This is a genomic window from Candidatus Thorarchaeota archaeon (assembly GCA_013388835.1).
Taxonomy (GTDB): Archaea; Asgardarchaeota; Thorarchaeia; order Thorarchaeales; family Thorarchaeaceae; genus JACAEL01.
The window spans coordinates 1-41104 of the sequence record JACAEL010000052.1 but is presented as its reverse complement, the minus strand read 5'-3'; the positions used below and the strand labels follow the sequence as shown (position 1 = coordinate 41104).

At 54.2% G+C, this 41104-nt stretch carries 33 protein-coding genes; 14 read left to right on the top strand and 19 right to left on the bottom strand.

The features are described from left to right. Together HXY34_09005 and HXY34_09000 are read right to left on the bottom strand one after the other, a co-directional pair. On the bottom strand, nt 1-379 hold a 379-nt coding region (locus HXY34_09005), incomplete at its 3' end, for a hypothetical protein (GenBank protein ID NWF96270.1). A gap of 2 nt (nt 380-381) precedes the next feature. Further along, nucleotides 382-2349 carry a DNA topoisomerase VI subunit B gene (locus HXY34_09000; GenBank protein NWF96269.1) on the bottom strand — a complete coding sequence of 656 codons (1968 nt, stop codon included), beginning with the start codon at nt 2347-2349 and terminating at the stop codon, nt 382-384. 220 nt (nt 2350-2569) lie between these two features. On the opposite strand from HXY34_09000, the gene cofE reads away from it, so the two are divergent. Continuing rightward, the gene (gene cofE, locus HXY34_08995; GenBank protein ID NWF96268.1) at nt 2570-3310 is read left to right on the top strand and encodes a coenzyme F420-0:L-glutamate ligase; all 741 of its coding nucleotides are present in this window, start codon (nt 2570-2572) and stop codon (nt 3308-3310) included. A gap of 113 nt (nt 3311-3423) precedes the next feature. Here cofE and HXY34_08990 read toward each other — a convergent pair whose 3' ends face one another. From HXY34_08990 to HXY34_08980, 3 genes are all read right to left on the bottom strand, one after another. Then, nucleotides 3424-4302, bottom strand: a complete 879-nt coding sequence (locus tag HXY34_08990; GenBank protein NWF96267.1) for a zinc ribbon domain-containing protein — start codon at nt 4300-4302, stop codon at nt 3424-3426. A gap of 285 nt (nt 4303-4587) precedes the next feature. Further along, a complete protein-coding gene (locus HXY34_08985) occupies nt 4588-6030 on the bottom strand; it encodes a hypothetical protein (protein ID NWF96266.1) in 1443 nt (480 codons plus the stop codon). A 396-nt stretch (nt 6031-6426) separates the two neighbouring features. Further along, a complete protein-coding gene (locus tag HXY34_08980; GenBank protein NWF96265.1) occupies nt 6427-7734 on the bottom strand; it encodes a hypothetical protein in 1308 nt (435 codons plus the stop codon). Nucleotides 7735-7884: 150 nt separating this feature from the next. On the opposite strand from HXY34_08980, the gene HXY34_08975 reads away from it, so the two are divergent. Both HXY34_08975 and HXY34_08970 read left to right on the top strand, forming a co-directional pair. Beyond that, a complete protein-coding gene (locus HXY34_08975; GenBank protein NWF96264.1) occupies nt 7885-8766 on the top strand; it encodes a 3-hydroxybutyryl-CoA dehydrogenase in 882 nt (293 codons plus the stop codon). A 138-nt stretch (nt 8767-8904) separates the two neighbouring features. Next, on the top strand, nt 8905-9747 hold the full coding sequence (locus HXY34_08970; protein NWF96263.1) for a lysophospholipase: 843 nt from the start codon (nt 8905-8907) through the stop codon (nt 9745-9747). 98 nt (nt 9748-9845) lie between these two features. Here HXY34_08970 and HXY34_08965 read toward each other — a convergent pair whose 3' ends face one another. Continuing rightward, on the bottom strand, nt 9846-12584 hold the full coding sequence (locus HXY34_08965; protein NWF96262.1) for a cation-translocating P-type ATPase: 2739 nt from the start codon (nt 12582-12584) through the stop codon (nt 9846-9848). Nucleotides 12585-12687: 103 nt separating this feature from the next. Then, nucleotides 12688-12891, bottom strand: a complete 204-nt coding sequence (locus HXY34_08960) for a hypothetical protein (protein ID NWF96261.1) — start codon at nt 12889-12891, stop codon at nt 12688-12690. Between the two features lie 135 nt (nt 12892-13026). Here HXY34_08960 and HXY34_08955 point away from each other — a divergent pair, with 135 nt between their 5' ends. Continuing rightward, nucleotides 13027-13641: a YkgJ family cysteine cluster protein gene (locus tag HXY34_08955; GenBank protein ID NWF96260.1), complete on the top strand. Its 615-nt coding sequence runs from the start codon at nt 13027-13029 to the stop codon at nt 13639-13641. Here the strand turns inward: HXY34_08955 and HXY34_08950 are convergent. Next, nucleotides 13638-14747, bottom strand: coding sequence for an aminopeptidase P family protein (locus HXY34_08950; protein NWF96259.1), 1110 nt, complete (start codon nt 14745-14747; stop codon nt 13638-13640). The genes HXY34_08955 and HXY34_08950 overlap by 4 nt on opposite strands. 128 nt (nt 14748-14875) lie before the next feature. Here HXY34_08950 and HXY34_08945 point away from each other — a divergent pair, with 128 nt between their 5' ends. The 4 genes from HXY34_08945 to HXY34_08930 all read left to right on the top strand — a co-directional run bounded on the left by HXY34_08945 (nt 14876) and on the right by HXY34_08930 (nt 17836). Further along, complete coding sequence (locus tag HXY34_08945; GenBank protein NWF96258.1) at nt 14876-16228, top strand: MFS transporter; 1353 nt, start codon at nt 14876-14878, stop codon at nt 16226-16228. A 211-nt stretch (nt 16229-16439) separates the two neighbouring features. After that, nucleotides 16440-16796 (top strand): PadR family transcriptional regulator, encoded by a 357-nt coding sequence (locus tag HXY34_08940; GenBank protein ID NWF96257.1) that lies wholly within the window; start codon nt 16440-16442, stop codon nt 16794-16796. Continuing rightward, nucleotides 16789-17241 (top strand): hypothetical protein, encoded by a 453-nt coding sequence (locus HXY34_08935; GenBank protein NWF96256.1) that lies wholly within the window; start codon nt 16789-16791, stop codon nt 17239-17241. Before HXY34_08940 ends, HXY34_08935 begins: the two co-directional genes overlap by 8 nt. A 28-nt stretch (nt 17242-17269) precedes the next feature. After that, a complete protein-coding gene (locus tag HXY34_08930) occupies nt 17270-17836 on the top strand; it encodes a hypothetical protein (GenBank protein NWF96255.1) in 567 nt (188 codons plus the stop codon). Here HXY34_08930 and dnaJ read toward each other — a convergent pair. The 3 genes from dnaJ to HXY34_08915 are packed head-to-tail and all read right to left on the bottom strand — an operon-like array spanning nt 17833 to nt 21370. Beyond that, nucleotides 17833-18864: a molecular chaperone DnaJ gene (dnaJ, locus tag HXY34_08925; GenBank protein NWF96254.1), complete on the bottom strand. Its 1032-nt coding sequence runs from the start codon at nt 18862-18864 to the stop codon at nt 17833-17835. The genes HXY34_08930 and dnaJ overlap by 4 nt on opposite strands. A gap of 17 nt (nt 18865-18881) precedes the next feature. Next, nucleotides 18882-20762 (bottom strand): molecular chaperone DnaK, encoded by a 1881-nt coding sequence (gene dnaK, locus HXY34_08920; protein NWF96253.1) that lies wholly within the window; start codon nt 20760-20762, stop codon nt 18882-18884. Then, nucleotides 20759-21370: a nucleotide exchange factor GrpE gene (locus tag HXY34_08915; GenBank protein ID NWF96252.1), complete on the bottom strand. Its 612-nt coding sequence runs from the start codon at nt 21368-21370 to the stop codon at nt 20759-20761. The genes dnaK and HXY34_08915 overlap by 4 nt, the downstream gene beginning before the upstream one ends. Before the next feature lie 229 nt (nt 21371-21599). On the opposite strand from HXY34_08915, the gene HXY34_08910 reads away from it, so the two are divergent. Beyond that, entirely contained in the window at nt 21600-22328 is a 729-nt protein-coding gene (locus HXY34_08910) for an NAD-dependent deacylase (protein ID NWF96251.1), read from the top strand. Here the strand turns inward: HXY34_08910 and HXY34_08905 are convergent. Beyond that, nucleotides 22325-22636 carry a hypothetical protein gene (locus HXY34_08905; protein ID NWF96250.1) on the bottom strand — a complete coding sequence of 104 codons (312 nt, stop codon included), beginning with the start codon at nt 22634-22636 and terminating at the stop codon, nt 22325-22327. The two genes, HXY34_08910 and HXY34_08905, sit on opposite strands and share 4 nt — an antisense overlap. A gap of 80 nt (nt 22637-22716) precedes the next feature. Between HXY34_08905 and HXY34_08900 the strand changes: the two genes are divergently transcribed. Continuing rightward, the gene (locus HXY34_08900) at nt 22717-23733 is read left to right on the top strand and encodes a triphosphoribosyl-dephospho-CoA synthase (protein NWF96249.1); all 1017 of its coding nucleotides are present in this window, start codon (nt 22717-22719) and stop codon (nt 23731-23733) included. Here HXY34_08900 and HXY34_08895 read toward each other — a convergent pair. Beyond that, nucleotides 23708-23893, bottom strand: coding sequence for a hypothetical protein (locus HXY34_08895; GenBank protein ID NWF96248.1), 186 nt, complete (start codon nt 23891-23893; stop codon nt 23708-23710). The genes HXY34_08900 and HXY34_08895 overlap by 26 nt on opposite strands. A gap of 77 nt (nt 23894-23970) precedes the next feature. Then, a complete protein-coding gene (locus HXY34_08890; protein ID NWF96247.1) occupies nt 23971-24243 on the bottom strand; it encodes a winged helix-turn-helix transcriptional regulator in 273 nt (90 codons plus the stop codon). Nucleotides 24244-24561: 318 nt separating this feature from the next. Here HXY34_08890 and HXY34_08885 point away from each other — a divergent pair, with 318 nt between their 5' ends. Continuing rightward, entirely contained in the window at nt 24562-25566 is a 1005-nt protein-coding gene (locus HXY34_08885; GenBank protein NWF96246.1) for a D-glycerate dehydrogenase, read from the top strand. A gap of 285 nt (nt 25567-25851) precedes the next feature. Here HXY34_08885 and HXY34_08880 read toward each other — a convergent pair whose 3' ends face one another. Continuing rightward, the gene (locus tag HXY34_08880; protein NWF96245.1) at nt 25852-30720 is read right to left on the bottom strand and encodes a S8 family serine peptidase; all 4869 of its coding nucleotides are present in this window, start codon (nt 30718-30720) and stop codon (nt 25852-25854) included. 95 nt (nt 30721-30815) lie between these two features. On the opposite strand from HXY34_08880, the gene HXY34_08875 reads away from it, so the two are divergent. Then, the gene (locus HXY34_08875) at nt 30816-31052 is read left to right on the top strand and encodes a hypothetical protein (protein ID NWF96244.1); all 237 of its coding nucleotides are present in this window, start codon (nt 30816-30818) and stop codon (nt 31050-31052) included. 56 nt (nt 31053-31108) lie between these two features. Here HXY34_08875 and HXY34_08870 read toward each other — a convergent pair whose 3' ends face one another. Both HXY34_08870 and HXY34_08865 read right to left on the bottom strand, forming a co-directional pair. Further along, nucleotides 31109-32221 carry a hypothetical protein gene (locus tag HXY34_08870; protein ID NWF96243.1) on the bottom strand — a complete coding sequence of 371 codons (1113 nt, stop codon included), beginning with the start codon at nt 32219-32221 and terminating at the stop codon, nt 31109-31111. Nucleotides 32222-32336: 115 nt separating this feature from the next. After that, nucleotides 32337-32627, bottom strand: coding sequence for a hypothetical protein (locus HXY34_08865; protein ID NWF96242.1), 291 nt, complete (start codon nt 32625-32627; stop codon nt 32337-32339). 169 nt (nt 32628-32796) lie between these two features. Here HXY34_08865 and HXY34_08860 point away from each other — a divergent pair, with 169 nt between their 5' ends. Next, nucleotides 32797-35700, top strand: coding sequence for a S8 family serine peptidase (locus tag HXY34_08860; GenBank protein ID NWF96241.1), 2904 nt, complete (start codon nt 32797-32799; stop codon nt 35698-35700). Here the strand turns inward: HXY34_08860 and HXY34_08855 are convergent. Together HXY34_08855 and HXY34_08850 are read right to left on the bottom strand one after the other, a co-directional pair. Next, nucleotides 35690-36970, bottom strand: coding sequence for an FAD-dependent oxidoreductase (locus tag HXY34_08855; GenBank protein ID NWF96240.1), 1281 nt, complete (start codon nt 36968-36970; stop codon nt 35690-35692). The genes HXY34_08860 and HXY34_08855 overlap by 11 nt on opposite strands. Then, complete coding sequence (locus tag HXY34_08850) at nt 36967-40131, bottom strand: S8 family serine peptidase (GenBank protein ID NWF96239.1); 3165 nt, start codon at nt 40129-40131, stop codon at nt 36967-36969. The genes HXY34_08855 and HXY34_08850 overlap by 4 nt, the downstream gene beginning before the upstream one ends. 266 nt (nt 40132-40397) lie before the next feature. Between HXY34_08850 and HXY34_08845 the strand changes: the two genes are divergently transcribed. Continuing rightward, nucleotides 40398-41104: hypothetical protein (locus HXY34_08845; protein NWF96238.1), on the top strand; the 707-nt coding region annotated here is incomplete at its 3' end.

Sequence of the window (41104 nt, the reverse complement as noted above, 5' to 3'; positions counted from 1 at the left end):
CTGCGGGCTTCTTTGCAGGCTTCTTCCCTGAAGGCTTCTCTGCGGGCTTCTTTGTAGGCTTCTCTGCAGACTTCGACTCTGTGGGTTTCTTCTGTGTGGATTTGGCGGGAGGCTTCTTTGAGGCGTCCTTCGCAGGCTTCTTTACTCCTGCGGACTGAACTGCCTTGGGCGCGGCGCCTTCAGCGACAGCAACAGCTCCCTTCTTAGGTGCCGATTCTCTGGCAGCAGACTTTGCCGGCTTTCCTTTCGGTGGCTTCGACTGCATCTTCACAGCCTTGTCAGGAGACCCTCCTCTTGATTCCTTGCTGCCCGGACCAGAGTCTACACCCAGGGTCATCTGAATGGTCTTGCCGTCTGTCTTCCTCTCTCTAGGACTCATATCTATTCACCGCCCACATCTGGGATGCCGGCTTCTAACTCGTCATCGGTAAGATCGTCGTCTTCAACCTCCCCCTCTTCGGCCTCGTCGGCGCTCTCATAGCCAGATATGGAGTCACGAATCTTGCATGCAATGGTCTCTGCGTCAAAGAGACTCCTGCCTCTTCCTGTGTTTGCGATGGTCACGAGGCTCTGAGCGAACTGGTCTGCGTACATGGCCAAGATACCAGCTCGCTTTGCCTTTCTCCTGGCGGTCTCGTGACGGGTAATGAACCTCCTGAACTTCCGTCCTGCATCTTCAAGGGCCAGCTTGATCTCTCGGAGCAACACCTCATCTTCTGCCAGCGCCTGCTTGCTCTGTCCCTTGAACATCACATGAACATATGCACCACAGACATGAATGAATACCATGACGGGGCCTCGTGGAATACCATTGTCAAACACCTGGAGCTTGTAGTTCTTCCAGTTCACAGCGGTACAGGCCTTCCATGTGGCACAGTCACTGTTGTCCCGTAGCTTGGGCACCCTGTTCACGAACCGCCAGAGGACCATGGGTGCAGATGTGGCAGGCTTAATCTCCCCACCGTATGCAATGCAGACCTCCACGGCAAAGGACAGCCCCTTTCCCGATGTTGGCTTCCTAGTGACAGCTGCGACGAACTCTGGCTTGTAGGCCTCTGCTATAGTCTTCTCGAAGACCTCTTCCCCAACCGGGACCACTGTGTCGGTGGGAGGAGCTATGTACTCCTCGTTTGCAAATGCACGATAAAGGAGTTCCACTTCGGTCTTGTCCAGAGTGTCAGTGGGCGTTCGCAGGCTCAGCTTCTCAAGATGCCGACGACCCAGCTCGGCATTTGCCGCGTTAATGATTGCTTCAGCCTTGTTGGGACTGAGTCTGCAGAATGCATGTGTAAGGAAACCCCCAAGTGTTCGTTCTGGCGTCTCGCGCAAGAGGTCCTGAAACTCACCAATCCGGATGCTTGCGGGGTGTGGCTGTGCGTACTTGGGTTCTTCAGGAAAGACATCTACCCTTCGTGGATAGATGTTCACAGTTCCGTAGGGATCTATGAATATTATCGTGACATGCGAGTTGAGAAGCGACGCCATCTCGCAGTAGATGTCTGCATAACCGCGTCGATATTGTATGTTTAGGTAGTTGAGCCGTACATAGGTCCCATGCTCGATTGGCAGGTCCATCTCAAGAGGACCTGCAACGTATTCCTTCGTGTTAGCAGTGGTCGTGTAGAAGTCCGCTACTACGGCGAGTTCAGAATTGAAGCGCTTGGTAACAGCGAATATCGGTTTGCCAGTAGTGTTCTGGGCATCACTGAAAGCAGACGGTGCACCGAAACCTTGACTTCCTCTCGTCTGTCTCAGCTTCTCGGACTTGCTAGATGCCAGATAGATCCCATACTTCTCAAGGTCATTTGGGACCATGCCAACACCATTGTCCAAGCATGTGAACTCATAGACCTTGGTCCCTTCCGGGTCATCAATGGGAATGAGGTCGGGCATCAGGACTTCTGTCAGCTGAATGGCAACAAAGGGTTCGTCCTTCTTCAGGAGTGTTCTGAACGGCGTGAGAAACTTCCTGAACCTCCTGAGACGCTCTTCGAGGTTCTCCTTTGGGGTGGGAGGAAGGGCTATCGGCTTGCCGTCCTTCATGTCTTTCTCAATCTGCTTTCCATAGGCTATGGAGTCAGTCAGATCCGGCGCCAGCTTCTCACGAATCTCCTTGATTATCTCTGGGTCTAGCTGCTCGGTCAAGCGTGGACGCTTCTTGGACTTCCAGAAGTAGCTTTCTAGTGCGTCAATCGAGTTGTCCAAGAATTCTATTGCGTACTGCGTGTGCTTGTTGAGTCCAGTTTCGAAACCAACTAGCTGAGTCCTCTTTCGCATGAACTTCGCGATTGTACCTTCTTTGATGTCCCCACTGTCTGACACACGGGGAACAGTGCTACCTTGACCCAATTGACTCACTCCTTTGATGAAGTCGGTCCGTTATGCAGTATGACTCACACACAACTGGAGGCCAGCATGTTGGCTCTCCGTTTTGTGTTGCCCTTTGCTCTTTGAAACATACAGACCTATTTCAGGTCAGCATTTATTACTTTCCCGTCTGCGCGTCATATGGTCCAAGTACAGCCTGCACGGGGGCCACAACATTCCGACCCGACACCCAGACAACCACATTAGGCTCTTCGCACTCCAGAACATTCCGAGAGTGGACAATGTTTGTAACCTTGGTGATGTGATCGTTCAGTCACTACAGAAGAGCGGCATCAACCTGGAGGACGGGGACATTCTGGTCGTTGCTCACACAGTTGTCTCCAAAGCAGAAGGAAGAGTGGCGCATTGTGATGCTGTAGAGCCCAGTCTTCGTGCTCTAGAGATTGCAAGACGAAATGGGTTTGACCCAGTACATGTAGAGCTCGCCCTGAGAGAATGCCGCCGTGTCTTGAGAGACCACGGGGTGCTCATAACTGAAGCCAAGAATGGAATGGTCTGCAACTTTAGTGGGGTGGACAGGTCGAACGCGCCCGACCGGTCCTTCGTGCTCTTGCCCATCGATGCGGACAAGAGTGCCGACAGAATCAGGGAGTGTGTGGAAGTTAGTGTGGGTGTTCGTGTTGCAGTCATCATATCTGACACACAAGGGCGCCCGTGGAGAAAGGGAGGAGTCAACCTTGCCATTGGATGCTCAGGAATAGCGGCATTCAGGTACAATCGGGGGAGAACAGACCTGCATGGGCGAATCTTGGAACGATCTACAGTCTGCCATGTAGACGAGATTGCGGCAGCTGCAGAACCTCTCATGGGACAGGCAGGAGAGGGCACTCCAGTAGTGGTTGTGAGAGGCTATTCTTACGAACAGGGAGGTGAACGCGGAAAGGACATACCGCGCACGCGAGAAGAAGACCTGTTCAGATGAACACACTCTCTCCCTTAGTGGCCTGTTTCCGCAGTAGGCAAGACGACACGGAAACCAAAGAAGAAGAAGGTCATGTGATAGAAGGGGGAGAGAGCTCCCCCACTCTATCAGAACTATACTCTCTGTCCGCAATTGTTGCAGAACTTCGCGCCTGCAGGAAGTGGACTTCCACAGTTCATGCAGAACTTTCCACTGCCCTTGGCCCCTGCTGGCTGGTCAACTTGAATTGTCATTGAATCAGGCTGACCTCCCCGGCCGGTTCGACCAAAGGATATGGTCACACTATCAGGATCGCCCCGCCCTGCACCACCGGAGTAGCGGAGTGTAGCGGACTCGGGTCCCTCGTCCTCTTGTTCATGTACATGTGCCTCGCCCCCGCCTGCATCAATCGACGCTCCGCACTTGGGACACCTAGCGGCTCGACCAGCGTTGGCTCCACAGTACGGACACTTGCCAACTGTCTGTGCCTGTGTGATGTTTGCTATCACAGAGGGAATCACCTTGCTCTGCTTGAAACTGAAGCTCATGGTGCCGCCTGACTTCAATTCCACCACAAGGTTGCTGCCACTCTGAGCGGCATTGGATATCGCCACAATCGGAACTGCGAGGCTCTCAGTGTTACCATTGGGGTCCACATTGTAGAAGTTCTCTGCCGTCCATGAGGTGAAAGCGGAGTAGACTGCGGCTCCTGCAATCCCTCTTCCGACTCCCCGGATTGCACTTCCGCCAATCCCGCCTATCCTACTGCCCACACTGTCAAGTACAGCAGCTCCCGCGATTGCGCCCGCGAGTGCGCCGAACTTCTTCAGCTTCCCACCCTTGGCAGCCCCGGGCTTACGATACCAAACCAAACGGACATCTGTAAGCTCGAACGAGCCATCTTCGTTATCGAACTTGACGTCGTTCTCGCGAATCATCCTCTTCTCATAGCCCATGGTCTGTAGACCAGAACCACCATAGCTCACAGTTAGAAAGCCGGGTCTGTCTGACATTCATTCACCACCAGATGATTATGGGCGAGTGTTATTAACCTCTCCGGTGAGCGGGATTAACGGACACCATGACTGACCGGAAAACGTCAGCAGGCACCCGGCAGTTGGACTTTGTTCTTGTTCCGTACGACTCTCACGTGACCAATCACAGGAACAGAGAGCATGAGGGCTTCCGACGACTAGACTGACCTCCCGGAGCAGTCCCGGTGCTATATTGCATGAGCGAGAGAGTATCATGGTCTTGCCGGTTCATCTGACAGTGAATGGTGCGGCCCCCGCCATGTTTCACTCGGTAGGGGCCGCTTGGGAGATAGAGATAGACCTAGTACTATCCTCAGAAACCACTGGCCTCGGATAGGTCATTCCTTGACGGACCATTAGTGCTCCGAGCAGTGCAACCAATGCACAAGAGGCCATTGTGAATGGAAATCCAATGCTGGTCAGGGACCAGCCGAAGAACACCATCTGTGGTATAGCAAGTGCCATCGATATCGTGGGAATGAGAGAATACATGCTGTTCCGAATCCGGTTGGGAATTGCATCGACCACCAGACGCTGACTGAGGATACCCACTAGAGTGCCAAAGACTCCACTCACCGCAAATGTTAGGAGGATTAGTACTGTTGGTGCCACAGACGATGCAGGGAGACTGAACACGATCACATCCGTGAACGGCAGTGTCAGGGAGACCATCTCGTCACCTTGAGTCCCAGGGAGGAAGAACATGATGAGAGCGAAGCTCACAAAGAAGACGAAGCCCGATCCCATCAGCATCATTGCGCGAGGGAGCCACTTGGTCGGGTCCAATCTCCTAGACAGCACTGAGGCACGCTCCGCCTGCACGACGCCTATTAGGAACAGCACGGTCCTGTAGGAGGACACTGTGACTTCGTTGCCCAAGTAGCTAAAGTACATCGGGAACAGCAGAAGTGATCCCCACACGTAGCCGACACTGCTGGCGACAGTGGTTCCAAGGACTATTAGCGTGACGAAGCGACTACTGACCAGATAGCGTACACCATCGCCGAGCAGGGTCTTGTACCTCCCAATCGACGGCCGTCGTTCGCGGAGCATCGCGACAGCAGGCAAGTCAGTGATAGTAAAGAATCCAATGAGAGCAATCAATACTGAGAGCACTGCTTGGAGCTGGAATACCCAAGCTCTGCCCACGACAACTGCCATCACACTACCCGGCACGAGCGCAAGTGTCCCTGTGAGGCTGAAGAGCATGTTCACCTTTCCCCAGAAGACTCCATACTGAGACCGGTCCACATCTTCTGGGACGGCGATTCGATAGTTGTTATCGAACCAAGACTGGAAAGCACCACTCAGCTGAGACTCGCCAATTCCTGCAAGTACAAACACTGACAGAACAACCCAGACAGGTGAGTGACTCGTCACTGTGGACAACACATAGAACGAAGCCCCCATGCAGAGAAAGGCCGAGAGAATGATGTACCGCTGACCAATCCAATCGCCCACCGCGCCCGTCGGGTAGTCGAGCATGATCTGGATGCACATCTGAACAGCTATCAATGTGCCCACAAGAGCCATTCCTCCAAGCCAATGTCCCCCCACTAGTGCCTCAGCGATGTATATGATATAGAATGAGGAACTCAGACTCATTGCAATACTGGTGACTGGAAGCAGGGACGCCATCTTCATTGAGATGCCGACCAGCTCTGGCGAGGGGTTCTTGAAACCGAAGAAGGCTGAAACTCTATTCATACTCCAACCCACACTCCGTCATAGCTGCTATTCGATCCGCCAACAATGAGAGGGTGCAGTCACACGACTGGTCACTCAATGACGAAATGACAGAAGCACGAGATTCTCTGTGGTGAGTCACGTCGTCTCGCTCCTTGGGCAGAGCCCGTGACACACAGAGTGTGTGAACAGTTGCATGTTCAGTTCTGGCACGTAGTTTGATATAAAGGTTTGGCTTGGAAAGCATTTGTTCTGCACACCATCTTACTATGTTCGCTCACAATCGGAGGACGATTCGCCTCATGGCTAGGAGAACGCGCACCGTCTTATAATGCGGAGCCACTTTCTGAGGTCGCCAGAAGAGGTCACAAGACGTTACTAGCGTCTGGTGAGGACCCGGCAGGCTGACAATAAGAATCACATTATTAGGCTCAGTAGCAAGAGGTATCCAACTGCGGTCAGAAGCATCAGAACGGCAATTGGAGAAACTATCTTCGCGAAACGGAAGAGCCCGATTGGGTCGCCTTCGTGTTCTGAGTAAGCCAACGCAAGAACATTTGCTGGGGACCCGATTGGTAGTAGGCATCCCCCAACGTTTACGGCCACGACCAGCGCAAGTGGTAGAATAGGCATGTTGTGAATCCCTACCACGAGTGGCGCGAGCACGGCGGCGATGGGGACGTTGTCGATAACACCAGATATCATAGCCGGCACAACGGTGATGAACAGTGTTGCAGCACTCTCACTACCACCTATCATCGAGTTCACTGCATACACAAGTTCGTCTATGATACCAGTCAGGTGAAATGCGGACACGAGACCAAAGAGACCTATGAGGAAGAATATGGTTCCCCAGCCCACTTGTGCCAAATGCTTGTCAACATCGCTCTGTTTGAGCACAAGCATGAAGGAGGCGATGGCGAAGACTATCAGAGAGGCTTCAAGCGGCACTTCCTTCGACACACTGGGACCAATTGTGAAGCCAAGCACGAGGACCGACATCGCCACGACAGAGGCATAGAAGTCTCTTCGAGACTTTATCATGGAAACGGGGTCAATGCAAGCCATCTCATCCACTCTGTCAGCATGTATTGGAACGAGCTTGTCTTCGAAGACTCTGAGAAGAATAGGCGTCGTGATGATGAAGTAGAGTGTCGAGAGCGGTATCAGTGAGACAAACATTAGGGCAGGGTCGATGTTTGTGGACGAGGCAATGACAAGATTCGGCACATCTCCCACAATCGACGGTATTGATGCATAGTTCGCAACCAGAGCCTCGGATATCAGGAAGGGTTTGATGTCCAAGTCCATTGCACCACAGACCTCCACCGTGAGTGGAGCCATGATCAGCATTGTGGATGTCGTGTCGAAGAACAGAGAGATGAAAAACACGAAGACCAAGAATATCGAGAATAGACGCCTACCCTCACCGCAGGCGGTGGACGACAACCGTAGCGCGACATACTGGAACATTCCCGAGGCACGAGCGACTGTGACTATGATCATCTGGCCGGTGACGAACAGGATGGTAGTCCATTCGATTGCGTGGACAAGTTCGGTGAATGTTGCACCATTTGGATGGCCCAGCAATGCAGCAACATACAGGGTGAATGCGACCGCGCTCATCCCACACATCGACAGCGCAGTCCGGTGAACCTTCTCGGTAGATATCGCGACATACGTCACAATGAAGATGATCAGTACAGCGTTACTAAGGACGTCCAAAGCTCATCACACTTCGTCTTTACGGCATGCTGTTCTCAATACAGACCTAAAACTGTGCTGGTGACTTCTGCGGCCATGCGTCAGAGATATAGCGAGGTAACGCGTCATCGCAGTACGGCGGAAAGGTAGAACAGCCGGAGGCTACGTGTCTTGGAAATAAGAAACATTACAGTACTGGGCGCAGGGCAGATGGGCAACGGTATTGCTCATGTGTGCGCACAGGCAGGCTATCAAGTTGTCATGCGCGACATCGAACAGAGGTTTCTTGACAAGGGGATGGACACCATCAAGAAGAACCTCGGACGGGGTGTTGCAAAAGGTAAGATGTCTCAGGAGGAGGCGGACAAGATCATTGGAAGAATCAACTGTGTGCTCGACCTCAAGGCCGCAGTAGGAAATGCAGACTTGGTCATCGAAGCGATTCCTGAGATAGTCAAGCTCAAGCTCGACACTTGGAAGGAGGTGGATGGCGCCGCTCCCTCTCACACACTCCTCGCTTCCAACACTTCGAGTATCAGCATCACCCAGATGGCTGCCGTGACAAAGAGACCCCAGAAATTCATCGGGATGCACTTCTTCAATCCAGTGCCCGTGATGGGGCTGGTCGAGATAATAAGGGGACAGGCGACAGATGACTCCACTGTGGAGGTCGTGAAACAGGTCTCTCAGAAGATTGGCAAACAGACCGTCGTCGTGAATGAGGCACCCGGATTCGCAGTCAACAGATTACTTGTGCCCGCCATCAACGAGGCGGTGTTTGCGATTCAGGAGCATGTGGCATTGGTGGAGGACATGGATCTTGCCATCAAGCTGGGACTCAACTGGCCCATGGGACCGCTCACGCTCGCAGACTTCGTTGGGTTGGACACACTCCTCTACATATCCGACTATTTCGTTGACGAGTTCAAGGACAGCAAGTACAGGGCTCCAGCCTTGCTCAGAAAGATGGTCCGGGCAGGCTGGCTTGGCCGAAAGAGTGGCAGAGGGTTCTACGACTACTCCACTGAGCCACCAACTCCACTGAGATTCTAGGCTCATCTGTGGGGTTTTGCACCCGAGTGCCAAGCACCTCGTAGGATAAGACATCCTACGGGGTGCCGAGTGCATAAGCATCCTAGAAAGACATATCCTGCTTTGGCACGGACTGTCCGGATGAAGGATGCAGTACATATGAAGTTCCATGAGGATCAGTATGTCGGCTACGACGGCACCAGGATGTACATGTGTGCTTGGCTACCAGATGATGACAAGCCAAGGGCGCTGCTCATTGCGATTCATGGTCTGGGAAGTCACGGACAGACGATGAAGAACATTGGGGAGTACTTCTCGCAGAGAGGCCTCGCTGTACTGGCTCCCGACATGAGAGGATTTGGTCACTACACCGGCAGAAAGGGACATGTGATAAGCTTCGACGAGTACGTAGAGGACTTGCAGAACATAGTCATGCAGGCCAAGGACAAATACCCCAACAGGCTCACGTATCTCTTCGGTCACTCAATGGGGGCTCTGCATGTGATACGATACGTGGCGGTGTATCCGGAGTCAGTGGATGGTATCGTGATCTCGTGTCCGGGCCTAGCCGAGCGACTGCCGGTGGGTCGGATGACGAGGTTAGCAGCTCGAGTCCTTTCTCTCATGGACGTGAAGCGGTACGTCCAGACCAAGCTCGACTTCTCACTTGCAAGTCATGATCCGGAGGTCGTCAGAGCTCACGAGAATGACCCTCTGAGGTTTGACAAGGTCACACCGCGGCTTGGTATCTCCGGGCTGGATGCAGCCAAGAAGGCAATGAGACTGGCGAAGTTCATCCGGACACCAGCACTGATACAACAGGCTGGGGATGACAGAGTAGTGGTTGCTGAAAAGGCGAAGGAGTTCCATGACAATCTTGCATCCCAGGACAAGGAGTGGAAACTCTACGAGGGGTTATACCATGAGATTCACGCGGAGATTGGCAAGGAACGCGTGTTGGAAGACATGGAAGCATGGCTAGAGAAGCGACTTGTCTCATAGGCCTGCCCGAGTACCGTTATGACTCACGTTGCAGCATGGGCCCTCCGGCTGAGTCAATCCACTGCTAACACCCGAGCTCCGGAACAAGACACCTGTGTCTAGTCGGCCCGGCTCCCATGTGACTCCTGCCAACGCAAGAAGGCCTTGAATGCTTCCACTATTAGAAGTGTCAATACGCACATTCCCGCGATGACAAAGACATCCACAACGTCAAGGGGGACCAACGCAAAGGCTGCAGCCACCCCAGGCACCATGCCGAACAGAATGATTGTCAGCAAAGCATTGAAGATTACCGACGCCAAGAGCATTTTGTGGGGAAGTGCTCTCCAGAGGGGTTGTCTGAGCGAGCGACAGGTTAGAGACAAGGTCAGCTCGAAGAACACAAACAGGAAGAACAACACCGTACGCGCTCTCTCAAAGGCGGGCGCGTCTTCAGCGGTGCCCGGCGGAGCTATGCCCATGAATATGAGAAGGAACAGGGGTACTTGGACCAGTACCGTAATCAGGTAGAACTCCTTTACATCTCGTGAGAAGATGCTCTCTCTTGGATTGCGAGGCGGTTTTTTCATGATGTCCTGGTCGGGTGGACTGAGTCCCAATGCAATGGCTGGCAGACCGTCGGTCGCTAGGTTGATGTAGAGGACGTGAGCTGGTAGCAGAGGCAATGGATAGCCCATGAACACTGCAAGTGAGAGCACAATGATCTCAACAAGGTTAGCCTGCAACAGATAGGCAAGGTACTTCTTGATGTTGTCATATATCCATCTGCCGAGCTCAATCGCCTTCTCAATCGTAGCGAAGTTGTCATCTGCAAGAACCAGATCAGACGCTTCCTTCGTCACGTCGGTGCCCGTTATGCCCATAGCGACTCCAATGTCTGCCTGCTTCAGTGCAGGAGCATCGTTGACGCCGTCTCCAGTCATGGCGACGACCTTTCCACGCCGTTTCCATGCTTGGATTATCCGAAGCTTGCTACTTGGCGAGACACGAGCATAGACTGTCACTTGGTCGACAATCTTGTCATACTCTTGGTCAGTGAGACTCCCCAGCTCACTATCGGTCAGCACAAGGTCGCCAGGCTTGTAGATTCCAACCTCCTTGGCGACCGCAACAGCAGTGAGCTTGTGGTCACCCGTTATCATGACGGGCCTTATGCCGACGGACGTACAGACTCCAATAGCCTGAATTGCATCTTGTCGTGCAGGGTCAATCATCCCAACCAGCCCAAGAAAGGTGAGGTCTCTCTCCACAGCATCTTCATCTGAAGCGTCCATATTCGGATTCGGGGTGTATGCTACTGCTAGCACACGCAATGCCTGAGATGCCATCTGGGAGTTCCTTTCAAGGAGTGACAGCTTGACCTCGTTGGTCAACTCCTGAACTCCAGAGGCTGTTGCATAGTGCGCGCATCTCTCAAGGACTATCTCGGCAGCACCCTTCATGTACAGTATCTTTGAGCCGCTTGGCGTGTCGTGAATTGTGCTCATTCGCTTTCTTTCGGAACTGAACGGGATTTCGCCAATCCGTGCACAGCGCTCACGCAGCTGTATGACATCTGTGTGGGCCTTCATACTGAGCACCAAGAGCGCTCCTTCTGTGGGGTCTCCCATCACCTTCCATCTACCGTCGACACGCTCGACTGTTGCATCGTTGCAGAGTGCACAGCCTTCCATGAGCATGCGGAAATGGTCTTCTCCCACAGGAGAAGGCTTGCCATCCATGGGCAGAATCTCGCCTACTGGCTCGTACCCCTCACCTGACACGGCAAGCAGTACGTCGTCGACGTATCCCTGCCGCACTGTCATTTCTCCACGAGTTATGGTCCCAGTCTTGTCCGAGCATATTACGCTGGTACATCCAAGGGTTTCAACTGCAGCCATTCTCCGTACAAGGGCGTTCTCATGAGCCATGCGGTGCATACCAATGGCCAGACTTCCTGCTACGACACCGGGAAGTGCCTCTGGAACCGAGGCGACAGCGAGTGCAATGCCAAACAGGAACATGGTACGTATGAAATCTGGTGTGAGGGAACCGCTCAGGAAGAAGTGCTCCAGCAGACCAAACACGACCACAACAGCACAGACAACAAGACAGACAGTCCCCAGCCACACCCCAATCTCTCTAGTTCGAATTTCAAGCGGGGTGCTCTCCTTTCGGACCGACGCCACCTGACTGGCAATGCGGCCAAACTCAGTCTTCAATCCAGTCGCGACAACGACGGCCATGCCCTTGCCATAAGTGACATCAGTACCGGACAGGACAATGTTTCGTCGGTCACCAAGTGGAGTGTCGATTGGCAGCGTTGCAGTGGTCTTCTGGACCGGGACAGACTCACCAGTTATCGCAGCTTCACCAATCTTCAGATTTACGGATTCTATGACACGACCGTCTGCAGGAAGACGCTCGCCCTCCTTCAGAATCAAGATGTCCCCGGGAACAATCTCCCTTGTGAGAACCGTGGTTGGTCTGCCATCTCTAAGCACAACCGCGGTCGGGCGTAGCATTTGACGCAGTGCGTCAAGGGCCTTCTCTGCACGATACTCCTGTGAGAAACCAAGAAGGGCGGAGACAAACACGATGATGAGGATCAGGATTGCATCCACCACCTCATCAACCACTATTGAGACTATCGCGGCAAGGATTAGGATTATGGTGAGGATGTTCTTGAACTGCCCGAGGAATAGGCCCAGAACAGAGTTGCCTGCGCTTACCGCCAGTTCATTTGGTCCGGACTGGACGATGCGAGCTTTCGCCTCCTCACTGGTCAAGCCCTCAGGCGAGGAACCCACAATATGCAGGACAGACTCCGCGTCCATTGCATGCCAGTTCTCTTCCATGAGAGCTACGCCCTCCGTGGGTCAGGTGGCAGAGAGCACTTTGAAGAGGGTTTGGTCGGAAAGGGATAAGCGCCTAACGACAAGTTTGACACTCCAATCGAAGTCACGTCCGTGTGGGGTCATCGGTGCCGTGGTCAGAGAGCGCATCATATACCTTTCGGATTGAACGCGTCTGGGGAGGAAGTTTCAACTGTGAAGGGCCCATGCTGACAGATGTACTGCCTTCACCGACACGAATCGCAATGAAGATCAGGTCCGAGTGTTGTGCGCTCGTCCAGATGCCTGCAAAGCCGGTCCGAAATCCCATAGAGGACCACAAGGAAGAAACCAATGGGCCATCGGGATTGGAGGCGACTCAACACACTGATACCGGCTGGTTCATGTCGAAAAGCTTAATCTCGAAACACATATGCCATCGACAAAACCCATTCTGGTGAGAACATTGACGGAGAAGACCAAGTACAGCTTCAAGTGCATGGAACAGACGTGCTCAAACAGAGTCTGTTGCACACGTGACAGGGTTAACGTGACGCTTGGCGACCTCTCAAGATGGACAACCCAGAACCATATTGGGCAGATACTACCGGCGCTCACTCTTGTCACACAGAACGAGGAGGACCAAGTGTATCTCGAGACGAAACGCAAACCCTTGGCCAAGTCGCCAGAGAACACATCGTGCATCTTCTTCATTGAGGAGTCCAACGGATGTGCCATAAGATTCTCACGCCCCATATCGTGCAGGACCTTTCCTCTCCAGTACGATGGGGAGAAGTTTCGTGTGAGCAACAAGGCATGCCCAGGAATCGGCAAGGGCGAGGTCACACCAGAGGCCCTGAAGGAAGCCAGAGCGCTTGCAGAGGAGGAGTATAAGGAGCGGCTAGAGACGGCCAGCGCACTGCCACCACTCTATGCGCTAATAGTAGGGGAGATGATGCAGCAGTCGGCTGCAACAATGAGTAGTCTCTCTGAAGAGGACCGGAAGAAGATCCAAGAGATTCTGTCGAAGGCACCGGATGGGAAGACACAGGATTCTGCGCAGGGAAGTAACAAGGACTAGGGTTCTATGACGAACAAGTCCTTGGGCGAGTAGGTCAAGACCTCACAGTCCTCGTCCCTCACGCAGACCAAGTCCTCGATGCGGATGCCAAACCGTCCTTCAATGTATATCCCCGGTTCCACACTATGGGTCATACCGGGCTCGAGGACCTGACTGCTATTGCGGACCAGATACGGTGGCTCGTGGACTTCCAGCCCGACACCATGCCCCAGGCGGTGTGTAAAGCACTCGCCGTAGCCCTCATTCTCGATGACTCGCCGTGCCAGACCGTCTGCTTCCTCGCATGAGAGTCCGGAGGATATCTTCTCAATGGCAGACTCCTCAGCACGCAATACTATGGAGTGCACTTTCTCTTGGTCAGCAGTTGGCGGCCCAACCACACCAACTCTTGTCATGTCAGTATTGTAGCCCCCGACCGAACACCCGCAGTCAAGAAGGACTAGATCACCATCCTTGAGCGCCCTATTACTGCTGTCAGCATGAGGGTGCGCGCTCCGCTCACCAAACTGCACAGTGGAGAATGTGGGTTCGGCTCCTAGCCGAATGACCTCGTTCTGCACCACCTGTGACAACTCAGCTTCGGTCATGCCCAACCTCGCGCTTCGAAATGCCTTCATCACGGCAGCGTCAATGACATGACCGGCCTTCCTCATCAGTTCCACCTCCGCCTCGCACTTTCGGAGGCGCATGCTGCTGAGAGCCTGCCCCAAGGACCTACTCTCCCTGATGCGCGATACAGAGTCACGAATCGACCAGAAGATGCTGACAGGCATCGAGTCTTCAAAGAACGCAACGTGGTCATCACCGGAAGTCCCAACGAGTCTGGCAAGAAGACTGTAGGGGTTCTGGTCTTCATCCCACCCATACACACTGCGAACCCATGTCCTCGACTTGACTTCCGACAACTCAAAGGATGGGACAATCAGGATGGGCTCATTGGTTGGGCTGAGTATCAAGGCCACGAGCCGCTCACGCAGTACATAGTGAAGTCCGGTCAAGTACTGGAAGTTGGGAGATGGAGTGACGACCGCGAATGTCGCGCCACTGCGCCTGAGGAACTCTCTGACTCGCTCCTCTCGCTCTCTGAAGACCCTATCCTCAAGCATACTCAGCACTCACACTGGTATCGAGAACGCATATCAGAGCCTGATAATCCATTCGGTGGCCCAACCTCTTTGTACCAAGGACCAGAGTTAAAACACCGTTGCCATGACCACCCGAGCGGTACCAAGCCATGGATGAAGCTCAAGCAGTCAGCAACGGAAGACTGCCACGAAGGGTCTTCATCGTTGGTTCTCTGACTCAGTTCGCTGTGGGACTACATTCTCCCTTTCTCAATTCATACCTCATCGACATGGGTGCCAACTATGCAGAGATAGGGGCGTTCAGGGCGGTTGGAAATGTTGCCCCAACGGTCATGCAGCCCGCTTGGGGAGCGGCCTCTGACAGGATTGGGCACAACAAGGCATTCGTCGTCACAGGGACACTCATGGGGCTGTTCACGGTCTATCTCTTTGTCTGGGCGCATACCCCACTTGACATGATCATACTCTATGCAATTCAGTCCATTCTCTTCAGCATTCAAATACCAACCTGGCTCTCACTTATCGGAGGACTGATGGGCGAACGCGAGAGAGGACAGGAGTTGGGCAGATTAGGAATGGCCACGAACATCGCCTCACTGGTTGCCACACTCTGGGCGGGCTTCATGGCAGGCATACCGTCGCTCTTGCCTGCACTGAGACTGGCACTGGGAGGTCTAGGTCCCATTCTTCTCCCACCCGGAAACCCCATCGCCGAGAGCTACTACTTGCCCTTCTACATGACTGCAGTTGTAGGCATCTGCTCTTCACTGGCCTCACTGACAATAATGGAGAAACGGCGACCACATACACAGAAGAGGACGTTCCCGCCGGTGCTGAAACTGCTCAGACGCCCAGGTGACTTTAGAAGACTGTGCTTCGTCGCTACTTTCTTCTCCTTTGGAATGTCCATGGCATGGCCGTTCTTCATCGTAGTCCAGCGAACATGGCTCAAGAACAGCCTGTTTGAGATAGCACTGGCATCAGCAATCATGACCATCTCGATGGTGGTACTCACTGTGCCCTTTGGCAAACTCAGTGACAGGGTGGGAAGACGCCCACTGATCATCTTGGGAAGAGCACTCCTGTTTCTCGTCCCCGCCCTTTACGCGGCCGTGTTGTTCGTTCGTGACACAGTCTTGGTCTACATCTCGAATGTCATAGCGGGCATAGCGACAGCGGCATCGATGAATGCGACCACCGCCTACATATACGATGTGGCGCCCGAAGGAGAGAGGGGTACCCACATATCGGTGTACAACACGTTCACCGGCGTGATATTCCTCTTGGGATCACTTGTCGCGGGTATTCTCGGGGAAGCCCTAGTTCCCAGTCTTGGTCTTGAGATTGCAGTTTTCGCAATGCTCGTCCTCAGTGCAATTCTGAGAGTAGTCGCCTCATTGATGTACTTCCGGCTCAGGGAACCAAGAGTGTACGTCTCCACAGTCAGAAGAGAGCTCCATAACCTTGTGAACCGGAAACGCCACGATGCAGACAGTCTCTGAAGTGCTCCGTTCGATGAGGAGTCCGAGAGGTTGAGATACCCTGACATGGTACGTCAGTACTTGGCCGATTCGGGTCACTCTGACAGTCAAGACGAAGCGCTGCACGCTTACCAGACTATGTCTCAGCTTGCTATGCACGTACTTTGTGAAGAAAACAGAGATAAGCTTGACCACGTCTGTTCTCGAAGGACAACTACGGAGAGACCGCTACTTGAAGACAGGACCATCTTTCGAGGAAGGCTGGAAGATAGAGCTTCGGAGAGGCCTGCTTCAGTATGCAGTGCTTGCAGTCGTAAGACGATACCAGCAGGGCATTCACGGGTATGGGATTGCTCGCGAGCTCCACAAGAAGACAGACGGCCTGCTTGAGGTCAAGGAGGGTACTCTTTATCCGATACTGCACCGGCTGAAGCAGGAAAGGCTGCTGAACGTTCGGGTTGAGAGGTCGGATGCAGGACCAAGTCGCAAGGTGTATGTGCTTACCGGAGAAGGGGACCGCGTCTACCGAGAGCTGACCGTCACACTCGAACTGATGTTTAGTAAACTGGAGGAACTGACAAGTGAGTGATGAGATTGACAAGGAGATTGACACATATCTCAGAGGCGTCAGGAAGGCACTTCCCGATGACCTTCACACCGAGGACCTCATTGAAGACCTGAGAGAACACATAATGGAAGCCCTTGCATCCAAGGCAGACAGCAGACCTCATGACGACAGGCACAGACTCCTCGCGGAGGTGATTAGCGAGCTGGGAGATCCCGAGACCATATCGAGGGAGTACCGTCAGACCACAATGCTGGCTGACCAAGATGAGAAAGAGGGCAACAGACTGGCACGAGAGGCGGCAAAGTGGTTGTTCAAGGTCATGGTCATTGTCTTGGCCGCGTGGCTTGTTTCAAACATTGAGAGTATCAGCATTGACTTCTGGTTGGCCTTCGTCACACTCCTCGTACTTGCCATAGCAGAGTACTTTGTCAGAGAGTGGCAGAGTGGAATGGCAGCGCACAACTGAAGTTGAAAGGTCTGGAGGACACGAGAGTTTGACAATCACAGTTCACTTCGCTCAACCGGGCCCGCAGAACACTGACGCTGTCATAGAGGCAGTGGACCGCTATCTAAGCAGTGAAGAACCGCTGGACAAGATAGTTGTGGCCTCAACCGAGGGCGGTACGGGGCTCAGGTTTGCGCAGAGATTTCCCCATAGAGGCGTGATTGTCGTTAGTCATCAGAGCGGCTTTGTTCGCCCCAACCACAATGAGATGCCTGCGGAGATGCGGAGCAGGATAGCTGAAGCAGGTGCTACAGTCCTGACTGCGACGCATGCCTTTGCAGGAGTTGGGAGAGGGATCAGGAAGACACTCGGAACATGGACTATCAACGAACTTCTTGCCGTGGCCTACAGGACGTTTGGTCAGGGGACGAAGGTGTGCGCGGAGATCGTCATGATGGCGGCAGATGCCGGTCTCGTGCAAGTGGACCGAGACGTGGTAGCAGTAGGAGGTACCGGACATGGTGCGGACACGGCGTGGGTGGTTCGACCCGCCTACACCAGTGACTTCCCGACGCTGAAGATGAAGGCCTGCATCTGCCGACCGTTGGAGTTCTAGCCGAATACCTCTTCGAAGCGCTCAAGGTACTCGCGCTGTTCCTTGGTCAGCTTCGTCGGTACTTGGATGTTGATTCTCACGAGCTGGTCACCCTGCCGACCATCATCAGAATGGACTCCCTTGCCCCGCATGCGAAAGAGCGTCCCGTGTTCTGTGCCGGGGTTGATTCTCATTCGGGCTGGACCCCACATCGTGTCTACCTCAATCTCTCCACCCAGCACTGCTTTCGAGAAGCTAACTGCCACTTCGGAATACACATGCAGTCCTCGCCGGACGAACCGATCGTGTGAGTCCACTGAGAACATCACAATCAGGTCGCCGTGCGGACCACCTCTGTAGCCCGCATTGCCGCCTCCGCGAATCCTCTGGGCCATTCCATCCTCGACACCGGGAGGAATGGGGATTGTCAGCTCCATGCGCTCTGCCATGAGTCCAGAACCGCGACAATCAGGACACGGAGTGCTTATCACCGCACCCATACCTTGGCAAGTCGGACACGTCTGGGCGACGGACATGAATCCCATTGTGCGTAGCACTTGACCCTTGCCGCCGCAGGTCCTACATCTCGTGGGAGAACTCCCCGGCTTTGCTCCGGACCCGCCACAGGTCTTGCATTTGACCTGACGGTTGAATGCAATGTTCCTCTTTGTGCCGAAGAAGGCTTCCTCGAAGCTCAGTCGGATGTTGATTCGGAGATTGTCACCTGGAGGGGGCCCACCCCTCTCCTCCCTGCCAAAGCCGAAGCCTCCAATGCCGCCGAAGAACTCGCGGAACAGGTCACCAAATCCATCGATGTTTATTCCTGAAGCATCGGCTGTGCCGTACCGATCGTAGTTCGCCCGTTTCTCAGCATCACTGAGAACATCATATGCCTCGTTGACCTTCTTGAGTCGCTCCTCGGCGGCCTTGTCGCCTGGATTCAGGTCCGGATGGAGCTCCTTGGCCAGACGTCGATATGCCTTCTTGATTTCCTCAGTGGTGGCCGTCTTTGGCACACCGAGTATGCTGTAGTAGTCATCTTCGGCCAAGGAATCTCACCGTCCCACTAGAGGTCTTCGAAGTCGACGTCCACCGCGTCGTCTTCCTCGGCTTCCTTTGAGTCTTTGGCACCGCCCTTCTGCGAGCTCGCCTTGCCACGTCCAGCACTCGTGCCCATTCGACTGGGGTCAAAGCCCGCTGCGCCCGGTGGTGGAACCCCACCCGCAGCGTATGCCTTCTCGGCAATCTGGTAGAGGGTCTGCTGCAGGTCTTCACTCAGTGACTTTATCTCACCGTAGTTGTCCTTCTCTATCGCCTCGCGCAGCTTCTTCGCCTTCTCCTCAAACTTGGTCTTGAGGTCTGCTGGCACCTTGTCGCCAAGGTCCTTGATTGTCTTCTCGCCCTGGTAGATCAGAGAGTCAGCATGGTTCTTTGCCTCGACCTGAGCCTTTCTCTTGGCGTCTTCTTCAGCGTACGCCTGAGCCTCTTTCATCATCTTGTCAATCTGGTCTTGAGACAAGTTCGTCGTGGCAGTTATCGTGATTGACTGCTGATTCCCTGTTGCCTTGTCCCTTGCTGTCACGTTGACGATGCCGTTCGCATCTATGTCAAAGGTGACCTCAATCTGCGGAGTGTGCCTTGGAGCAGGAGGTATGCCGACCAACTGGAATCTCCCAAGAGTCATGTTGTCCTTGGCCATTGGGCGCTCACCCTGGACCACATGAATGTCAACGGCAGTCTGTCCATCTGCTGCAGTCGTGAAGATCTCGCTCTTGCGGGTGGGAATGGTTGTGTTCCGAGGAATCAGAGGAGTCGCAACACCACCAAGGGTTTCTATGCTCAGTGTGAGCGGCGTTACATCGAGCAATACGATGTCCTTCACCTCGCCGGATAGCACACCAGCTTGAGCTGCGGCACCCAACGCGACACACTCGTCAGGATTGATTGTCTTGTCACCCTCCTTTCCGAAGAGGTCTCGGACTATCTTCTGTATCGCGGGCATACGGGTTGCACCACCGACGAGAAGGATCTTGTCGATGTCCTCTGGTTCGAGCTTGGCATCTGCAAGGGCCTGTCGCACGGGTCCGACGGTCGCTTGAACTAGGTCGTCGGTCATCTGTTCCAAGCGCGAACGCGTGAGCTCCAGACTGATGTGTTTTGGACCAGAGCTGTCAGCAGTAATGTAGGGCAAGTTGATAGTGGTCTGCATTACGGTCGACAGCTCAATCTTCGCCTGCTCACTGGCATCGCGAATCCGCTGCATCGCGGAGAGGTCCTTTGTGATGTCGATGCCCGTGTCACGCTTGAACTGCTCGACAACCCAGTTAACAATCCGCTCGTCCCAGTCGTCGCCACCCAGCCGAGTGTTCCCGCTGGTGGCTAGGACTTCATAGACGTTGTCGCCGATGTCCAGAATGGAAACATCGAACGTTCCGCCTCCAAGATCATAGACGAGCACTTTCAACTCCTTGCCCTTGTCGAGTCCGTAGGCAAGCGCGGACGCTGTCGGTTCATTGATTATTCGAAGGACCTCTAGACCTGCAATCTTGCCAGCATCCTTTGTGGCCTGCCTCTGTGAGTCGTTGAAGTAAGCGGGCACAGTGATTACGGCCTGAGTTATCTTCTGCCCGAGAAACGCCTCCGCGTCGTTCTTCATCTTGCGGAGAATCATGGCGGAAATCTCCTGGGGAGTGTACTCCTTGTCACCTATCTTGACTCGGTAGTCCTGTCCCATCTTCCTCTTGATAGAGCGCACAGTACGTTCGGGCATCGATACAGCCTGACGCTTGGCCAGCTCTCCAACAACCACCTCGCCCTTTGGAGTAATGCCAACCACAGATGGGGTCAGGCGCTTTCCTTCAGCATTGGGAATCATGGTTGGCTTGCCGCCCTCCATGTACGCAATACCGCTGTTCGTAGTACCCAGGTCAATTCCTACAATTGTCACGGATTGTCACCACCTTCACTAGTGTCCTCGCTTGGGATACCTGTCGCTTCTTGCGACTCTTGGAGGTGCCGGTTCACAAGCACAAGGGCTGGCCTCAAGACCTTCTCCCTCAACATGTATCCCTTCTGGTACTCCGCAAGGATGATACCCTCGGGAGAGTTGGGGTCATTGCCCTTTGCCACAGCATGGTGATAGTACGGATCGAACGGTCTTCCGACGGACTCGATGGGCCGAACACTCTCGAGCTCTAGCAGCTTGGTCATCTGCTGGCATATTGCTCGAACCCCTTCCTTGGCTGCCTTCGGGTCCGCAAAGTCACTCTCCAAGGCTCGCTCCAAGTTGTCATGGACTTCGAGAAGCCGCAAGAGAATGCCCTCACTTGCGTACCGTACAGCCTCTTGGTATCTACTCTCACTTCGTTTCCGGAAGTTCTCGTAGTCCGCCTGAGTCCTCATTAGCTGCTCGGACAGCACCTTGTTCTTCTCTCGTTCGACCTCAAGAGGATCAACGACTGGAATCTCAGCTAAGTCGTCATGGAGTCCACCGGAGGTCGTGTCTACACTTGTGTGCTCTCTCATCGCTCCGTTTCTCCTCTCGTCTTCACGCATGGCCGACACATCCAATAGTATCCTAGATGACCCTGTCTGAAATGCACGTACAGAAAACAGACTATGCCTGTTGCTGGCACGGGGAACAGGTCACGAGCCTGAACCCTTATGACTCTCGCCCCTAGTCGTTCAAGATTCAGAGAAAAAGCTTTCGACAGATACAACATCGCCTTCAACAACCGTTATCAATGGTTTCGCATCAAGCGAGCCCATGAGTTCAGAGAGTCCAATCGAACAGGCAAGGAGGCTTGTCCGGTCTTCCCAAAGAATCTCTGCATTCACCGGCTCCGGGATAAGTGTTGACTCGGGCATTCCGGACTTCAGGTCAGAGGGGGGACTGTGGAAGAGATATGATCCCCTCGAGTATGCCACCTACGAGGGGTTTCTTCAGGACCCCACAAAGTTCTGGACGATGGGGAGGGAGATAGCAGAGGTCATCCTGAAAGCGAAACCAAATGAGGCCCATTTGGCACTTGCCAGGCTCGAGGAGTCAGGGCGTCTTGTGGGTGTGATAACCCTCAACATCGACAACCTGCATCAGAAGGCGGGGAGCCGGAGTGTTGTCGAACTCCACGGGAGCTATCTGAGAGCGTTCTGTCTTGATTGTGGAATGGAGTACATCGGAGATGCGGTCCACAGGCGAGTGGCGCAGGGTGATATACCACCAAGGTGCGAGAAGTGCAGGGGAGTCCTCAAGTCAGAGGCAGTCCTATTCGGTGAGCCACTTCCAGAGAAGGCCATGGAGAGAGCAATAGCCATATGCCGAAACACAGACCTCATGCTCGTAGTGGGAACAAGCCTACAGGTGTATCCAGCTGCGTTTCTGCCGCAGGTCGCAAAGAACTCCGGAGCCAAGATAGTGCTCATTGACCTCGAAGGCGCTAACAAAGACAACGTTGCAGATGTTGTAATCAGGGGACGGGCTGCTCAGGTACTCCCTCTAATCACGCAGTTCTAGTCGTGTGGGAACCCAAGCCATGAGTATGCGGCAAGTGCCCCCGGTATCACAAGCACACCTGCAATGATTGCGAGTACACCGAGCGTGTGCGCATCATGGTCTAGTAACCAGAGACCAAGATATGAATAGCCGTAGGACACTACACAAGCGGTAAAACCAAACACTATTACTACCGGAAGGGGAAAGGCAATAGCAAGGTAGCTTCCAGGCTGAGTCCAGAGAGGACCCCTGGTGAACACAACGAAGAGGCCTCTGACAACGAGATAGTCGAGTATCGAAACGAAGAGACCAACCTGTGAAAACGTCAATCTGGCCGACAGACTCATCTGTGAAACCGAGGGGCCTGCTCTCGCTGCGCATAAAACACTTTCGAGGAGTAGACCGATTCTTGGATCACATGAGAAACCCGCATGTTGAGTGGGACATGGCCTGGACACTTGCAAGTCTGGGCCAGCTGGCAATCTTGCTGGAGGCGAGCTCTCCCAAGCCGGGAAACGTCAACAGGCTTCGGAGGTTCTCCGACACCGGATACAGGCACTTCCTAGCAAGCGCGGCTCTTGCAGGCAGAGGGTTTCATCTTGCCGCTTCAAGGGGCATACAGGCCGCAGAAGCCAGCCTGAGTCCAGAGAGAGTCGGCATGGGAGAGGTAGTACGTCTGTGCATCCAAGACGTCTTTGGAGGAATCAACCGGAGCAATGCCATTCTGGGGTCTGTGCTACTACACGTGCCAATACTTATGGCATCGGCCGCCTCCATCCGAGAAAGCGGAGTGTTCGATCCGTATGGTGTGGGACAGTGGATGAGATGTCTTGTAGATGCGACGACGGTACACGACACCATTGAGGTCTACAGGGCGTTTCGACTGGCCGGACCCATTGGAAGCAGTAGAAAGGACACGGACTCATGGACTGAGCAACACAGCAGATATGACATTGATAACCCCAACGTCGACAGGGCAATAGAGGAGGACAACATGACCCTCAAGAGACTGTTCGACCTCTCTGCTCAGGTGGATGAGATATCGAAAGAGTGGTCGCAATACTTCGAGACCACCTTGTTCAGGACGCTTCCTGTTCTGGAGGCCCACTCATCGGGACTGGACGACTTGGAAGAGGGCGTCGTGAGGGCGTTCATATGGCTGCTCTCAGAACGTCCTGATGGGCTGATAGTGAAGAAGGCTGGTCGGATGGCTGCAGAAAGGGTCAGGCGTCTCGCAATGGGAATAGTGAGGGAGATGAAGAATCATCAGGACGTCACACAACTCCTAGAGCAGCTGGACAATGTCCTCAGGGTTGACGGGAATCGCCTCAATCCGGGTACCACAGCGGATCTGATATCGGCTGCATTGCTGTGCAGACTTACAGCGCTGTACTACCACCCTAGCCCAGAATGCCCGAGAAGATGACAGTGGCCATCAGGAAGAGCAGTGCGCCGGTTGGCACGAGCATCACCATCCCTTCGGTTCTCTTGACCTTCCTGATTTCCGTTCTGGGCCCTAGATAGTAGCCAAGAAGAAGCAGGAATCCAAGTATGACAAGGCCAGTTGCCAGTGGTTCGTGCGGCACCCAGTTTCACCGAGATGATAAGGAAACTGTCAGTGCTATAAACAAAACGGGGAGCACATGGATGGTAGTCTGAGGAGCTAGACCAACACCTGCCGAAACACATGCTCGTACTTCATCTTGATCTCATTGAATCGTTCAGGGTCAATCGAATAGAGCGGCTGTCTCATGTCATGGAGATTCGGTATCTTCCGGCACAGATGCTGTCCCATCAGTTTTCTCAATGCAAAGGAAACAGTCCTTGGGGCTAGGTCTACCCTCGCACTGAGGTCCTTGGGAGTCAAGGGCCCTTCTGACGATAGCCTACTCAGTACTAAAATAGCACTTCTTGGCAAGTCAAGGGACGCATTCATACTTGGCCACCCATGGGGTCTGCAGCCCCAATATATGACTAGTGGTCAGTGTCATATAAGGCATGTTGTTTCCGCATGATGTGATTGCTAAGGGTGGGACGAACTTGCCCGCCGTTCCAGAGAAGGCATGCATCGACGGGCAGTCCTGAGAGCGACGCGTTTCAGGGATGATGCAGGCGGGTCAGAGTGTCGCTGCAGATTGTCCGGGTCGTCTTGGAAGCCGAGCACCTCGTACTCTACTGACTATAACCACAATGCAAATGAGGACGAGCTATGTGACGAGGAAGTGCCTTCGAGCTTGCAAAGGGCGTCCATCAGTTGAAACAGAGCGTGTTTGTGACAAGGCAGATACCCGACGTTGGGCTTCGAATGATGTCTGAGGAGTTCAGTGTCGATGTGTGGGAGCGAGAAGAGCCGCCATCAGTCAGTGAAATCATCAGCAGGGCAAAGAATGCACAGGGTCTGGTCACGCTCCTATCGGACCGGATTGATCGCGAGCTCCTCCAGTCCTTGTGCAAGGTCAAAGTCATTGCGCAGTATGCAGCAGGAGTCGACAACATTGACCTGTCTGCAGCTACGGAGAGAGGAATACTAGTCACAAACACGCCGGGAGTGCTTACCGAGACCACCGCGGACCTGGCTTGGGCATTGATAATGGCGGCATCCAGGAGGGTAGCAGAGGCAGACCGCTACGTGCGAGCGGGAGAGTGGAAGGTCGCGTGGACGCCCAGTACATTCCTGGGCAATGACATCTGCGGGTCAACCCTCGGAATCTTGGGCATGGGGAGAATCGGTCTTGCTGTCGCTCGCAGAGCCATGGGCTTCTCCATGAGGATACTCTACTTCTCACGTTCGGAAACAGACATAACTAGAGAGGCCGAAGCCACAACCGGGGCCAGGAGGGTCAACTTTGAGACTCTTCTCCGAGAATCGGACATACTCTCGATTCACGTTCCACTGAACACCCAGACGAGAGCATTGATTGGAGAGAGAGAGCTCAGAATGATGAAGCCTTCGGCAGTATTGGTCAACACTTCGAGAGGACCGGTGATAGACGAGAACGCACTTGCTCGTGTGCTTACCTCAGGGCATCTGGCTGGGGTTGGACTCGATGTCTTTGAAGCTGAGCCGCTTCCCCTCTCGAATCCGCTGTTGTCGATTCCAAGAGTTGTTCTGACACCTCATATCGGCAGTGCTAGCCACTCAACACGAAACAGGATGGCTGCGATGTGCGTCGAGAATCTCGTTGCAGCTCTGCATGGAAGAACACCGCCCAATCTCGTCAACCCAAAAGTTCTTCGCAGAGTCGTTCTCAGAACATGAGTGCACTCTTGACACACATAGTGAATGGGGCATCTGTGCATCTCCCGCATGCCTGAGAAAGTCGGTTTCTGTTTGACTCAAGCACATACTTGGGAATCATCCAGTTAACACACTATGCCCCGAAACCGGGAGCAGAGACTGTTCGAGTTCATGATTCTGCAATTCATTCATGCTCTCCTCACTCGTGAGTCATGGTATGGATGGTACCAGCTAGTTGAACAGAGCAAGAAAAAGAGGAGAAGGGGGACAAAGCCCCCTTAGACTGATACTACGCCGTGCGGGCCCTTACTTCTTCTTCACTAGGAAGAGGATTAGGAGGACCACAACACCGACTCCAACACCACCTAGCAGACCAACCAACAGCGGGTCGATTGGCGGAGGCGGCACGCTCGTTGTAGTAGTAGTTGTGGTGGTGGTAGTGGTTGTAATCACTACACTTCCGGCTGTGAAGAGCCCAGACTCAGCTTCATCGCTCAGACCCATCCAGTATTCACCTGGGACGGCAGCACCTTCGTCAGGGTCGTTGTCAAAGACAACGATCTTGACTCTGTAGCTGTTGGTCTTCTGTGTGAAACCGGTCGAGTCCCAGACATAGAACGTCTTCGTCTGGTTGACGGCTAACAGCTGGTATGTTCCGGCCTGACCTTGGTCTGCTGAAACGTAGATCTCGTAGTAGAGGTCATCGCCAGCGTTGCGGTCAGACGCGGCCCAAGTGATGTTGAACCGGTTGGAACCAAGCGAAGTGACGTTCACGGAACCCATGACGGGCGAGAAGAAGTTCTCGAACGTCAGGGCTGCGTAGTTGGTCGTGAACTCGATGTTGGTCTGAGTGTATGCCTTGATCTGGACCGAGAATGTACCATTCTTCAGGAACTGGTACGTGTCGTAGGTCACAGTGTTGTCGTTCCTAGTGATTGTGATGCCAGCTCGGGTGTCAACAGTGGTCGTGGATGTACCAGTCTGCTGGTCGTAGTCAAAGATACCGATGGCAATCTTGCCAGATCGGGATGCAATGAACGAACCTACTTCTGGTTTCGCACCGGTGGCCATCTGTGAACCGACAAGGTTGTTGCTGTACGCCCAAGTCGAGTTGTCGGTGTCAGCCCACCAGACCATTATGTCACAGTCACCGTTCGTGAACGTGACGGAGATTCTGACGTTGTCACCGGCCTTGATACCATCAACGAACTCCCAGCTGAACTGAGAGGTGTCGATTGGACCTGAGAATGGATCGTACGAACCACTAGGCACGATGAGAGGTTGAGTATGTACGTAGTACACACCTGAGAGGAACTGCATCTCCATACTCACAACCTCGTACTCCGGCATGTTGGGCAGGTTGAAGTCCGGGTAGTGGGCACTCAGTACAACATGGTCGCCAGTCAAAGTGTCGACGCTACCGGCGACGGGTATCGGAGTCGTTATGTCGTTTGCCGTGTAGGTCGTGGCGAGAGGCTGGGTTGTCAGAGCGCTATACCATGTGGCTTCCAGCGTGTAGTTCACAGGTAGGAACTCGGTTCCGTTCAGTGCGATCGGGTGGACATGGATGTAGTAGATGCCAGCTCCACGCGACAGTTCTGCAATGACTGCAGTGCTAGTGGCGGTCTTTGCTGAACCGTAGGCCAGCTCGTTGCCGACCTCGTCGTAGACTGACACATACATGTTGTTGCCGGGGTCACTGAACTCCACACGCACGCCTAGGTAGTAGGCGTGAGTCGTGTTTGAGACATGCACTGCGTAGCTCCTGAAGTCCCACGTATCAGGGTCGCTGTCCATACAGCCGTACACTGGAGCGTCGTATGGGTTCAGGTTCGCGCCGACACCACTCACAATCGAGTACTTGTCACCATCACTGTCTGCAGTCATATCGACTGTCAGCATATAGCTGTAGGGCAGTCTCAGCTCACCAATGCCCTTCTGAAGGACAAGGTAACCTTGATGGATGCCGTACTCATCACCAACTGGAGCACTGAGTGAGATGTTCAGAGAGCCTGCAGCTCCGCCGTCGGCAACCGATATGGCACCAGCAGACGCCGCCTCCCAGAAGATCACGGTAGCGTTGAACCAGTGACCCGTGTGAGATGGGTTGGTGTCATGGATTGGGTCATGGATGACCATGGTCATGTTGCCAGCAAGAGCCGCTGCCAAGTCCGTGTCCGTCGTTGCCCAAGACATCATGTTGGTGTTGCTCGGGTTCGCGGCGCTAGTGAGCCTGTGCAGCTCGTCACCGTCGGTTCCATTCCACAGGTTGGGCATCAAGTCAGTGACGTTGTTGTCCTCCCAGTCGTACAAGAACATCCACGGGTAATTGTTTGCGACTTCGGACTGCTTGAATGACACACCGATGGTCATGTAGGTGTACGTGCTCATCGCGGCATCATACGCGGTAGGTCCGAGTGCATCACGCAGGTTGAACCAGCCATAGGCCTTTCGTTCTTCGGCTGTCGCGTGGTAGACGCCAGTATCATTGTACCAGAAGGTCTTGCCTGAGAAGCGGTACACTTCAGCCTTCCGCCACTCGTACTGGCTGACTGTCCAAGTACCTACACCTCCAGTGTCAAGTGTAGTGAAGTAGTCACTGTAGATTCTCTGGTGAATGGTTGTGGTTGTACCCGGATAGACGTTACCAAAGTATAGCGAGCCCTCCCAGAAGTCAGTCGGGAAGGAAACAACGCTCTCGTTCACGTAGGTGCCGAAGACATTCTTCGAAAGGTGACCCCACTCTTCCCAGCAAAGCTGGATTATCGCGGCGTAGTTGTTCCAAGAGCCGACACTGTACGAAACCCATCCTCCATTCTCTACGAAATCTATGGCGTTCGCCGCGTTGATTCTACCGAAACCCTGTGTGGCTGGGTCGTAGCCCAAGTCATCAGCGGTCTGTTGGAGAATCATCTTCGCTTCGAACGGAGAGAGCCAACCACCCACGTTGACGGCGATAGCCTCGTAGAGCAGGGCGGCAACACCGGCTGCAACAGGGGCGGACTGGCTTGTACCGGAGAACACCCAGTACTCGTCATCCACAGCGCCCCAGATAGGCCCCATGTACTGGCTGTACCAAGGCAGAGCCGAATAGCCTGCCAGACCCGGGGCGAGAACGTCGGGCTTGGAGTAGCCAATCACGTCTGGACCCTTGCTGGAGAAGGATGCTATTCCTTCATAAGGCTGTGTTGGACCGTAGAGGTATTCGAGCCAGTGGCTCGTGGTGGATGCACCAACAGTCAACACGGCGGCAGCAGAACCAGGAGGCCCTATGGTCTGGAAACCAGAGCCTTCGTTACCAGCCGACACTACGTGGAGAACTCCCGGATAGGTAGCACTCAGTACTCCCGGTACGGACAGGAGATCCCACGTCAGGCTGAGATAGTTTAGCACACTTGCAGACGAAGTGACCCAGCCCCATGAGTTCGTGGAGATGTCACTGAGGTGGTTGCCTGTGTAGTACCAGTAACCTGAGGTCTCATTCATGTCAAAGCCGCAGGTCCAGAGTTGAGCACCATAGTAGCCACCACTTGTGATGAACCTGGCTGAGTACAGGTCTGCACCTGGGGCGATGCCCTCAAGCTGGAACACCGCACCGGTGTCGACATTCTCGTAGTCGACAACACCCTGGCCCGCAACATGAGCAGCAGTTGCAGTGCCGTGGTTGCCAGCATCGTAGTACAGAGCGAAGGCATCACCATCTGCCCTGAAGCCTACGAAGTACGGGTCATCGTCGAACCATCCACCAGCATCGTAGCAGGTTGCGAGAGCACCCAGGCTGAAGTCGGCGATGCTGTCACCGCTGTAGTCGTGGTTGACAATCGGATTGGCCAGATTGAAAGCAGATTCGTCAGTGAAGTCCCAGTCGAACTGCTCAATCACATGGTATGCGTCTATGATGTTTGTGAAGTCGAGTGACTCGTAGTAGAAGCCACCAGTCCAGAAGTAGTTCCAACCCATTGTGTCATCCCAGTTGATGACAAGATTCCACTGTTTGGTGCTTGAGGAGTTGTACACGAGCGATGGAGCGAATATTCTCGCGTATGGAGAAACACCATATGTCGCTCGGTGGTACTGATGGACCCATCCAACTCGGTAGTCTCCGTTGACTGTGGATGGATCTGGCAGCTTCCAGTCATTCCAGAGATAGTTGTAGAACAGGTTGTCTACGCCCTCGATGCCCCAGTAGTATGCGTACAGCCAGATGAAACCGACTCTGTCGCGGTACGGGGTGGTGTAGTCACCATCACCGATGAGATACCGTGGGCTATTCTCATTGTTCACGATTGGGTCCCAGCTGTAGCTGATAGTCTTGGCCCATGATTGGTTCTGCCATGGGAACAGCTGAGCACCAGAGGACTTGTTCACAACCACAGAGGCTGAGAGAGCAAGGTAGGTGTCACCTTCGTCCTCGTATGTGAGCAGGTAGCCATTCTCGAACCACTCCGTGAGGTTTGCGACGGGAGTTGAGTTGGCATGATAGAATGTCGGGGTGAGCCCAAACCCTGTGGGGTCATATGCCCATCCGTACGCTCCAGCCAGATCTGGATGACCGAAGTCGGCACCAGTGTCGATGTGACCGACGTAGATACCAGAGCCATCGTAGCTCGATGCGGGGCTCGTTGTCGCACCGACAACCTCCTTGATGTGGTACATGTCAGTGCCTACCTCTGGCATACTAGGATCAGAGAATGCCTTTGCGAAATCTTCGGTGCTTCTCTCGAAGCCATCTCTGTAGATGTCCGCATCGATGCTGCCAACGCCGGGTATGCTGGCAAGAGCGTCAATCACGTCAGACGATGGCAGGGTCACCTGCATGGTCTTGAATAGTATGAGGTCGGCTGCCCATTCCACAGTGACTAGGTTGCGAATTGCTGCGTCATCTACCCATGGGGTACAGACAAGCAATGCGCTCACAGAGCCGTCGGGTTTGGTTACGACCTTGTCGCTGACAGCACCATTCTTCCACTCTGCAATGAGGGGGTCGACCTTGGCAGTGTAACCAGGCTGCGAGACGAGCTCATTGAACTGGTTCACTTGCTCGACGACCTCAGGAGAGAGAATGGGCGAGTCAGCAACCTCTGCTTTGGCCACAGGGCCAACTGGTGAAAAGAACACTGACAGGGTCAGTGCCACCATGAAGAGCAGAACAGCTGTGCTTCGCTTATAGTTCATCGTTTCTTCTTCTCCTCACAAGTTGATCGAGAGAACATAACACTGAGTTAACTGTCACGTAAGGCGTGACATATACTCAGCATGACAAAACCTCCATGACCTTCGGCTGTACCGAGGGCCTTCTCCTCGTGTCGGCGTTCTCTGCAATCGGTGTGATTGGAGCAGAAGTGATTGTTGCCCGACTATTAAGCGTTACGCAACTCCTGAATCTGTCTGATGGCGCCCCAGAACGGTCCGCGGGAGACCGAGGCGGATGGCAAAGGGGTCTCAGTCTGTCCGGCTTCACCAGCATGACATGCAGTGCCGCCCATGGCAGCGAACACCTCACTTGAATTGTGCCGATGCACTGCAGACACCCGATGAGGACTGCACTCAGGTGACAAAGAGACTACCTGCGGGCCATCTTCTTGATCCCATCGGCAATCTCGTGTGCCATCATCACGGCACCAATCATCTCAACTCTGGGTCCTTCTTGAGTCTTGTCGCCGGGTGGACGAGATACCCGATCAATGGCCTTCACAATGTTCTCTAGAAGCGTGCTAAGAGCTATCTTTGCAGAGGGATCGAGAGCACTCGCCTGCACTTCTGATACCAGCTCGGGCAAGTCGGTAATGACGCTCTGAGCAAAGTCAGCAGCGGTCTCAGCACGGCGGCGAATCTCCATAAGCTGAGCCTCCAACTCTCGCGTCTTGGTGTCAGTCTTCGTCGCCTCGCCCCCAGTCGCGACCGCAGCAATCGCAGGGGTCTTCATACTCTTGCGCAGCTCCTCAATCTGAGCTTGAAGTGCACCAATCGCTTGGTCCTTCTTCGCGATTGTGTCCAAGAGCTCCTGCTCTGCGTCAGAGGCAGCACCCGCGGAACTTGCAGCCTCCTTCAGCTGTACTTCGAGAGCCTTCCTGGCCTTCTCACCCTCGCTCACAAGCTCTTTCAGACCATCAAGCTCTGTCTGCAGAACCTGAAGTCGCTGCTCCTTCTCAGCAACAAACTCGGTCAGCTCCTTCTTCTCGCGCTCCAACCGTTCTATGTCGCTCTTGACTCGGCCCGACGCGTCCTGAGCGCTCTTCAGTTGCTCCCTCAGGGCGACGAAGTCAGGATTCGGAGGCACAATGACCCTGAATGCAACATAGCCGGAAACCACGGTCACGGCCAATAGGAAGAGCACGGCCGTCGCAACGCTCCCAAAGACAGCATCGGTGATTGCTTGGAGACCGCCCACAAAGGTCCACCAAGAACCGAATGTGGGGCCCATCGGACCCCACAGGGTCGGACCAAAGCCTGCATAGAAGACCAGCAGGAATGATGACAGGAGGCAGAGTACGGACGTGACGAACAGAACGTTCCTGTTCAATTCAGTCTGCTTCATGAACCTCTGATATAGGAGGATGAGTATTCCGACGAAAGCGAGTGGCAGAGCATAGGGCACGACTGCAGCTATGTCGCCCATCGGAAACTGAAAGTCAATCGCCGGGCTCAAGACGGATGATAGACCATGACCAGTCATTCAGAAACCTCCTAGATGGCACCGTAGTAGTGGGTAATTGAGGATAAATCTGTTGCTGGCTCAGATAACAGGGCGCAGATGGCATCCCCTCGTGCAACAAGACAGGAAGCGGGACCTATTCACGCCATAACTGAGCGATCTTCAGCTCGTGGTCTTCGATCAACACCTCGAGACACTTGTACAGCCGTGCAGCCTCGGCGATTGACAGAAGAAATGAGCCCTTAACGTCACGCTCTTCACCTAGTGTGAGGCGAATCTTACCGTCGTTGACCCATCCTTCATCAGTGCGCTCTGGCGGCTGCATCTGTATCTCTAGCCATGTCCTTCGTGTCTGCCCGCTCGTGCGGTCATCAAAGAAGTGTTTGATCTGTAGTCTCCGTTCGTAATTGGGGGACTTTGTCACCATATTGAACTCACTCCTTGCTCGGGCTCTTCTGCCCATCAATAAATGACTGCAAAGTGCTTTGACCTCCTCTCTCGCCAAGAACGAGTCATGCGGACGCCGTATCGGTCGGCACTCAAAGGAACCTTAATGAGGCAATTCAGGTTTCATCGGACGGGAGGATTGTCATCTGATGACGCGTCACCGCATTGCTACTCAACGAATCTACCTGCTTCTTGTGGTGTCATTGCTAGTGCTGCCAATCTGTGTGCCTCCAGTCTCGTTGCTGCACAGCACAGGAACAACCGCCGAGTCCGTCATATCGAGCGAACTTGCAGCATTGATTGCAGACAGCAGTGAGCGAATACCCGTGATTCTACAGTTCGCACCGGGCACCGACCAAGACACAATGCGACACGCAGTTGAGCGCTCCGGTGTCGATGACATTGAGATAAGACATGTGTTCCAAATCATCCCGGTCGTGTCCCTCTACGCAGATGCGCAGTCGGTACGCGCCCTGACAACCATCAATGGAGTTGTCCGCGTGGACCGCGACGTCAAGAGGTCCGTCGCTCCAGTGATTGGGAGTCCTGATGAACTCCTCATCAATGGACACCCCGGATATGTCCATCCAGATGCGATCCTTGGAGTCGAGGCCATGTGGGCACAGGGTTACAACGGCTCTGGCGTGACGGTTGCAGTGGTTGACAGCGGCGCATACGGCGATCACCCAGATCTAAGTGGGAGGCTTGTAGGTTTCAAGGACTTTGTCAGGAAGAACAGAGACGACATGGACCCTAGTGATGGAGTCAATGCCTACGATGACAATGGTCATGGGACTGCCTGTACATGGCTTGTGGTCGGGTCGGGTAGCGGTCTTGGAGGAGTCTACACGGGCATGGCACCGGGCGCTAAGGTCTTGGTCATCAAGGTGCTCGACTCTTCAGGTTCCGCGGACGACTCGGTTGTCGCTCAAGGTATCGAATTCGCAGTGTCGCAGGGTGTAGATGTCATCAGTCTGAGCTTGGGAGGCGATTGGGTCGATTCCAGTTACACCGATCCTTCCATTCAGACCGCAAAGGCAGCTGTGGATGCAGGAGTGAGCGTCGTTGTAGCGGCTGGCAACAGCGGACCCGCAGCAGAAACAATCAACGCCCCGGGCATCCTAGAAGAGGCCATAACAGCGGGTGCATCTGAAGGTTCCACAGGGGTCGCATCGTTCAGCAGTCGAGGACCAGTCACAAGAACCCAGACTGCGCCACTGGGAATCTACGCCAAGCCAGACCTGCTGGCCCCCGGCTATCAGGTGGTCTCAGGAAGATGGGACATGGCAAACACGTACGAGTTTCCAACCTACAACGAGTCGCAATATGGTTCCCTTTACACGAGGTGGTCCGGCACCTCAGCGGCCACCCCGCTGGTAGCAGGCCTGATAGCCCTCCTGCTTGATAAGAACAGTACACTTAGCCCCCTTGATCTGAAGGCCAGTCTCATGGCCGGAGCCACTCCGCTGGACTCAGACTATATGGCTCAGGGTTTCGGAATAGCCAATGTCTCAAGAACGGATGAGGCTTTGATGAGCACACATGGTAGGATAACCATTGCTGCACCGACCGTCTACCCAACCCTCCCATGGGGCCAGAGTGTGTTCATAGTTGGAGACAGCAGACCGGAACAGAAGGTCACCATCATCTCAACAGTGCACAGGGGTACAGCCACAATCAACATGACCGGAAATGCCAGCGCGTACGTGACCTCATCTGTTTCCCAGTTGACTGTTCAGAAGGGATACAGCCACTTCGACATCAATCTGAGTATCCCCGAAGAATTGCCACTTACCGCAGTCGGCAGATACTTGGGTCAACTGCGTGTTGTGGCAGGCAACGACACCCTTTGCAGCATCAACCTCCGCTTTGTGATCACGACCTTTGGAGGAAGACTGTTGGTCGACATGACCCACCATAGCTACGACGACGTGGATGAGGCATCCTACTACAAGTACTTTGATGACTCGCTCCGTGAGCATGGCATCGTGATGAGCGACTTCGGGTACCCCTCGTCCTCAAAGCTGATATCGACGGAAACATTGGCTATGGCAGATGTGTTCATGGTAATGGACACTGAGACCGAGTACTATCAGTCCGAGATAGACGCATTGCACCAGTTCGTAGATGATGGCGGTACCCTACTGATTTTCTCCGAGTTCTACGACAACATCGCCCAGCAGGCCAGCTTCGGAATTGAGTACTACAACAGAATACTTGCACCTTATGGCATTCAGTGTCAGGAGTACGGTATTGGCGGCACTGTGGGTGACGAGTTCGGAGTGACCTACGGCACCGACTATGGCGGCTCTGTAGTTGCCCATCCATTGACGCAGGGAGTCAACAACCTGTACGTCTTCGCGGGTAGTACTCTGTCTGTGAACGAGTCGGTCCCCGGAACGAAAGGCCTCTTCTGGATTGACTCTTCGGCACAGAGAGCACTGGTCGCCGTAGCACAGTCAGGGCTTGGAAGAGTGGTTGTCATATCGGACGGCTCGATGGTGTATGATAGCACGGTCTTCGACTCAGTCCTCGCAGGCGCGGACAATCTGATGCTTCTGAGGAATCTTGCTGCCTACATGAAGTCCGACTCCCCGAAGATATTCAACGTGAGCATCACTAGGGGCGGATCCGGAGAACTTGCCCGAGTCACTGCCTATGTCTTCGACAATGACCTAGCACAAGTCGAGGTCTCAGTGCGAGCTCCCAATGGGACCGTCATCAAGGGCACAACGACAGAGTCACTTGGATACAAGTTCTCAGGAGAGTACATACTGCCTGTCAGCGGCTTCTACGAGGTCACGGTCACTGCCTCAGACGATGCCGGACACAACAGGACGTACAAGAAGACAGTCCTCGTCACTGCCGTTCCCGTAGACCCGGAGCTGACTGCTATGGTGACCTTAGCGCTGCTAACAGTTGTTGCTGTAGGCCTTGGGTATGTGGTGCTACTGAAGTTCGGCTCGCGAGCAAAGGGCAGCACAAGAAGACGCACACCCGAGGCGGAATGGGAAGTACCCGTCTATGACGGGACGCCACCGTCTATCGAATAGGACCCAAGGTGCGTTCCAACAGGGCGTGCATCTGTTCATGACGTGACCTGAGGATGGGGTTTTCGGCAAGCACCATGTGCGCCTCAACGCGTTGAAGTATCTGGAAGCCGAGTCGCGCACCCATCCTAGCGGAGAGGACCTGTCCACCCACAAGCCGCTCCTGAGAGTCTGTCACCAGTGCAATCTTGGAGTACTCCGAGCTGTCCTCGAGGAATTGGACCCGAGTCTCCATTCCCATCATAGAGGCAAAGTCAGTGGAGAGGCCCACACAGCAGATGTCGCACCCGAATAGCCGGTCATATTGGAATCGAAGCGATGTGTCCGGGTAGATGCGATTGCCGCCCACTGCCAGAACACCCGCTTGGCGACCTGCACGAGCAGCAACACTGCCAACCGGCATCAGGGAGGGCTTCCCTGTGACAGCATCAATCATCTCCACACAGTCTCCGACCGCATACACGTCGGGATGAGACGTCTCCATTCTGCTGTTTACAGAGATGCCACCAAGTCCTCCAATCGCCAGACCAAGCCTCTTCGCTAGATTCGTGTTGGGACGCACTCCGGTCATCAACAGGACGGACTCTGCCGGACATGTCTCGCCTCCGGCTTCCAGACTCTCCACACGCACAGAACCATTGATTCTAGTCGGCTCGCGACCCATATGCACATCAATATCATCAGGCAGACGTGAGAGGAGTTCCTCGCTCATCTCAGGTTCGAGCTGTCGTCGCATGAGCCGCGAGCGAACCATGAGGTGCACCTTCTTCTTCATGGACCTGAGTCGCTCTGCAACCTCAAGAGCACTGAATCCGGCACCCACTATGAAGACACTCTTGCAGCCCGCCAAGTGTCTTCCTGCCCTTGAAGCATCCGACAGGTTCTGCATCGTATAGACGCCCTCAAGATCAGTGCCCGGAATGCTTGGCACAACGGGCGTTCCGCCCATCGCGAGGATGAGTCGGTCATATCTCTCAGTTCGTTTGGTCCCTCGGTGAATCACCTCGACGGTCTTTGCATCGAGGTCACCATCGACAACTAGACTCTCACGCCAGACCTCGATTCTTCTCTTGCGGAGACCTTCGAAGGACCAGTCGCGGATGTCCAGGTCGCGTGTGTAGGGAAACTCAAGCCCCAGAGACGCACCAGGTCGTCTGTGAGCCGGGGTGCTCTCTGCTGTGATGACCACCACTTCAGCATCGGGTGCGAAGGTCCGCGCCGCAGATGCAGCTGAGACACCGCCGGGGCCGTATCCAACAACGAGAACTCTCACTTGATAGCCTCCGAAGTGGTCTTGGAAGCCAGACGGGTGCGGACCGAGAATATAACTATGACTCCGACCACGCCCAGTCCAATCAAGAAGAGCACCGTGTTGTCGCGGACAACAGTCAGAATACCGAACGCCTCCACTATGCTCTCGCCCTCGGCTGTGACGACCACTGCAAAGACTGTGTATTGACCTTCAGCGAACCCAGCGCTGCTAATCTTGAACGGATAGACTCCCTCAGTCCCTGTAAGGGTGAAGTTGAGCCAATAGGAGTTGTTGGAACGAATGGCAACTGTGACTGAACTGACCCACTCATACCCCTCGACCACCACACGACCAGTTATAGAAGTGCTGACAAACGGACCAACCACGATGGTATCAGAGTCGAGACTCGCATCAGTTATTCTGACAGCCGTCGAGGTCGCAAGAAGAAACACCGGCGGGATGTACAGGTAGTCATCACCGTCGGTCACATTGAAGAGAACACTTCTCTGGCCGTGAGTGGACACACGCCTTGTTACACTGAAACTGCTGTTACGAGAACCAGTTGTCATCCCTGACTCAAGGACTGCCATCGCCCCATCCACCACGGACCAACCGATGGACAGACTCTGACTGCTGCTGTCGGTGTCAACCACCTCCGCACTGACAAAGATGGCCTCTGTCAATGGAGTGACTGTCACGACACCTATGAGAGGTCTCCATACGTCCTCCACCTCGAGGACAGGCGTAGTGTCCGCAGGCGAGTAGCCCGGAGCGCGAGTGCTGACGGACAGGTTACCGAACATGTCCGCAGTCTTCTCGACCCAGACGAAGACACTTGTAGAGCTATTCCAGAAGCCAGACCCAAGAGGGGCGGGTTCGAATGCAGACCCAGACCATCGTAGCACTTCCATAACACCACCTGTCAGGGTCAGACGAAGGTCAACCCCACTCTGGCCCGTGGTTGAGTTTGAGTCGGTGTCCCAGTCTATACGCAGCTCATTCGTACCCGAGAAGTCCGCGATGTCAGTCAATGACACTGCGACGCTCAGACTGCTGACGGTTGGATAGAAGCGGATGGCTCGGATATCGAGACTGCTTGGTAGGGATGGGTCCAACGGGTCCTGATGTACTGTGTCGACTCCCGCCCAGTCAGATATGCCCCCGTGAGTCGCAAGCGGGACGAGGAGTCTTGCCGATCCCAGTGCGTTGATGGCACCGTAGCCCCAGTCGGACACAGGAGGGGAGTAGTGGACTCCGTTACGTCCTGCACCTTGGAAGAGAGCACTAAGCCCCCGCCAGCCGGGAGAGCCGTTCAAGGCCTGACCAAGCAGTGCCAGAAGCCCTGCAACATGAGGGGATGCCATACTCGTACCGCTTAGACTTTGCCACAGTTTGGACAGGCTGGTATTTGCGGCCGTAATCCCTTGACCGGGAGCAGCCACAGTGGGTTTGAAGACTCCGTCAATCCTCGGACCCCTACCAGAGGAGGAAGATATGGACGAGCCGCCATCGTCACATGAGCCCACCGCAATGCCCAGATCGGCAGTGGCCGGCGAGCTCACCGTGTGCTCATTGTCTACTTTTGTACTGAATCTCATGTTAGTGCCCGACCAGTAGGTGTCCCATGCATACATGTCGACCACTACGGGCTTTCCCGACGGGTTTGAAACAACAACGTCCCAAGATCCAGACTTCCAAAGATGAGACCCTGTGACCACCTGAACTACGAGTCGGTTCGTGCCCCGGACGCTGGTGCTTGGAAACACGTACGCCTTAAGGTCGTCAGTATTGACTTCAAAGGCCACACCATGATGCGAAGCGAAACTCCCAAGGTCGACAATCTCATCCGATGGCGACACCAGTCGGATGGCCTCGTCAGAGTCCTCGCTATTCCACAGGATGTTCAGGAATGAGCCGCTCGGAGGGCTTGACACGGACAAGACCGCAGACTCCTCAGATTCCTGAGGCACGGAGAACCTTGCGTGCTTCGAAGTCCCACCCAGGTTCCCGGCAGCCAGTGTTGACAGGACACCCCATGTTCGAAAGGCCTCATTGATGGCAATGTCCTCAATGTCTGTGCCGTCAAGGAAACCGATGAAGCTCGAGAAGGACATGTTGATCACATCTGCACCCTGTGACACTGCAAAACTGATGGCATCCAGTATCTCAGCGGAAGTCAGTGAACTCCGGATGATGATCAGGTCCGCGTCGGGTGCCATACCCAGCATTGATGTGTAGCCAATCTGGCCTCCTGCCACAGTGGATGCCACATGCGTACCATGACCTTTCGTGTCGCCAACTGAGAGAGCGAGCGAAGTCAGGTTTGTGCCACGAAGGTAGACACTGCTCGTCATTTGATCATACAGAGCTGCTATCTTCGGCTCGCCGAGGACAACCACGTCTTCACCGGGAAGTGTGATTATGCCATTCGAGTCAGAGTCCACACCTGCGAGCCATCTATCGCCCTCGGCATAGTCGAACTGGCCATCGTCCCCTGTATCGATAAACAGGTACTCGTTGAGCGTGTTGATGACTCCGTAGTCACTCACATCGATGTGTCGGATTGGACCCTCTCCTGTGTCTGTCACCGCATTCCCATTCAGGTCCGCATAGAACCGCCCACCTGACTGAATCACATCGACGGCTTCCGTCGTAACTCTCCAAAATGCCGGATGAAGCCACGCTGCACCTGTGTCAATGACAGCCACTCGACTGCCAGTCCCACGAAGGGGGACTCCCGAAACCTTGAGAGATGACCACACTGTTGGAGCTTCAGTAGCAGGGACGGAGGATAGAAGTGAAGGAAAGAACTGCTTGTCACCCGAGGATGCATGCACGAGACCAAGCGACCCGGCTGTATCCAAAGCGGACTTGTCCATTAGCCTCACAGAGTAGACCCTGCCCACGTGGACCACTTCGCCCGCCCTCCTGACAAAACAGATTCCGTTACGCTCTGCCCGAGCAATCTGAGCAGGAGAGAGCTCCGCAGCGAACTGCAGAATGGCACTTGTCGGCTTTCGCGAACTCTCATCGAACTCGGACAGTGACATCTCAAGACGGGGGTCAATCACGCACAGGGATGCAGTGGTCTGGCTGGTTGATTCAGCCGGCCAGACTGTCATGGAACTGAGCGGGAGGATGAGAGTAAGTAGTATCAGAGTCAGGAGCAGCCTTCCATGCATCGGGTTTCCTTCACCCCGTTTCTATGAGCAGACTCGGACCTCCGCTCATATCCTTTTGCCTGCCAGTCACGTCGGGAACAACATGGCACAGCTCCTATCAACTGACCGATGACAACTTCCACACGCACACCTCTTGAAAGCGAGTGGTCTGTAAAAGATGTCGTGTCAACGAAGCACTGTTAGGTTGGCATAGCTAGGAAAACATCATATGCACCGTCTGCCCAGCATTCTTCGAGATGTGATGTAATAGAGGAGTACTCTACTTAATGGAGATACCAGCTGAGTTTACACATTTTGAAGGAGCATCGGATGTGCCATGGGACGAGATAGCCGAGCTCATTAAGAAGAAGGCTAGGAGTAAGGGAGTTGGCAAATTTCAGGCATTCACAGACGCGGTGATTGAAGTCGCCTCCGCGGAGAGCATGAAGACAGAGCCTAATGAAACGGTGCTGGCCCTTGGAATGGAGGTCTGCCTGGTAAGAGGCAGGTTCCCTGAGGCCCTGTTCATGTCGGCTGAGAGTGACAGCCCGACCGTACTCAGCCTGAAGGCAGTGGTATTGTTCACACTCAGTGACGTTGAGGGACTCATGAAGGTAGTCAATAGATTGGGAAGTCTCATCAATGACAACTCAAGCGCGACGGACAGAGTCAGACTGAGCATTGCCAAGGTCCTCTACGCAGCAGCAAAGCACGATACAAGTGTCATAGAGTGTGTAATGGAATTCGACGGCCTTCTTGAGGAGTATCCAGACCAAGTTGAATCCCCGCTCACAGAGACCATGTTCGCGCTCTATGTCGTCGGAGCACTGCTACGCGAGGTGGGACAGACAAGTCGAGCGACGAGACTAGCGGACACGCTGGAGGGAATGGCTGAGAGAAAGAAGCACCGCGCCTTCCGTGCTCTTGTCGAGAACCTGAGAGGGAACATATGCAATTATGAGGGGCAATTCGAACAGGCCGAGAAACACTACCT

Excerpts from the sequence above, each read along its gene's own strand:
- HXY34_08990 (NWF96267.1), bottom strand. The coding sequence starts at position 4,302 with ATGTCAGACAGACCCGGCTTTCTAACTGTGAGCTATGGTGGTTCTGGT.
- HXY34_08985 (NWF96266.1), bottom strand. The coding sequence starts at position 6,030 with ATGAATAGAGTTTCAGCCTTCTTCGGTTTCAAGAACCCCTCGCCAGAG.
- HXY34_08970 (NWF96263.1), top strand. The coding sequence starts at position 8,905 with ATGAAGTTCCATGAGGATCAGTATGTCGGCTACGACGGCACCAGGATG.
- HXY34_08965 (NWF96262.1), bottom strand. The coding sequence starts at position 12,584 with ATGGAAGAGAACTGGCATGCAATGGACGCGGAGTCTGTCCTGCATATT.
- HXY34_08960 (NWF96261.1), bottom strand. The coding sequence starts at position 12,891 with ATGGGATTTCGGACCGGCTTTGCAGGCATCTGGACGAGCGCACAACAC.
- HXY34_08950 (NWF96259.1), bottom strand. The coding sequence starts at position 14,747 with ATGCTTGAGGATAGGGTCTTCAGAGAGCGAGAGGAGCGAGTCAGAGAG.
- HXY34_08945 (NWF96258.1), top strand. The coding sequence starts at position 14,876 with ATGGATGAAGCTCAAGCAGTCAGCAACGGAAGACTGCCACGAAGGGTC.
- HXY34_08915 (NWF96252.1), bottom strand. The coding sequence starts at position 21,370 with ATGCGTGAAGACGAGAGGAGAAACGGAGCGATGAGAGAGCACACAAGT.
- HXY34_08890 (NWF96247.1), bottom strand. The coding sequence starts at position 24,243 with ATGAATGCGTCCCTTGACTTGCCAAGAAGTGCTATTTTAGTACTGAGT.
- HXY34_08880 (NWF96245.1), bottom strand. The coding sequence starts at position 30,720 with ATGAACTATAAGCGAAGCACAGCTGTTCTGCTCTTCATGGTGGCACTG.
- HXY34_08875 (NWF96244.1), top strand. The coding sequence starts at position 30,816 with ATGACCTTCGGCTGTACCGAGGGCCTTCTCCTCGTGTCGGCGTTCTCT.
- HXY34_08870 (NWF96243.1), bottom strand. The coding sequence starts at position 32,221 with ATGACTGGTCATGGTCTATCATCCGTCTTGAGCCCGGCGATTGACTTT.
- HXY34_08865 (NWF96242.1), bottom strand. The coding sequence starts at position 32,627 with ATGGTGACAAAGTCCCCCAATTACGAACGGAGACTACAGATCAAACAC.
- HXY34_08860 (NWF96241.1), top strand. The coding sequence starts at position 32,797 with ATGACGCGTCACCGCATTGCTACTCAACGAATCTACCTGCTTCTTGTG.
- HXY34_08850 (NWF96239.1), bottom strand. The coding sequence starts at position 40,131 with ATGCATGGAAGGCTGCTCCTGACTCTGATACTACTTACTCTCATCCTC.